Origin of the sequence: Sphingobacterium sp. BIGb0116 (assembly GCF_024808035.1) — a bacterium.
GTDB classification, from domain to species: domain Bacteria; phylum Bacteroidota; class Bacteroidia; order Sphingobacteriales; family Sphingobacteriaceae; genus Sphingobacterium; species Sphingobacterium paramultivorum.
In genome coordinates this window covers 173,015-230,685 of record NZ_JANUDT010000009.1, presented here as the reverse complement: position 1 = coordinate 230,685, position 57,671 = coordinate 173,015, and the positions used below count along the sequence as shown (strand labels likewise).

51 protein-coding genes and 1 other RNA gene (2 of these 52 running past the window's edge) are annotated in these 57,671 nt (G+C 40.4%); 34 read left to right on the top strand and 18 right to left on the bottom strand.

Translation table 11 applies throughout. The features are described from left to right. The 3 genes from M2419_RS20790 to fbaA form a co-directional block, all read right to left on the bottom strand. Positions 1 to 37: the 5' end (the start) of a sterol desaturase family protein gene (locus M2419_RS20790; protein WP_227550237.1), read on the bottom strand. Its footprint begins 632 nt before the window's first position; the window shows 37 of its 669 coding nt (coding positions 1-37); it begins with the start codon at positions 35 to 37; the stop codon falls past the left edge of the window. A 234-nt stretch (positions 38 to 271) separates the two neighbouring features. After that, the gene (locus M2419_RS20785; protein ID WP_153846854.1) at positions 272 to 946 is read right to left on the bottom strand and encodes a head GIN domain-containing protein; all 675 of its coding nucleotides are present in this window, start codon (positions 944 to 946) and stop codon (positions 272 to 274) included. 135 nt (positions 947 to 1,081) lie between these two features. Further along, complete coding sequence (gene fbaA / locus M2419_RS20780) at positions 1,082 to 2,161, bottom strand: class II fructose-bisphosphate aldolase (RefSeq protein WP_153846853.1); 1,080 nt, start codon at positions 2,159 to 2,161, stop codon at positions 1,082 to 1,084. A gap of 325 nt (positions 2,162 to 2,486) precedes the next feature. Here fbaA and M2419_RS20775 point away from each other — a divergent pair, with 325 nt between their 5' ends. The 6 genes from M2419_RS20775 (at position 2,487) to M2419_RS20750 (ending at position 8,559) form a co-directional block, all read left to right on the top strand. Then, on the top strand, positions 2,487 to 2,834 hold the full coding sequence (locus M2419_RS20775) for an ArsC family reductase (RefSeq protein ID WP_153846852.1): 348 nt from the start codon (positions 2,487 to 2,489) through the stop codon (positions 2,832 to 2,834). 169 nt (positions 2,835 to 3,003) lie between these two features. Beyond that, positions 3,004 to 4,950, top strand: a complete 1,947-nt coding sequence (locus M2419_RS20770; RefSeq protein WP_227550236.1) for a M1 family metallopeptidase — start codon at positions 3,004 to 3,006, stop codon at positions 4,948 to 4,950. 121 nt (positions 4,951 to 5,071) lie between these two features. After that, positions 5,072 to 5,758, top strand: coding sequence for a hypothetical protein (locus M2419_RS20765; RefSeq protein ID WP_153846850.1), 687 nt, complete (start codon positions 5,072 to 5,074; stop codon positions 5,756 to 5,758). A gap of 115 nt (positions 5,759 to 5,873) precedes the next feature. Further along, on the top strand, positions 5,874 to 6,287 hold the full coding sequence (locus M2419_RS20760; RefSeq protein ID WP_153846849.1) for an Rrf2 family transcriptional regulator: 414 nt from the start codon (positions 5,874 to 5,876) through the stop codon (positions 6,285 to 6,287). Positions 6,288 to 6,294: 7 nt separating this feature from the next. After that, a complete protein-coding gene (locus M2419_RS20755; RefSeq protein WP_153846848.1) occupies positions 6,295 to 6,942 on the top strand; it encodes an NAD(P)-dependent oxidoreductase in 648 nt (215 codons plus the stop codon). A 132-nt stretch (positions 6,943 to 7,074) separates the two neighbouring features. Continuing rightward, positions 7,075 to 8,559, top strand: coding sequence for an amino acid permease (locus M2419_RS20750; protein ID WP_075994050.1), 1,485 nt, complete (start codon positions 7,075 to 7,077; stop codon positions 8,557 to 8,559). A gap of 66 nt (positions 8,560 to 8,625) precedes the next feature. Here M2419_RS20750 and M2419_RS20745 read toward each other — a convergent pair whose 3' ends face one another. Next, the gene (locus tag M2419_RS20745; protein WP_202883714.1) at positions 8,626 to 9,168 is read right to left on the bottom strand and encodes a DUF1543 domain-containing protein; all 543 of its coding nucleotides are present in this window, start codon (positions 9,166 to 9,168) and stop codon (positions 8,626 to 8,628) included. A 156-nt stretch (positions 9,169 to 9,324) separates the two neighbouring features. Here M2419_RS20745 and M2419_RS20740 point away from each other — a divergent pair, with 156 nt between their 5' ends. Further along, on the top strand, positions 9,325 to 10,194 hold the full coding sequence (locus M2419_RS20740; protein ID WP_153846847.1) for a serine hydrolase: 870 nt from the start codon (positions 9,325 to 9,327) through the stop codon (positions 10,192 to 10,194). A gap of 95 nt (positions 10,195 to 10,289) precedes the next feature. Here the strand turns inward: M2419_RS20740 and M2419_RS20735 are convergent, their stop codons facing one another. The 4 genes from M2419_RS20735 to M2419_RS20720 form a co-directional block, all read right to left on the bottom strand. After that, positions 10,290 to 10,832, bottom strand: a complete 543-nt coding sequence (locus M2419_RS20735) for a hypothetical protein (protein WP_088162833.1) — start codon at positions 10,830 to 10,832, stop codon at positions 10,290 to 10,292. 86 nt (positions 10,833 to 10,918) lie between these two features. Further along, on the bottom strand, positions 10,919 to 11,806 hold the full coding sequence (locus M2419_RS20730; protein ID WP_088162834.1) for a bifunctional 5,10-methylenetetrahydrofolate dehydrogenase/5,10-methenyltetrahydrofolate cyclohydrolase: 888 nt from the start codon (positions 11,804 to 11,806) through the stop codon (positions 10,919 to 10,921). A 64-nt stretch (positions 11,807 to 11,870) separates the two neighbouring features. Further along, positions 11,871 to 13,661, bottom strand: a complete 1,791-nt coding sequence (gene lepA / locus M2419_RS20725; RefSeq protein ID WP_153846846.1) for a translation elongation factor 4 — start codon at positions 13,659 to 13,661, stop codon at positions 11,871 to 11,873. Between the two features lie 144 nt (positions 13,662 to 13,805). Continuing rightward, positions 13,806 to 14,795, bottom strand: coding sequence for a cation diffusion facilitator family transporter (locus M2419_RS20720; RefSeq protein WP_153846845.1), 990 nt, complete (start codon positions 14,793 to 14,795; stop codon positions 13,806 to 13,808). Between the two features lie 267 nt (positions 14,796 to 15,062). On the opposite strand from M2419_RS20720, the gene M2419_RS20715 reads away from it, so the two are divergent. The 3 genes from M2419_RS20715 to ssrA all read left to right on the top strand — a co-directional run bounded on the left by M2419_RS20715 (position 15,063) and on the right by ssrA (position 19,121). Further along, positions 15,063 to 16,268: a pyridoxal phosphate-dependent aminotransferase gene (locus M2419_RS20715; protein WP_227550235.1), complete on the top strand. Its 1,206-nt coding sequence runs from the start codon at positions 15,063 to 15,065 to the stop codon at positions 16,266 to 16,268. A 169-nt stretch (positions 16,269 to 16,437) separates the two neighbouring features. Then, positions 16,438 to 18,468, top strand: a complete 2,031-nt coding sequence (locus M2419_RS20710) for a M3 family metallopeptidase (protein ID WP_259255559.1) — start codon at positions 16,438 to 16,440, stop codon at positions 18,466 to 18,468. A 285-nt stretch (positions 18,469 to 18,753) separates the two neighbouring features. Continuing rightward, positions 18,754 to 19,121, top strand: a transfer-messenger RNA (tmRNA) gene (ssrA, locus tag M2419_RS20705). 34 nt (positions 19,122 to 19,155) lie between these two features. Here the strand turns inward: ssrA and M2419_RS20700 are convergent. Next, positions 19,156 to 20,187, bottom strand: coding sequence for a glycoside hydrolase family 18 protein (locus tag M2419_RS20700; protein ID WP_182330790.1), 1,032 nt, complete (start codon positions 20,185 to 20,187; stop codon positions 19,156 to 19,158). An 86-nt stretch (positions 20,188 to 20,273) separates the two neighbouring features. Then, positions 20,274 to 21,467 carry a DUF5009 domain-containing protein gene (locus M2419_RS20695; protein ID WP_153846842.1) on the bottom strand — a complete coding sequence of 398 codons (1,194 nt, stop codon included), beginning with the start codon at positions 21,465 to 21,467 and terminating at the stop codon, positions 20,274 to 20,276. A 455-nt stretch (positions 21,468 to 21,922) separates the two neighbouring features. Between M2419_RS20695 and M2419_RS20690 the strand changes: the two genes are divergently transcribed. The 3 genes from M2419_RS20690 to M2419_RS20680 all read left to right on the top strand — a co-directional run bounded on the left by M2419_RS20690 (position 21,923) and on the right by M2419_RS20680 (position 24,010). Then, positions 21,923 to 22,966 (top strand): alpha/beta hydrolase fold domain-containing protein, encoded by a 1,044-nt coding sequence (locus M2419_RS20690; protein WP_182330789.1) that lies wholly within the window; start codon positions 21,923 to 21,925, stop codon positions 22,964 to 22,966. Positions 22,967 to 22,978: 12 nt separating this feature from the next. After that, positions 22,979 to 23,482 (top strand): GNAT family N-acetyltransferase, encoded by a 504-nt coding sequence (locus tag M2419_RS20685; RefSeq protein WP_075994058.1) that lies wholly within the window; start codon positions 22,979 to 22,981, stop codon positions 23,480 to 23,482. 84 nt (positions 23,483 to 23,566) lie between these two features. Next, positions 23,567 to 24,010 (top strand): hypothetical protein, encoded by a 444-nt coding sequence (locus M2419_RS20680; RefSeq protein ID WP_153846840.1) that lies wholly within the window; start codon positions 23,567 to 23,569, stop codon positions 24,008 to 24,010. Positions 24,011 to 24,071: 61 nt separating this feature from the next. On the opposite strand, the gene M2419_RS20675 is transcribed toward M2419_RS20680, so the two are convergent. Then, the gene (locus tag M2419_RS20675) at positions 24,072 to 24,890 is read right to left on the bottom strand and encodes a universal stress protein (protein ID WP_153846839.1); all 819 of its coding nucleotides are present in this window, start codon (positions 24,888 to 24,890) and stop codon (positions 24,072 to 24,074) included. A gap of 117 nt (positions 24,891 to 25,007) precedes the next feature. Next, positions 25,008 to 25,895, bottom strand: a complete 888-nt coding sequence (locus M2419_RS20670; protein WP_259255558.1) for a sugar phosphate isomerase/epimerase — start codon at positions 25,893 to 25,895, stop codon at positions 25,008 to 25,010. Positions 25,896 to 26,159: 264 nt separating this feature from the next. On the opposite strand from M2419_RS20670, the gene M2419_RS20665 reads away from it, so the two are divergent. Together M2419_RS20665 and M2419_RS20660 are read left to right on the top strand one after the other, a co-directional pair. After that, positions 26,160 to 26,342 carry a hypothetical protein gene (locus tag M2419_RS20665; protein ID WP_153846837.1) on the top strand — a complete coding sequence of 61 codons (183 nt, stop codon included), beginning with the start codon at positions 26,160 to 26,162 and terminating at the stop codon, positions 26,340 to 26,342. A 473-nt stretch (positions 26,343 to 26,815) separates the two neighbouring features. Next, entirely contained in the window at positions 26,816 to 27,289 is a 474-nt protein-coding gene (locus M2419_RS20660) for a helix-turn-helix domain-containing protein (RefSeq protein ID WP_259255557.1), read from the top strand. Positions 27,290 to 27,299: 10 nt separating this feature from the next. On the opposite strand, the gene M2419_RS20655 is transcribed toward M2419_RS20660, so the two are convergent. Next, entirely contained in the window at positions 27,300 to 28,355 is a 1,056-nt protein-coding gene (locus M2419_RS20655; RefSeq protein ID WP_182984437.1) for a fatty acid desaturase, read from the bottom strand. 472 nt (positions 28,356 to 28,827) lie between these two features. Here M2419_RS20655 and M2419_RS20650 point away from each other — a divergent pair, with 472 nt between their 5' ends. After that, the gene (locus M2419_RS20650; protein ID WP_259255556.1) at positions 28,828 to 29,490 is read left to right on the top strand and encodes a DUF6266 family protein; all 663 of its coding nucleotides are present in this window, start codon (positions 28,828 to 28,830) and stop codon (positions 29,488 to 29,490) included. A 344-nt stretch (positions 29,491 to 29,834) separates the two neighbouring features. Here the strand turns inward: M2419_RS20650 and M2419_RS20645 are convergent, their stop codons facing one another. Continuing rightward, the gene (locus tag M2419_RS20645; protein ID WP_259255555.1) at positions 29,835 to 30,245 is read right to left on the bottom strand and encodes a hypothetical protein; all 411 of its coding nucleotides are present in this window, start codon (positions 30,243 to 30,245) and stop codon (positions 29,835 to 29,837) included. Positions 30,246 to 30,476: 231 nt separating this feature from the next. Then, the gene (locus tag M2419_RS20640) at positions 30,477 to 32,339 is read right to left on the bottom strand and encodes a von Willebrand factor type A domain-containing protein (protein ID WP_259255554.1); all 1,863 of its coding nucleotides are present in this window, start codon (positions 32,337 to 32,339) and stop codon (positions 30,477 to 30,479) included. Positions 32,340 to 32,420: 81 nt separating this feature from the next. Between M2419_RS20640 and M2419_RS20635 the strand changes: the two genes are divergently transcribed. The 5 genes from M2419_RS20635 (at position 32,421) to M2419_RS20615 (ending at position 37,870) form a co-directional block, all read left to right on the top strand. Beyond that, positions 32,421 to 32,999 carry an RNA polymerase sigma factor gene (locus M2419_RS20635; protein WP_259255553.1) on the top strand — a complete coding sequence of 193 codons (579 nt, stop codon included), beginning with the start codon at positions 32,421 to 32,423 and terminating at the stop codon, positions 32,997 to 32,999. Continuing rightward, positions 32,986 to 34,257 carry a carboxypeptidase-like regulatory domain-containing protein gene (locus M2419_RS20630; protein ID WP_259255552.1) on the top strand — a complete coding sequence of 424 codons (1,272 nt, stop codon included), beginning with the start codon at positions 32,986 to 32,988 and terminating at the stop codon, positions 34,255 to 34,257. Before M2419_RS20635 ends, M2419_RS20630 begins: the two co-directional genes overlap by 14 nt. Before the next feature lie 180 nt (positions 34,258 to 34,437). Next, on the top strand, positions 34,438 to 36,408 hold the full coding sequence (locus M2419_RS20625; RefSeq protein ID WP_259255551.1) for a DUF3857 domain-containing protein: 1,971 nt from the start codon (positions 34,438 to 34,440) through the stop codon (positions 36,406 to 36,408). Positions 36,409 to 36,795: 387 nt separating this feature from the next. Beyond that, positions 36,796 to 37,347 (top strand): dihydrofolate reductase family protein, encoded by a 552-nt coding sequence (locus tag M2419_RS20620; RefSeq protein WP_259255550.1) that lies wholly within the window; start codon positions 36,796 to 36,798, stop codon positions 37,345 to 37,347. Next, positions 37,337 to 37,870, top strand: a complete 534-nt coding sequence (locus M2419_RS20615) for a MepB family protein (protein WP_259255549.1) — start codon at positions 37,337 to 37,339, stop codon at positions 37,868 to 37,870. The genes M2419_RS20620 and M2419_RS20615 overlap by 11 nt, the downstream gene beginning before the upstream one ends. Here the strand turns inward: M2419_RS20615 and M2419_RS20610 are convergent. Then, positions 37,867 to 39,351, bottom strand: a complete 1,485-nt coding sequence (locus M2419_RS20610; RefSeq protein ID WP_259255548.1) for a PLP-dependent aminotransferase family protein — start codon at positions 39,349 to 39,351, stop codon at positions 37,867 to 37,869. The two genes, M2419_RS20615 and M2419_RS20610, sit on opposite strands and share 4 nt — an antisense overlap. A gap of 143 nt (positions 39,352 to 39,494) precedes the next feature. On the opposite strand from M2419_RS20610, the gene bioB reads away from it, so the two are divergent. The 6 genes from bioB to bioD are packed head-to-tail and all read left to right on the top strand — an operon-like array spanning position 39,495 to position 45,211. After that, positions 39,495 to 40,574: a biotin synthase BioB gene (gene bioB, locus M2419_RS20605; RefSeq protein WP_259255547.1), complete on the top strand. Its 1,080-nt coding sequence runs from the start codon at positions 39,495 to 39,497 to the stop codon at positions 40,572 to 40,574. A 41-nt stretch (positions 40,575 to 40,615) separates the two neighbouring features. Continuing rightward, entirely contained in the window at positions 40,616 to 41,917 is a 1,302-nt protein-coding gene (bioA, locus tag M2419_RS20600) for an adenosylmethionine--8-amino-7-oxononanoate transaminase (protein ID WP_182330787.1), read from the top strand. Next, a complete protein-coding gene (locus tag M2419_RS20595; protein WP_153846825.1) occupies positions 41,914 to 43,074 on the top strand; it encodes an 8-amino-7-oxononanoate synthase in 1,161 nt (386 codons plus the stop codon). The genes bioA and M2419_RS20595 overlap by 4 nt, the downstream gene beginning before the upstream one ends. Beyond that, on the top strand, positions 43,071 to 43,769 hold the full coding sequence (locus M2419_RS20590) for a DUF452 family protein (RefSeq protein WP_153846824.1): 699 nt from the start codon (positions 43,071 to 43,073) through the stop codon (positions 43,767 to 43,769). The genes M2419_RS20595 and M2419_RS20590 overlap by 4 nt, the downstream gene beginning before the upstream one ends. Positions 43,770 to 43,774: 5 nt before the next feature. Continuing rightward, the gene (gene bioC / locus M2419_RS20585) at positions 43,775 to 44,524 is read left to right on the top strand and encodes a malonyl-ACP O-methyltransferase BioC (RefSeq protein ID WP_200845675.1); all 750 of its coding nucleotides are present in this window, start codon (positions 43,775 to 43,777) and stop codon (positions 44,522 to 44,524) included. Between the two features lie 54 nt (positions 44,525 to 44,578). Further along, positions 44,579 to 45,211, top strand: a complete 633-nt coding sequence (gene bioD / locus M2419_RS20580; RefSeq protein WP_153846823.1) for a dethiobiotin synthase — start codon at positions 44,579 to 44,581, stop codon at positions 45,209 to 45,211. Between the two features lie 94 nt (positions 45,212 to 45,305). Here the strand turns inward: bioD and M2419_RS20575 are convergent, their stop codons facing one another. Continuing rightward, positions 45,306 to 47,819: a phosphocholine-specific phospholipase C gene (locus tag M2419_RS20575; protein ID WP_153846822.1), complete on the bottom strand. Its 2,514-nt coding sequence runs from the start codon at positions 47,817 to 47,819 to the stop codon at positions 45,306 to 45,308. A 160-nt stretch (positions 47,820 to 47,979) separates the two neighbouring features. Between M2419_RS20575 and M2419_RS20570 the strand changes: the two genes are divergently transcribed. From M2419_RS20570 to M2419_RS20540, 7 genes are all read left to right on the top strand, one after another. Further along, the gene (locus M2419_RS20570; RefSeq protein WP_200845674.1) at positions 47,980 to 48,666 is read left to right on the top strand and encodes a response regulator transcription factor; all 687 of its coding nucleotides are present in this window, start codon (positions 47,980 to 47,982) and stop codon (positions 48,664 to 48,666) included. Further along, the gene (locus tag M2419_RS20565; RefSeq protein ID WP_153846821.1) at positions 48,663 to 50,042 is read left to right on the top strand and encodes a HAMP domain-containing sensor histidine kinase; all 1,380 of its coding nucleotides are present in this window, start codon (positions 48,663 to 48,665) and stop codon (positions 50,040 to 50,042) included. Before M2419_RS20570 ends, M2419_RS20565 begins: the two co-directional genes overlap by 4 nt. A gap of 180 nt (positions 50,043 to 50,222) precedes the next feature. Continuing rightward, on the top strand, positions 50,223 to 51,557 hold the full coding sequence (locus M2419_RS20560; RefSeq protein WP_200845673.1) for a TolC family protein: 1,335 nt from the start codon (positions 50,223 to 50,225) through the stop codon (positions 51,555 to 51,557). Continuing rightward, the gene (locus M2419_RS20555; protein ID WP_153846820.1) at positions 51,547 to 52,638 is read left to right on the top strand and encodes an efflux RND transporter periplasmic adaptor subunit; all 1,092 of its coding nucleotides are present in this window, start codon (positions 51,547 to 51,549) and stop codon (positions 52,636 to 52,638) included. The genes M2419_RS20560 and M2419_RS20555 overlap by 11 nt, the downstream gene beginning before the upstream one ends. Positions 52,639 to 52,659: 21 nt before the next feature. Continuing rightward, on the top strand, positions 52,660 to 55,767 hold the full coding sequence (locus M2419_RS20550) for an efflux RND transporter permease subunit (RefSeq protein WP_153846819.1): 3,108 nt from the start codon (positions 52,660 to 52,662) through the stop codon (positions 55,765 to 55,767). A 232-nt stretch (positions 55,768 to 55,999) separates the two neighbouring features. Next, a complete protein-coding gene (locus M2419_RS20545; RefSeq protein ID WP_075994080.1) occupies positions 56,000 to 56,833 on the top strand; it encodes a sulfite exporter TauE/SafE family protein in 834 nt (277 codons plus the stop codon). A gap of 78 nt (positions 56,834 to 56,911) precedes the next feature. Further along, positions 56,912 to 57,313, top strand: a complete 402-nt coding sequence (locus M2419_RS20540; RefSeq protein ID WP_153846818.1) for a DUF1634 domain-containing protein — start codon at positions 56,912 to 56,914, stop codon at positions 57,311 to 57,313. A gap of 7 nt (positions 57,314 to 57,320) precedes the next feature. Here the strand turns inward: M2419_RS20540 and M2419_RS20535 are convergent, their stop codons facing one another. Then, on the bottom strand, positions 57,321 to 57,671 hold the 3' portion of the coding sequence (locus tag M2419_RS20535; protein ID WP_153846817.1) for a GNAT family N-acetyltransferase. Its footprint extends 189 nt past the window's final position; 351 of the gene's 540 nt are visible here — the last part of the coding sequence; its start codon lies off the right edge, out of view; its stop codon occupies positions 57,321 to 57,323.

Sequence of the window (57,671 nt, the reverse complement as noted above, 5' to 3'; positions counted from 1 at the left end):
ATTCCGTAGAATTTGAAACATAATTACGCTTTGCCATAATACTATTTTTATTATTCCCTCACAAAAATAAGTATTTTAAGCACAAATGAAGAAGGTTTCTGATGAGAAAAACAAAATAACTGACCTTTTTAATAAAAAGGTTAAACAACAATCATTACCCCAATTAAGCTAAACCCTTTTTATTGCATCTATTACCCTAAATTTCACTCTTTTTCGCTTTAATCAACTAAAATCTCAGCACGAGAAAATTGACAAATCCAAGACAGTTTGCTTATTTAAAGTTGACTGTTCCACCGGCCATTTTCTTTTCTACACGTTGTTCTGGTTTTCCATAAACATCAATCACACCGCCACCACGTGTTTTGGTTTCGATGGAATCAGTTGCAAAAACATCCGCTTTTCCCCCGCCATTGACAGTAACTACCGTTGTGGCTGTCTTAAAGTCTTTACCTTCATATTTGCCACCAAAATTCGAAATGATCTCCTGTCTGTTTGCTTTTCCATACAAAGCGATTGTGGCACCTGAGGTCACTTTTATTTCAGCTGTTTTTACCGCTGTATAGAGATCAACCAGGCCACCTTCTGAAGCATATACTTTTAAGTGGTCAACAGCAACTGGATTATTTGTAGTTGCAAATACCTTAGCTCCTTTTTTTGCTTCCACATTGTTTAAACTCTTGTAATATACCTTCACAGAGATATCCCCCCCCTGCAGCATATTCAACGTATTCATTTTCAAAACCAAGGATCCATTTGTGTTGACCACCTTAACATTCTCGTGATTCTGTCCTTCAAACGTCACTAAGGACTCGTCCGACTTAATCAACTCCACCTGAATCTTGTCCGTCGCTACAACCGAAGAAAAATCGCCAACATTTTGCTTCACCTGCCCAAACCCCATTTGGGCAATTAATAAAAGAATTACACTGACTCCTAAAAATTTCATATTTACTTGACTTTTTATTGTTGTTCGTCAAAAAATAAGCCAATTCCTATTAAGAACAATATTTTTAACCTATTTTGACATAAAAAAGGCGCCCTTAGATAGGGCGCCTTTATGATCTATTTTTTCAGCCTATGCTTATAGTTTGCTATTAACGTCTACTGCATTCAAATCAGCGAACGCTTCTTTCAGACGAGCAACAAATGTTTCTTCACCTTTACGTAACCAAACGCGTGGATCATAATATTTTTTATTTGGAGAATCAGTTCCTTCTGGGTTACCGATTTGACCTTGCAAATAATCATGGTTTTTCGCTTCATAAGCTCTTACACCATCCCAGAACGCCCATTGCATATCCGTATCAATGTTCATTTTGATCGCGCCATATGAAATCGCTTCTGCAATTTCTTCAGGAGAAGAACCAGAACCACCGTGGAATACGAAGTTTACTGGCTTTTCAGCAGTAAGATTATATTTCTCACGAATATATTCTTGTGAATTATGTAATATAACTGGTTGCAATTTCACATTACCTGGTTTGTAAACACCATGAACATTACCAAATGCAGCTGCCACTGTAAATTTGTCAGATACTTTAGATAATTCTTCAAAAGCATAGGCAACTTCTTCCGGTTGGGTATACAGTTTTGAACTATCTACATCCGAGTTGTCAACACCGTCTTCTTCACCACCTGTAACACCCAGCTCGATCTCCACAGTCATACCAAGTGGTTTCATACGCGCTAAGTATTTAGCTGAAATTTCAATATTTTCTTCAATTGGCTCTTCCGATAAATCCAACATGTGAGAAGAGAACAATGGTTTTCCGTGTTGCGCAAAGAATTTCTCGCCAGCGTCCAACAAACCGTCGATCCAAGGTAAAAGTTTCTTAGCTGCGTGATCTGTATGCAGAATAACTGCTACACCATAATGCTCAGCTAATAAATGAACATGTTGTGCTGCAGATACCGCTCCCAATACGCAAGCTTGTAAATTATCGTTGTTTAAGGTTTTACCAGCGTAGAATTGCGCTCCACCATTTGACAATTGAATAATTACAGGAGAATTTACTGCTTTCGCAGTTTCCATAACCGCATTGATAGAGTTTGTTCCGATAATGTTTACCGCAGGCAAAGCAAACTTATGTTTCTTCGCAACCTCAAACAACTCTTGTACTTGATCTCCTGTCAATACACCTTTAAAATCTTTTAGGCTCATATTTCTGTTATTGATTTATTTTAATCTTTCATTAAACTTGAAGCTACTAAATTATTAAAAATTATTATTACTTCCTAATTTTTACAGTGTACTAAATACACTATCAATTCACATCGGATATAGAATCTTAACAAATCATAAAACCCCGACTGTTCAATTGAATAGGAACTTTCCAGTTACTCCTTTTTCAATGGCATTGACAACAAAATATCCACAATTATCCTTAAATCACAGAAAAGACACCATAGAAATATTCAGAAATATGAATTATTTTAAAAATTGTATCGGGATTGATTAAATTTGGATTCACCAAATTGTCACTATTATGCTACAGGTATACGGTATCAAAAATTGTAACACAGTAAAAAAAGCACTTACATGGTTGGAAGACAATAATGTTCCCTTTCAATTTCATGACTTCAAAAAAGAAGGCGTCAGTGTAGATAAATTAAAAGAATGGGAAACACAGGTAGACTGGCAGGCTCTAGTGAATAAAAAGGGAACCACATGGAAAAAGTTATCTCCAGAAACTCAAGAGCAAGTCATTGACAGTGATAGTGCCAATAAAGTACTTCAGGAAAATACAAGCATGATTAAACGTCCTGTTATTGAATACAACAAAGGTATATTACTCGGTTTTAATGAAGCAGAGTACGTAACAAATTTAAAATAGTTCCACAAAGCTTCCCGGAATGGAGGTTCTAAAAAGCCTCCAATTATCCAAAATAAACCTTTAAGGCCCCTTTTTATCCCTTATATTATGAAACGTCGTTTGCGTTTTTTTTGGCTCAATGTACTTTTCATTGTATATTGGAGCAAATAAACATAATTTAAGTAGACGTATGATGAAAAGAATTGCACTGGCTTCTTTAAGCCTTGTTGCGTTGAGCTATGCTTATCCGGCCTTTGCACAGGAGAAAACATCCAATTACAGCTATACAGAGGCCTTTGCACCCTTGTTTTTTAAAAATAATGGCAATGAATATCGTTCCGCAGCCGGAAAACCGGGCCCTGCTTACTGGCAAAATGCAGCCGACTATAAAATTCAGGCTTCCCTGAACGATCAAAATGATCAAATTACAGGATCTGTCGAGATTACCTATAGCAACAATAGTCCTGACAATATGAACTATCTGTGGTTACAATTAGATCAAAATATGTTTTCACAACATGGCCGTGGTCAATTGATCTCCCCCTTGACAAACAGCCGTTACGGTGATGGTAACTCAACTTTTGATGGTGGATATCAGATACAATCTGTTACGGATGTAAACGGGAATACCATCGAACATATTATTGACGATACCCGCATGCAGCTTCGACTTCCTGCGGCATTAAAAAGCAAGGGCGGCAAAATAACTTTTAAGATTAAATACCAATATACCGTTCCTAAATATGGTGCGGACCGAACAGGTATACTTGACACAAAAAACGGAAAAATCTATGCCATTGCACAATGGTTCCCAAGACTGTGTGTCTATGACGACATTAGAGGTTGGAATACGCTTCCCTATACAGGACCGGGAGAGTTCTATCGTGAATTCGGAAATTACCAGGTTGAGATCACTACCCCGGCAAACCACATGGTTGTATTGGGTGGCGAATTGTTAAACCCCCAAGAAGTATTTACAGCTGAACAACTCAAGCGATATCAACAGGCACAACGCAGCGACGAAACCGTGATCATCCGCTCCGCCGAAGAAGTTAACGCAAAAAACTCCAGGCCCGACAAGAAAACCTTAACCTGGAAATATCAACTTAATAATGCGCAAGACATTGCCTGGGCGTCCTCTACGGCATTTATATTAGATGGCGCGAAGATCAATCTACCTAGTGGAAAAAAATCCCTCGCTTTGTCAGCCTATCCAATTGAAAGTAACAGTAACAATGCCTGGGAACGCTCGACAGAATATACGAAAGCTGCAATTGAAATCTATTCAAAAAGCTGGTTTGAATATCCTTACCCTGTAGCAGTGAATGTGGCCTCCAATGTCGGTGGAATGGAATATCCAGCCTTGTCGTTCTGTGGCAATCAGGCCAAAGCAGGCTCACTTTGGGGTGTTACCAACCACGAGTTTGGTCACAATTGGTTTCCAATGATTGTCGCATCCAACGAACGTGAACATGGCTGGATGGATGAAGGGTTCAATACATTTATTAACGAACTCGCAACAAAGGAATTCAACAATGGCGAATATTATCGTAATCAGGCGAGCAGATCCTACATCTTTACTGCCCGTAATCTTGAACCGATCATGAGTACCCCGCAAAACATGAAAGAACGTAATATTGGTGCTTTGGTCTACTATAAGCCCGCTTATGGACTGAAATTATTGCGAAACGAAATCATCGGTCCTGAGCGCTTCGATTACGCCTTTAAAAAGTATATCCAAGAATGGGCTTACAAACACCCTACTCCGGAGGATTTCTTCAAAGCTATTGAAAATGGTGCTGGAGAAAACCTAAACTGGTTCTGGCGCGGGTGGTTTGTCAACAACTGGCAAATGGACCAAGGTATAAAATCGGTATCCTATGTCAACAACGAGCCAAAATTTGGCGCACTTGTCACCGTAGAAAACCTTGAAAAATTACCGATGCCAGTTATTGTTGAAGCTACAACCGTATCGGGCAAGAAGATTCGAAAAAAACTACCAGTGGAAATCTGGGAAAGAAACGACGTATGGCAATTTAAAATACCGACCACAGAGCCACTGCAATCTGTACAGTTAGATCCGGACATGGTCATGCCGGACAAGAACCCAGACAATAATTCGTGGAAAGCAAATTAGCATATTTTCAAAATCTATTCGTTATTTTTGGCTAGAGAACAATCATGAAGGTACGGCGTAAACAAAACGGCAAATACCCTGTTCATTCATAGATTGAAAATACATAACTATATTTATTCACATGAAAATCTTACAAACGATTCTAAGCTGCTTACTTATTACGCTAATGAGTGGACATCTGGTTGCACAGGAAAAAACCAAGGGGATTATTATGGAACTTGTCAGCGGTGAGAAAATTGAGGCTGCACAAATTCAAAATTTAAGAACCAAGGCTGAAGTACAGACCAATAGAGATGGCTCCTTTGCAATTGACGCCAATATTAACGACCTCTTGTTAATCAAGGCTGTGGGATATGAACAAGATACTGTCTTCATTTATGATACCAGCTTACGCAGAGTCTATTTGAACAGAATGAATAATGTTATCGAACTCAGTGAAGTTGTCGTAGAACGGATGACAGACAGCAGACTTGCTGCTGAAATCCAACGCGAGAAGACTTTAGGAAAGTATTCTGACGCGAGTCAAAACCGTGGCGGAGTACGGATTTCTCCAAGCCGCATATTTAGCAAAGAGGGAAAACAAGCCCGTTCAAATTACAAACTTCTGATCGCAGAACGCGAGAAAAGAGCAGTTGATCGAAAATTCACTGAAAATCTGATCAAAGAATTGACTCCGCTCAATGGTTCGGATCTAGCCCTGTTTAAGGAAAGATTTAGACCTTCCTATAAATTTATTCAAAACAGCAGCCAAGAAACTCTGAAGGTCTATATCATGGATAGCTATAAAAAATTTAACGAGAAAAAATAAAAAACAAACACTTTTATCACGTGATTGTCAGAAGGTTTTAAACTGTAATAATTTTTATTTCAGTTTAAAACCTTTTCTGTTACTTTGTGTTATAATTTAGAAAAATCAGCAGAGGATGTTACACAACTTGAGGTTCGCAACAGCATTACACATTATGGTTCTGGCACAGTTAGAAGAGTCAAATCAATGGCTTTCTTCTGAATATATTGCGTCAAGCATCCAAGTCAATGCAAGTGTGGTTCGCAAAGAAATTGCATCTCTCAAAACAGCATCTTTACTGACAAGTAAAGAAGGTAAGGGCGGCGGTATTCGCATAAATCCCGAGAATCCAACGATTACCTTGGCTGATATTTATATCAGCACCAAGCAAACCGATTTCGGCGGGAAATTTAACAGTCCCAATCCGGCCTGTATTGTGGGCAAAAATATCAACTCCAAACTCCAGGATCTGTATCAGGAAGTCGACACTGATATTGTACAGCGTTTGGAAAAGATAACCCTGGCTGATTTTAGCAAAACATTTAATTAAAGGAAGCATGAAAGTAGCAGTAATTGGATCCACAGGATACGTAGGATCTCATCTCGTAAAAGAATTGGTAGACCGTAACTATGACGTAGTCGCCATCGCCCGCCACATCGAAAATATTCCATCGAGTGAAAAAGTAACCAAACTCCAAGTAGATATCAATGATAATAATCAATTGGTTTCTGCCCTAAAGGGTGTTGATGTTGTTGTTTCGGCTTTCAATGCCGGATGGACCAATCCTAATCTTTATGAGGATTTTACAAAAGGTGCATTGGCCATCCAACAGGCTGTTAAAGATGCCGGTATCAATCGTTTCATTGTTATTGGTGGTGCAGGAAGTTTATTGATTGATGGAAATAGACTGGTCGATTCACCGGATTTTCCCAAAGAAATTAAACCTGGGGCATTAGCTGCAGCAGATTATCTGAATACCATCCAGAAAGAAGATCAACTTACCTGGACCATGTTTAGTCCTGCTATAGAAATGAATTCCCATGCTGGTGGAACCCGTACCGGAAAATACCGCACAGGCCTTGATGCTCCGGTATTTGATCAGGATGGTCGTTCTAGATTATCAGTAGAGGATCTTGCTGTAGCAATAGCAGACGAAATTGAGAACAAACAATTCCTCAATAAACGCTTTACAGCAGCGTATTAGTACCCAAACAAGCATTTGATTCAGATTTTATTACAAAAGGGAGGAGCAATCTTCCCTTTTTTCATTGAGATCATTTATATTTGACATTAATTAAACAATTGAAAAGCTAAATAATCGTAAAGAATTAATCCTATGCTATTTAAAAAATCGATTCCTCAACTCATTGCTGAAGCAAATGAAAATGGAGAACACACGCTAAAGAGGACACTGTCCAGCTCGGGCCTTATCGCCCTCGGTGTCGGGGCCATCATTGGGGCAGGACTTTTCTCCCTAACAGGGATTGCCGCTGCTGAAAATGCAGGTCCAGCTGTTATCCTATCTTTCATTATCGCAGCAGTAGGCTGTGGATTCGCAGGTCTTTGTTATGCCGAATTTGCCTCTATGATCCCTGTTGCGGGAAGTGCTTACACATATTCCTACGCCACAATGGGTGAATTTGTCGCCTGGATAATCGGCTGGGATCTCGTCCTAGAATATGCACTAGCAGGAGCTACAGTAGCGGTCAGTTGGTCCCAATATTTCAACCAGCTCCTGATGATATTTCATATCCAGCTCCCCGACACCCTGCTCAAAGGCCCTTGGGAAGGTGGTGTAGTCAATCTGCCGGCCATCATTATTGTTTGTTTACTATCGCTGTTACTGATGCGTGGCACACAGGAATCATCCCGCGTAAACAATATATTGGTTATCCTAAAAGTTGGGGTAGTATTGATTTTTATCGCCTTGGGATGGAGCTTTATCAATCCTGCAAACCACGATCCATTTATCCCTGTAAATGCAGGTGAAGAGCTTGTGAAAAGTGGACAACAAAGCTTCTGGTCATTTTTAAAGAGTGATGACTTCGGTCACTTTGGTATCAGTGGTGTATTGCGCGCTGCTGGGGTTGTCTTTTTTGCATTCATCGGCTTTGACGCAGTGAGTACAGCTGCCCAGGAAGCGAAAGATCCAAAAAAAGGTATGCCAATCGGTATCATCGGCTCGTTAATAATCTGTACACTTTTGTATGTTTTATTCTCTTACGTAATGACAGGTATCGAAAACTATACGATGTTCAAAGGTGATGCTAAACCAGTTGCGACAGCTTTTGCAAAAACTGGATATCATTTCTTAAATACAGCGTTGATTATTACGATTATTGCAGGATACACTTCAGTTATTCTCGTGATGTTACTTGGTCAGAGCCGCGTATTTTATTCGATGAGTAAAGATGGTTTGCTTCCAAAGATATTTTCAGACTTATCCAAAAGACAGACTCCTTGGAAAACAAATGCTATTTTCATGGTATTCGTAAGTATATTCGCAGGTTTCGTTCCAGTTTCTGACCTTGGCCATATGGTAAGTATTGGTACCCTATTTGCCTTCACCCTCGTATGTGTAGGTATTCTAGTACTACGTAAAACAGATCCTAATTTGGAACGCCCATTTAAAACACCATTGGTTCCTTTCGTTCCAATTATGGGTATCTTGGTCTGTATTTTAATGATGGCTTCATTGCCAATTGAAAGCTGGGAGCGTTTAGCCGTCTGGCTTGCTATAGGCTTATTGATTTACTTTGTATACGGCAAAAAACATAGTGTCATTAGAAAACAACATCAGAACCAACAAAAGGTTGGTTAAACATAAAAAAGGCTTCTTAATAAAGAAGCCTTTTTTATGTTTAAGAAATCCAATAGCACATTCTTATTACAGCGCACTCAGTTTAAAATATCCATTCGCAATGGTATCTTCTTCTAGACCGATCTTTGGCATAATTTGAATACTATACAGCTCTTTATCGTGAGGTAATAGCAAATCTTCTATCTCATAAATATCATCAACATCCAAGCCATACTTATCATCGATATGTGCCGAACTGTGGTGCTTCCAAAAAACAGTGCGTTTTGCCTTTTCAGTCGCCTTCGCCAAACTGGATGCTACAATAAGTTCTTTGTAATGGAACTCGTCAAATTCATTCGGTTTGTAGCCACCTAAATTGACAAAAAACAACTTCAATTCCGAATCAATAGCCTGTTCATTCCCCCTTTCAGTAACCTTAATTTCATATTCCCCAATCTTATGGACAACACGGTACGCATCAATGTGAATTTTACCATCAGCCTCGGGCCAAAAATCTTTAATGGGATCGACAAAGTCCTTGAGCTCATTACCAATACCAAAGAAAATGTCATGCTGTTCTGTCCGTCTATTTTTCGGCTTACAACCGATCAAAATCATAAATAATTTCATAGTCAAAAATCAGTCTTTCAATGTCCTTGCTAGAATATCCAGTTTATTTTTCATCGATGTCTGTGCGTACGAATCATGGATATTTCATAACTTAAGCCCTGTAAAAAATAAAAATAACTATTATCCACCACATTTAACATATATTATATCTTCACAATGCACAAAATATTTCTATCATTTACGTTACTATTCTTATCATTACTGTCCTTTGGGCAAAAAGCCGCTACCGATAAAAAACTCGAATCACAGATAAAACAGCTTATTCAGGGTTTTCAAGGCGATGTTGGCATTTATGTACACCATCTCAAAAAAAACAAAGAAGTCAACATCCAGGGCGACAGCATTTTCCCTACAGCAAGCATTGTCAAAATCCCCATTTTAGTCGGCATCTTTAATAAAATTGAAAAAGGTGAACTACAACTTGATCAGCAACTGCTCTACCGTGCTAGTCAACAATATGGCGGCTCAGGGCTGATGCAGTTTTTTAAGGACAGTACACAAGTTGACTTGAAAACCTTGGTTGCACTTATGCTATCTTATAGTGATAATGTAACCAGCATTTGGAATCAAAAGCTTGCAGGAGGAGGTGTCGCGATCAATAAATTAATGAGCGATCTTCAACTGGCCCACACACGTGTCAACTCACAGACAGAGGGGCGGAAGCCAGATTGGGAAAGATATGGTTGGGGCCAGACTACACCAAAAGAAATGGCCGACTTAGTCACACTAATCCGACAAGGCAAAGTTGTATCCCCAAAATCTTCCGATCAGATGTATCGTTTTATGGGCAACATGTTCTACGATGAGAGAGGGCTATCACAAATCCCATCCACTGTCAAAACAGCTTCAAAAACAGGTTCTTTAGATGACGTACGCAATGAGGTCATTTTGGTCAATGCACCGAAAGGAGATTACGTTTTCAGTATTTTCACCAAGAACAATACAGATAAAAGCTGGGGAAAAACAAATGAAGCGGAGGTACTTACCCGTAAGCTTTCCAAATTGTTATGGGATTATTACCAATAAGCCTATTTAAGTCAATGTTATAAATATGTTATATAAAAAAGGGGGGCACTCAAAAAAGTGCTCCCCTTCCCTATAGTTCAAATGAAATACGTCAACTAATTTTTCAACGCTTCACCTACATTTTTAGCTTTCCGACTAATATCGTCACCTACTTTTTTGGAAGCATCTTTTACATCTTTAGCAGCCTCTTTGGTTCCAGTAGCAACATCATTTGCAACTTTCTTCGTACCTTCAGCGACATTTTTTGCGGCATCTTTTGTTTTATCAACAGCCGTGTTTGTCGCATCCACAGTCGCATCTTTTGCATCTTTCAATCCCTCTTTTACATCCTCCCCGGCATTACGCAATGCATCTTTTGTTTTTTCCCAGGCAGTATTGGCTTCTTCAGAGGCAACGCGAGCTTTTTCTTCAGCGGCTTTATCACCTTTTGCGATAGCTTCATCCAAATCCTTTTTCGCTTGTTCTGCTTTTAAACGAGCATTTTCCTCCGCATTTTTTAAATCTGCGATTGCGGCATCTACATGCTCACCGACTGTTTTTGCCGAATCTGTCGCTGTAGTGTCTTTTTTCTCCGAATTGTTGCAAGAAGACATTACCAATGCTCCTGCTACGACTGCTAAAAGTGCAATTTTCTTCATTATAAATTGATTTATGAGTGTAGTTTTCAACGGCCCATCAGAGCACGCATACATCAATTTACAACTTCTATGCCAAATAGACAAAATTATTGCTTCGGATAGATCGTTCCTTTCGCAGCTTCCAGTGTATTTTTCAACAAACCGACGATCGTCATTAAACCAACTCCCCCCGGTACAGGTGTAATCCAGGATGCTTTAGGAGCAACATTTTCAAAATCAACATCCCCATATAGCTTAAAACCAGATTTCGTTGCTGTAGAAGTTTCTCTATTAATACCGACATCAATTACTACCGCCCCATCTTTAACCATGTCCGCTGTAACAAAATTTTTCTTCCCGATTGCTGCAACAACGATATCACCCCGCAAAACCTCTGTTTTAAGGTCTTTTGTGCGACTATGTGTTAATGTCACAGTACAATTACCTGGATTGGAATTACGAGCCAGTAAGATACTCATTGGCGATCCTACGATATTGCTTCTTCCAACCACTACGGCGTGCTTGCCTGCTGTATCGATCTTATAATAATCCAACATCAACATAATACCATATGGCGTAGCTGGAATAAAACAAGGAAGATTACGTTGCATACGTCCGAGGTTGATCGGATGGAAACCATCCACATCTTTGCGGTAATCAATTGCTTCGGTAACTTTATCGGGATCAATATGTTTTGGTAAAGGCAACTGAACAATCAAACCGTCGATAGACTCATCCTGATTGATTTCTTTGACCTTAGCGATCAATTCATCTTCTGTTATGTTTTCATCATAACGAATATTTGTTGATTCAAAGCCGACCAGTTGACAGTTGCGCATTTTGCTGGCTACATAGGTTTCGCTACCACCATCATTCCCCACAAGGATAGCAACCAGATGTGGCTTACGGCCAGTCTGTGTAGTAAATTCAGCCGCATCTAACGCAATTTGCTCTTTAATTTTTTCGGAAACTAGTTTACCATCTAATAGATTCATGTTTAGGAGATTTTATTGTATTTAAAAGGAGCCCAAGAGCTCCTTTATTATTGTGTTATTTTGATTAATCTAATTTCAATACCGCCATAAATGCAGATTGCGGAATCTCTACGTTCCCAACCTGACGCATGCGTTTCTTACCTTTCTTTTGTTTTTCCAAAAGCTTACGCTTCCGTGAGATATCACCACCATAACATTTTGCCGTAACATCTTTACGCAAAGCTGAGATCGTCTCCCGGGCAATGATCTTTGCACCGATTGACGCTTGGATACGAATTTCAAATTGTTGACGTGGTAACAGTTCTTTTAGTTTTTCACAGATCTTTTTACCAAAATCATACGCGTTGCTCCGATGTATCAACGATGATAAGGCATCTACTGGCTCATCGTTCAATCGAATATCCAATTTTACCAAATCTGACTTGCGATAACCAATCTGGTGGTAATCAAATGAAGCATAACCTTTAGAGATTGTTTTCAACTTATCATAAAAGTCAAATACAATTTCTCCCATTGGCATTTCAAAAACCAATTCAACACGATCCGAAGTCAAATAATGCTGGTTCATGATCGTACCGCGTTTCTGGATACAAAGCGACATAATTGGTCCAACGAAATCCGATTTCGTAATAATATTAGCTTTGATATATGGCTCTTCGATTGAATCCAATTTACTTGGATCCGGTAGATCAGAAGGATTATGTACGATCACTTCCTCTTTATCTTTGGTCATATAGGCCTTATAGGATACGTTGGGAACTGTCGTGATAACCGTCATATCAAACTCGCGCTCTAGGCGCTCTTGAATAATCTCCATGTGAAGCATACCCAAGAAACCACAACGGAAACCGAAGCCCAAGGCTGCCGACGACTCTGGTTCAAACACCAAAGAAGCATCGTTCAGCTGCAAACGGTGCATCGATTCACGCAACTCCTCGTAATCCTCCGTATCTACAGGATAAATACCCGCAAAGACCATCGGTTTCACCTCTTCAAACCCTTGGATAGCCTCAGAACAAGGACGATCCTTATGCGTAATGGTATCCCCTACTTTCACTTCACGTGCCTCCTTGATACCAGAGATAATATAACCTACATCACCGGTCTTAATAACTTCTTTGGGTACTTGATTCAACTTCAACGTACCAATTTCATCGGCAAAATATTCTTTCCCAGTAGCAACAAATTTCACGCGATCACCTTTACGGATTTCACCATTTTCAACTTTAAAATAAGCCATGATACCACGGAATGAGTTGAAAACAGAGTCAAAAATCAAGGCTTGCAAAGGTCCGTCAGAATTACCCACTGGATGCGGAATACGGTCCACAATAGCTTCCAAAATATCCGGAACACCAAGACCTGTTTTACCAGATGCAGGAATAATCGCATCACGGTCACCACCGATCAAATCCACAATCTGATCTTTTACTTCTTCCGGCATAGCACCAGGAAGATCCATTTTGTTGAGGATCGGGATAATTTCCAAATCATGTTCCAATGCTAGATATAAATTTGAAATCGTTTGCGCCTGTATACCTTGAGATGCATCAACGATCAGTAAAGCGCCCTCGCAGGCAGCAATTGAACGCGACACCTCATAAGAAAAATCTACGTGCCCCGGGGTATCAATCAGGTTCAAGATATATTCCTGACCATCTCTTTTATAATTCATTTGGATGGCGTGACTCTTGATCGTAATACCACGTTCACGTTCCAAATCCATATTATCAAGTAATTGTGCCTGTGCCTCACGCTGACTGATGGTATTGGTATACTCTAAAAGGCGGTCTGCCAAAGTACTTTTGCCATGGTCAATATGCGCAATAATACAGAAATTACGAATGTGCTTCATATAGGATTTTTAAACTCTTTTGCTAAAAGGCAAAGATACCTTTTTTTATATATATTTATATAAACTAGCTTTTTTTTAGTTTACTATACGCGAAGAAATCAGACCAGACACTATTCCTATTAAGAACGGAAGAAACTGCATTCGCTATTCAGCAATAGCATATAAAAAATGCTTCTGATTTCGTGTAACATTGTCTGTGTCCCAAGAAATTCGTCCCCGAAATTGCTCCGAACGAATTGGGCAATTATCGACCTGACAATATTGGCAGCACTGTGGAAGACAAGGATCCGCATGAACGAAAAATTCGGTCCGTACCGACATTTCCTTATTGACAATCTTATCCACAGCAGAAATTTCATCATGCACCTGGATAAGGTCAAGGTAACGAGGTAGTGTGAGATGGCAATCTACATGGAGTTCGTTCCCATAGCGCTGTACACGAAGATTATGAACATCAATCCATTCATCTTTCCGATTGCGCTCCAAGATTTCGACTACATCCTGTACGAGCGCTGTATCCGATTCATCCATCAATCCACCGATCGATTGGCGAAGTAGCTTATAACCATTGAAGAGGATAAAAAGCCCCAGTACAATTGAAATGACCACATCGATCCATTGGAAACCTGTCAGTCTCATCAATAGTAAACCCAGTATCAATCCGACCGTACTATAGGCATCTACCTGCAGATGTTTTCCGTCCGCCACCAAGGTAATGGAGCCCAATGCACGTCCACGCTTCATGATATAGAATCCTACTGCAAAATTTATCACAGATGTAATACCGATCAGATAAATCCCTTGTTCAAGGTGTGTTAACGCTGCAGGAAAGAAAAGATTGTAACAAGCCTTGGCTAAGATAATGGCGCCGGCGATAAAAATAAGTCCACCTTCCAAAAACACCGAAAAGAATTCCACTTTACCATGCCCGTAGGGATGATTCTCATCCTTAGGCTGCGCCGAAAGATAAATACTATAAAATGCAAAACCCGAAGCAATCACATTAACGATACTCTCTGCCGCATCTGTAAAGATTGCACTGGAGTCCGTTAAAAAGTAGGCAAAAAATTTCACAATCATCAAACCTATTCCCGTAAAAAGTGATAATAAAACCAATCTTCTTTGTCTTGACATGATGCTTATCTTCTATATGAAACCTTCTATGAGCAAATGATGAAATGAGGGCCAGCCAACATTTTTGTGAGCGCAAAGGTAAAGATATAACGACAAATCAGAACGATTAGTTTTGAACATCCAACGTCAGGGATCAATTAAATAACTGTGCTAAATCGCTTCAACAGTCCTTTTATTAAAAAAGCCCAATAAAAGAGCTACTTTTCTTTGTAAATTCTCAAAAATAAAGAAGATTATTTGCAACGTATGTAATATCTTTGTCTTACCATGAGCACATCATCATACTTATCAGACAGGATAAATAATTTGTCCGAATCGGCTACACTTAAAATGACCAAGTTGGGCCGCGAATTAGCAGCAAAAGGCGTTAATGTAATTAGCCTTAGCGTAGGTGAACCTGATTTCAACACGCCTGAGCATGTAAAAGATGCAGCGAAGAAAGCCCTAGATGAAAACTGGACGCGTTATTCGCCGGTACCGGGATACCCTGAATTGCGCCAGGCAATTGTAAACAAGTTGAAGACAGAAAACAATTTAGATTATGACATCTCTCAAATTGTTGTTTCTACAGGTGCAAAACAATCCCTGTCTAATGTAATTTTGACTTTGATCAACCCAGGTGATGAGGTAATTATCCCAACACCATATTGGGTATCATACTCCGAAATGGTCATTTTAGCAGAAGGAAAATCGATATTTATCAATACAGAGATCGACAATAACTTTAAGATTACACCAGCACAATTGGAAGCGGCAATTACACCAAAAACCAAATTGTTTATGTTCTCTTCGCCAAACAACCCCACAGGAACAGTTTACAGCAAAGATGAATTGGCTGCATTAGCTAAAGTTTTCGAAAAACATCCACAGGTATTTATCCTATCCGATGAAATCTACGAACATATCAACTTTGTAGACAAACACGAATCCATCGCACAATTTGAAAGCATCAAAGATAGAGTAATTATCATCAATGGCTTTTCAAAAGCATTTGCAATGACGGGATGGCGTTTAGGTTATATCGCTGCCAACAAAACCATTGCTGCCGCAAATGATAAATTACAAGGACAGACAACCTCAGGTACATGTTCAATTTCTCAACGTGCGGGTATCGTCGCTTATGAACAAGGATTAGAATCTGTCAACAAAATGAAAGAAGCTTTCGCTCGTCGTCGCCAATTGGTATACGATCTATTGACTGAAATCCCTGGCGTAAGAACAAATCTTCCAGAGGGTGCATTCTATTTCTTCCCAGAAATCTCTTCGTTCTTTGGTAAAAAAGACCAAGATGGTAATGTCATTAAAAACTCATCTGATTTGGCATTGTACTTATTGAATGTTGGTCACGTAGCTACAGTAGGTGGAGATTCATTCGGTAACGACAATTACATCCGCTTGTCTTATGCAGCTTCAGACGAAAGTTTGATCGAAGCTTTAAAAAGAATCAAAGAAGCATTAGGAAAACTAGCCTAATCTCCTATCCAAATAAAAAAAGAGCTCCTCTGAGCTCTTTTTTTTTCAGTTCCAATTTTCCCCTAAATTTTCGACACAGCCTAAACGCCTATTCGGTCAAATATCATCTCAGCCCCATAATTTAAGCAGATGTTATCGCTTGAAATAAATATTTATTACATTTACTCCTATGAGTATTTTAACAGAGAAATTTAAAACGCAGCATGACACGGCTCCGTTTTCACAGATAAAAAACGAAGATTATATTCCTGCATTTGATGAAGCTATTCAGAAGACAAAAGATGAAGTCGATGCTATCGTCAACAATCCCGAAACGGCAACTTTTGACAATACCATCGCTGCTATGTCCTACTCTGGACAGACACTAGATCGTTTGTCCAATATCTTTTTCAATCTCCATTCCGCTGAAACCAATGCTGATCTCGAAAAGATCGCACAGGATGTCGCCCCAAAACTATCTGCTTTAGGCAATGATATCACCTTAAATTTCGATCTTTTCAAAAGGGTTAAGGCTGTATACGATCAGAAGGATCAACTGACATTAACGGCAGAGCAAACCACCTTATTGGAAAAATCCTATAAGGATTTTGTGCGCAACGGTGCACTTTTGAATGATGAACAAAAAGAAAAGCTTCGCGAAATAGGTGCCGAGCTATCGCTTTTAAAATTGAAATTCGGAGAGAATGTCCTCGCCGAAACCAATGCCTATCAGCTGTTGGTAACAGACGAAAAAGATCTTGCCGGACTTCCAGAGGGTGCTGTAGAGGCTGCACATGCTTTGGCTAAAGCCAACGAAAAAGAAGGCTGGCTTTTTACCCTGGATTTCCCGAGCTATCTTCCTTTTGTCACTTATGCCGACAATCGGGAACTTCGCAAAGAAATTACCCTCGCCGCAGGCCGCAAAGCTTTTCAGGACAACGAGCACAACAACGTGGACAATGTCCTTAAAATTGTAAAACTGCGCTTCGAACGGGCCAAATTATTAGGCTACGCCACCCATGCAGACTTTGTCCTTGCCGAACGTATGGCGCAAAACCCAAGTAAAGTCACCGAATTCCTAAACGACTTACTTGGAAAAGCGAAACCAGCAGCAGTGAAAGAATTTGCAGAATTATCTCAATTTGCAAAAAACATGCATGGCATAGACCAATTGGAAAAATGGGATGGTGCCTATTATGCCGAAAAGCTGAAACAAGAACGCTTTAATCTGGACGATGAAAAGCTCAAACCTTATTTCAAACTCGAAAATGTCTTAAAAGGTGCATTTGAAGTAGCCCATCGCTTGTTTGGCATCAACTTCAAGGAAGTCGATACAATAGATACCTACCACGAAGAAGTACAAACATTTGAGGTCAGTAAAGACAACGGTGAATTCGTTGCTATCTTCTATGCCGATTTCTTCCCGCGTAAAGGAAAGAGAAATGGGGCCTGGATGACCTCTTTCAAACCACAGTACATTCAACAGGGTAAACAAGAACGCCCACATGTCTCCATTGTTTGCAATTTTACGCGTCCTACAGCTTCAAAACCTTCGCTGTTGACCTTTCAGGAAGTGACCACATTATTTCACGAATTTGGACATGCCCTACATGGTATGCTAGCTGATAGCACTTATCCTACACTATCTGGAACCTCTGTATATTGGGATTTTGTCGAGTTACCGAGTCAGGTGATGGAAAACTGGTGCTACGAAAAAGAAGCTCTTGAGCTATTTGCCAAACACTATGAAACTGGCGAAGTGATCCCGATTGAACTTGTCGAAAAGATCCGCGAAAGCGCTTCATTTCTTGAGGGTATGGCAACAATGCGCCAATTGAGCTTTGGTCTATTGGATATGGGCTGGCATGGACAGGATCCAACAGCGATCTCGGATCTGAAAGCATTCGAAGATGAACAGTTTGCCTCGACAAAACTCTATCCCGATGTCAAGGAAAATGCCATGAGCACGGCCTTCTCCCATATTTTCAATGGCGGTTATTCTTCGGGCTATTACAGCTATAAATGGGCCGAAGTACTGGATGCCGATGCATTTGACTACTTTAAACAAAACGGCATTTTCAATAAGGAAATCGCAACCAAATTCAAGGATAATATTCTTTCAAAAGGTGGAACCGAACATCCAATGGTCCTTTACAAACGTTTCCGCGGACAAGAACCTTCGGTAGAACCTTTGTTGAAAAGGGCTGGATTGATCAAATAATTGGATTGATCAAATAATAAAACAGCTGGATTTTATATCCAGCTGTTTTTCAACCATAACTTTGTTGTTCACCGATAAATTTCTGTGCAAACAATTAGGTGCAAACAGTTATCTGAATGTACCTCTGGTTTGGACGCTATCATGAACTTTTGCTATTCTCAAGCTTTCATCAGGCAAATACAGAAACTATCTCATTTGTTTCCAACCAAATAGCGAGACATTAGGTCAGAACACGACACATCTTGCTGATTAAGCAAAAAAATAGTACCTTTGTAAGACATAATTGGGGTTGACCGGAATTGACAGGATGGAGACGGTTATGTAAGCATGTAGTGCGTTGTTAGTAGAGCACTTTAATCTGAACTTTCAGAATTATAACTGGCGAAGAAAACTACGCCTTAGCTGCTTAAGTTAGACTTAACATAGCTATTTGTCCCGTTAGATCCTGTTCTTTGGTTTAACATTCGGGGCATCGAACAATAGAACTGGCAAGTGTGATGTTGCTAAGCACTTGTGAGAAACAGCAACTACGGCGTACGGTATAGGTAAGCGACTCACCTTCCCTCGCTCGACAATTAAAGAGAAGCTAAACATGTAGAAAGCGTATACAGTACCATGACTGGACGAGAGTTCGAATCTCTCCAGCTCCACAAACAAAAAAGCCTAACTCACGTTAGGCTTTTTTATTTATTCTAGAATACCTTTGTAGACGGCATCCCGTAAGGCACCTCCTTCTGTATCTCCCGCGTATTCCCAGTACATCGCACCGAGTAATCCTGTCGTGTGTACATAATCGCATTTAAGTGCAATCGATTCTGGCGTTTCATAAGTCAGTACAAAATCCCCTTTATCGTTGACAAGATAATGCGCTTTAGCCTCATCGTCCCATTTCTGCTCAAAGCCCTGAAGTGAAAGCAGATCTTTATAATCGATAAAACCCTTGACTTCAGTTTTATTGCCCCGACCATAGAATGGAATTCCCAGCACCAATTTTTCAACAGGCATACCGCCCTCGATATGAGCCTTAACGGCCTCCACACAAGTTGTATGTCCAGATAAAGGTGAACGGTGCAAACTCGCGTGATGATAAGGCGGATGACCCGAATCATAAGTCATGATATTGACAAAATCCACATCATTCTTAATCTTGTCAAAAGCAATATACTTACCGTTCGCAACAGAAGCCAAAGTCAACAGTTTCTTCTTACCAATAGCCTTGCGGATATCGTGCATGAGCAAGGTGAAATTCTCCGTATCCGCTAAAGAAGACGAGATCCCTGCAGAAGAATTCGTTGGATATTCCCAGTCGATATCAATACCATCAAGATTAAACTCCTTCATCACACGCCAGCAGTCTTTGGCAAACTTTTGCCGATTAGATTCATTAGCAGCCATTTCGCTAAACCGACCGCTTCCCCAGCCGCCAACGGACAGCAATACCTTGAGATGTGGATGTGTTTTCTTAAGATCCGTAATAGCCTTCAATCTGGATTCATTATCTATACGTAGGCCGTCAAAGCTGTCGCTGACATGTGCAAAAGCATAATTGATATGCGTCAGATAAGTCGGATCAGGCATCACTTTAGACCAGGAAGTGACATAGGCGATAACAACTTTTTTGTTTTTCGCTCGTGCACAACTTACACTAGGATACAACAATAAAGTCAATAACAGAACAGTGAAGGTCTGACCAAATATTGATTTCAATTTACATTCCATAATAGCTTTTTATTTTGTTTCTAGATGATATTGATCGTCCTAAAATATAATCCGTAAAGCATTCACATTTGATGCTTACTCGCCAACTAAAGTTTCAGATAAATATGTAGCTTCTTTAGCAAGATTGCATACCACAACATGGCTAAAGCCCAAAACAATGAACCGGCAATAGCTAAGCTCATATAATCAGATTGCTTATAAAAGAACAGTGGAAGATGAAAACCCCAACAGACAAAGTAAATCAGATCAGGAGCAAGATAGGTCGTTAATGAGTTCTTTCCGGCCTCCTCAAACACCCGCATACCCTGCTGGTAGCCTTTTAGATCTATGAAATAATAAAGTGGTATCAAAAGCAATACGCTAATTCCGCAACAAATCAATGCCCAACTCGGCGTACCATGGATTTTGGATAAAATAAACCAAAAACGCAATACAAAACCTGCAACTAGCCAAATCAAACCAATAACCAGCAAAAAACGCAACAATACCCGCGGAGTTGCCGCATAACGTTTCATAAGCATCCCTATGGTTGTTCCGGACAGCACAATACAGGGTATATTGCCAGCTAGAAGAACATGTAAATATCTTCCGGCACCAGGGAATTCAACTTTAAATCCCATTTGGCTCAGCATATTGAGTACCAAAAACACCAACCAACCACATACAACCACAATTATCTTTCCCCTGCTCAATAAGAAAATAGAAGCCGCGGCAAAATATCCCCATCCAATCAGCCCTAAAATCCCCCACCACCCTACTTCCAAGCCTTTTCCATCCGACGCTTTGAAAATATACAGGAGATAAATAATCCCCATAATACCAACTGCACGCAGCCCCTTATAAATGGACTGATATTGCATGTCCTTCGGATAATGATTCCAAATCAGAAAAACGAATACATACAGCAGTCCCAACCACAACAAATGTGACATCCCCGTCAGCTGTGGATCAACTCGCGGACCATTCAATATCAATACACCAATAAGCAATAAACTTAATGTTCTGATCAGAATATGAACAAAAATGACCGTTGTCGATGAACCTATCTTTTCCCTGGCCGCAACAGCATAAGGCACTGCCATTCCAACCATAAAAAGAAATCCCGGAAATACCCAATCCGCCAAACCCATTCCGTCCTCATCTGCTTCCGAGTGAACCAGCCATTTAGGTACACCCGGAATAAACAAGTCATTGACAAATAACATCAAGAACAGCGTGAAACCACGCATAACATCCATTGAACGGATTCGGATTTTAGGTACAGCTTGCAATGCGTTCATAATTGATTCGTTGTATTCAAAAAAGTAGCTAACAGCATAGCTGCTAGCCAATCTCATCCCTAGATCCTTCTTAGATAATTTTTTAGTGATTTTATGGCGACCGGAACTCGGTGAAAAATTCCTGCTTAGAAAAGTTCCTGTATAACTAAACGAAAAGACAAGCTATTTCGCTAAGATCTATCATCAATAACGCTGATGTCTCTTCGTTGAATGATCTAAGATGAGAAAAAAATAACACTATATAGTGAAATATTTGTTAAAATTGGTGTAAATTTTACTCATAAAACACAGAAATCGTGCAATTTACCCCTGTGCCCCTTATGAACGAGTCAGAAGCGCAGCAAGAAATGTCACACATCTATGAATTGTTACCTTTATGAAGTGTAATTGTATTGCATATAAAAAGCAATTTATCTAAGTTTGACAAAAACAGATTTAATACATAGCCGATCTTCATGAAATTCATTCTTTTTATCTGCTTGCTATTCGCAACACAAGCTATCTTCGGACAGAATATCAGCGTCGTCAATAATGAATCCTCCCTTTTTGAACTTGAAAACCCGAACGGTAAAATTGATTTTTTAGTCATTGATCCTGATCCACAAATTAAGAAACCTCTGTTTTTATTTTGTCAGGGATCGTTACCCTTGCCGCTATACTTTAATTACAAAAAAGAGGGATTAAGTCTTTTTGGAGGAGGATTAACGAACTTTAACTACCAGGATATTATTAAGTCGTATCATCTCGTCGTTATTTCAATGCCAGAAACTCCAGTTATCGTCGACGAATCTCAGCTTAATGACTCTTATTGGTATTATGGTGACTCAAAAGATAAAAATACCCCGAGTATAGCGTACCAAAAAGCAGACTATCTAGATAATTATGTAGACCGAGCCGTTTCAGTATTAGATTATCTTAGCGGACAACCTTGGGTCGATAATTCACAATTAGTTGTATTCGGTCACTCTCAGGGTGGACACGTAGCCTCCAAATTAGCTTACCGCTATAAAAAAGTAAGTAAATTAGGCCTATCAGGAACAAATATATTCGGACGAATAGACCAAGATATACGACAAGCAAAACGCGATGTTCAAAAAGGAAAAATTTCCTGGCAACAGGCCGCTCAAAAAATTGAACAAACCTATGCATTTTATAAAGATGCCAACAATCCAGAAAAATTAAAAAACAATCCCAATTTGCGTTCCTGGAAGTCATTTTCGCAACCTGCTATTGACGAACTATTGGCCTTTAATAAACCAATCTATATCGTCTTCGGTACAGAAGACATTGTATCTGAATTAAATGATTTAGTACCTCTTTATTTTATAAAAAATCAGAAAAGTAACTTAACTATAAAACGCTATTATAATCAGGAACACAATTATTTTGAAGTTCAGAACGATGGCCGGCCCGATTACAACAAGCCCCATTGGAACGAGGTAATGAATGGCTTTTTAGCTTGGGCATTAGAATCAAACCAAACAGTAAACAACAATTAAACAGTACAAACCATGAATCAATTAAAATTTCGCGACGCAGCACAACATGATTTACCACGCATAGTAGAAATATACAATTCTACAATCGCCTCTCGCATGGTTACTGCAGACACTGCCCCAGTATCTGTTGCCAGTAGACAAAAATGGTTTGACGAACATAACGCTTCGAAAAGACCCCTGTGGCTGATAGAAGATGAAAATAACCAGATACTTGGTTGGGTAAGTTTTCAATCTTTCTATGGTCGTCCAGCTTATGATGCAACGGTAGAAATCAGTATCTATTTGGATGAACAGCAGCGTGGTCGAGGCCTGGGTAAACAGATTCTCCAGTACTGCATTGATAAAGCTCCAGATTTAGGCGTACATACTTTGTTGGGATTTATCTTTGCACACAATCTTCCAAGCATTGCATTATTTGAAAAAATGGGTTTCAAGGAATGGGCTAACTTACCCAATATAGCAACCTTAGATCAGGAAGAACGTAGTCTAAAAATATTAGGTATACGAATTAAATAACAACGTGACGACCTAAGTAGCTGTCACCAAAAATAAAATTGTTAAATTAAAGTATTAACTTGATAAGATCTATAATTCGGTAATATGAAACATTTAATCCAATTCTCCTTGATGTTGATTGCTTATGTATTTGTTTTTTCCAGCCCCCTGTTGGCACAAAATCCAGACCGTACTAAAACTATCCCGATCGCAAATGATTCGGCATACAACAAGATAATACAAGTGCTTCAGGATGGTGGTTATTTTATTGTACAGCTCGATCGGACTTCGGGATTTATTCAAACCAGTACGTATCTTGAAAACAAGAATCTCCTAAGCAATAAAGAGGGAGAAAAATTAATTTTCAACTTCCTGATCAGCCCTTTACAAGCTAAAAGATCAAAAATAGTTCTAAATATATTTTCAATAGAAAGGCGTAAAGGAGGGAGTTTTGACGCACCTAATTATTATGATGAAGATAAGGGAATCGTCCGGGACAATAAAGCCTACCAGCAAATTTGGGATAAGATACTCCCTCTATTTCAATAAATACAATCAAGGTAAAGCCCAGTTGATCTCAGCTCACCTGGGCTTTTATAGTTAAAAAGAATTAGATCGAGATTGTCAGCAAAGGAACATCCAGCCCCGAGGCCATCATACGAGTCTTACTTCGATGGGTCAATGAGCTCCAAAAACCGTACTTATAGGGGATCATAACCAGCAGATCTGTGCTGCTTTCTTTTACCTCATCCCGGATAGCTTTTACGACCTCATTGGACGTTACATTTTTGTAGTAATAACTTACGATTCCCATCACATCGTTGATGGTTTCCCTTGTTTCTTTTCCTTTTTCCTCATTTAGCTGCTCCACTGTTTTACGAATGTTGAGTACCTCCAGTACCGCACCAAACTCAGCTGCAAAATCCTTTACTTTTTCAAGAATTTCCTTTTGCACACCACGAACAATGTCACAGGCAAAAAGAATATGCTCCAGACCCGTAAATTTTGCGCCCAGCGGAACTGAAAGGATTGGTATTTTTAACTTACTAATGGCTGCCGTGGTCGTATTACCAAGCATATCTTGATCAAAGGAACGTTTGGCCATTCCCATCACCAACAAATCGGCATTCGTCTCATGGATGCACTTGGTAATTTGGTCATAAAACAAGCCTGCTGCGAGATAAGGAATAGTCAAAACTCCACTTTCGGCAGTAATAGCCTCGGCTTTACGTCGTAAAACTTTACTTTGATGTTCAAAAATCTTGAACATAGAATCGGGAGAAAGTCGAGCGTTCATCGCATGGATGGAAGGATTTTGAAGAGAAAATAAAACGAGCTCGTATTCTTTTCCTGCAAAAACTTCCATAATAAACTTTAAGGCATGTTCGGCCTCTTCAGCGTAGTCTGTAGCAACAATAATCCGTTTCATATGGTCTAATTTAATCCAATAAAAAATCCCTTTTTATTACATTCAAGTTAACGAAAAATAATAAATCTATCAAACGGAGAATTGTCTCAACTGGGTCAATTTTCTCCCGATTTCCGGCTATTTTAAGTAGCTAGCTTTTACAAATGAAGCTTTTTTTAGATAATCGATACTTTGTTGTAAACCGGTGTAAATATCGTTACGTGTTTCTTCCAGCTCAACAAAAATATATTGCAGGCCAGCAACTTTTGAATTGTTAAAAATTGCATCAAAACCGACCATACCACTTTGACCAATTTCAAGATGATCCTTAATGTGCAAAGCCTTGAATCTGCCGGCATATTTATTGAAATAATCAACAGGACTAACTTGTCCCATTACAGCCCAATACACGTCCATCTCGAAAAATACATTTTCAGGATTTGTATGCTCTAACATATAATCGTACATCACCTTATCCTCCACTTTTCTAAACTCATGCGAGTGGTTGTGGTATCCGTATACGATTCCTTGCTGACGGCATTTCGCACCCACAGCATCGAGGTAGCGACATTGCGTTTCCAAATCCTTAAGTGTTTTAGGCACATCCATCCAAGGCGTAACAATGTATTTCATTCCCGCTGCCTTATGTGTAGCAATACATTCGTCCCACCATTTTAGCGATTCTGTAAAATCTCCAGAGGCTAACTCTTTCTCTGATAAAGTCTTCGTTGCATGTGATGAAATCACTTTCATTCCAGCTTTTTCTACTTTTGCCTTAAACTCTTGTGGGCTCAAGTTATATAATTTACCATCCTTGTATCCAGCGGCTTCCACTCCTGTATAACCCAATGCTGAGATCTTTTGTAGAATCTGGTCGAAATTCGGGTTTTTCCCGATTTCTTCGCGTACAGAATATAACTGTAGACCAATTTCCTTTTTTGCAGCTTTCTGTTGTGCAAATGTTGGACTAACAGCCAACATCATACATCCAGCTACCAATGTTCCGATAAGAGTTCTTCTTTTCATTTAGTGCTCAATTATTTATTATAGACTTCGTTCAACGCAAAATCATTTGTAAACATAGCATTTACAGGTTGTTTAGGTTTGTCGCGTTAAATATAACCGCAATGTATGCAAATACTCGAAAAAACACAATGCTTTACCGTTTTATTTATTCACACCCCAGACCCAGCGCTCCAAAGTATGTTTTTTTATATGAATTAAAAATATATCAACTCAACGATTTACAGTCCGCTGCTGTTCTACTTACAATAACAAACAATTTGAGTGATGGAAAATAAATATGATAACCCAGAATATAGCGATCAAAAACAGGAAGAGAAACTACCTGACGTTGCCATTGAGGAAAAAGATGATGAACCTGCTGGTCGAAATCTCAAACGTACGCTTATTATTGCAGTATGTGTATTGATTGTATTTTATTTGATTTATTATTTTATGAGTGGACGATAACATGCAACTCACCACAGCTCCGGCGGAACTTGACGGATTCTTGGAAACCGAAGCTGGGCAAGTCGACTTGTGTCGTCATACACAATCTGGTAGAATATGACCAAAATTTCGGTCATTGTGCTGACGTACTGAACAATTTACCACGGCTCCGGCGGAACTTGACGGATTCTTGGAAACCGAAGCCAGGTAAATTGACAATATCCACTTAAATTATTTCGTTTTTCATTTCCTGTATTCTAAGGATAACAACTTGTTATAATGGTTATTTTACACAGGACGGTGACGTAGAGTCTATTTATTAATCGCGATAAATATTCGTTCCTATCCGATATTTGATCCAACATAGACTTTCACGAAACAATTCTCGATTAAAAACATCTGTTATAACAAATATAAAACAAAAAACAATAAACACAAATTTTTTAACAAAATAATAAACTATATTTTGCGCAAATTGTCATTCAATTCGTTGTATGACGGATGAAGACAAGGCATTACTGGAAACAATTGGTTTACGTTTTCGCGCGAAACGAAATGATCTATATTATTCACTGCGGGATCTATCCCATCTGACGGGCATTTCAACAGGAACACTCAATGGCATAGAAAAGGGAAAAGACTTAACGCTCACAAATTTTTTAACCTTATGTCGTAGCCTAGAAATTCAACCAACGATATTTTTTCAGCATGATATTGTCTTTAATTCTCCCTACTCCCTACCTCCCGATGCGCAGGAAAGAATCACGTTAAGCAAAAAACTGGATGACCTCGTCTATCATTCGGATTTTTTCCACTCATCACGACGTGTTTCGGAGGTATTGATCCAATTGGGTATGGACAAAAGCCAAAGCAACAAATTCTCTGTTTACCTATCAAACTACTGTGAAGAGGGGGCCCTTGTCTATCAGCAGCACGGTAACTATAAAACCTATCGTAAAAAGAGGTAAACAAAAAGTACTAAACCTCTTTGTTGGAAAGTTCTCGAAAACGGTTCGCCCTTCTAAATGTTCCCAAATCATTAAAACGAACCCCATACTTCCGTAAGATTTCTTGTGCCTTCTTACGGCCGATATGACGTACGTAAAATGTTTCATTGACGACAAAATGATGGATACTATGTGTCCACCCGAAAAAGAAACAAAACAATTGCATCGGAAAAGTCCACCAAACTGTCAATACCTGCGTCTGCTCAATAACATTTCCAGCTTCGACATCGCCAAAATAATGCATGTTTGACGTAATAAAATGTAAACAGAATTGGCGTAATAAGTTTGGTAATAGAATAACATAAATGATCCAATGTAGACTTATCAACATGTTATCAACATAGTGTGGAAAACTCAAATTCACCCCAAACACCACTCTTAACCAATCAAATAATAGGTCTGCAAAGAAGAAATATAAGATCACATGTGCAAAAATCGTCACTGGAACAATGCTTAAAAACATAATCCGTTTTAGTTTTGAAGAAGTCTCCAATTTTAGATTCCCTTTTTTCACCTCTTTGTCCATATCATTAAACATCCGATGCAGTCGAAAGAGCCCGCCCAATACAACATCGGCTGTTGTTACCAAACGTTTGATAGACCACTGCTCGCCATTCGTCACACTACGTTCCTCAACATCATGTAAGGTACCCGAAAATTTATGATGATGATGATGCAAGGTCCTGCGTATCCAGGGATTGACAGTCAGTGGGCGTAATATCCATACACTAAAAAGCATAAAATGATGAACCACTTTTTGTCTTTTAAAATAAAGCCAATGAATCAGATCATGTTCTATTTCATGTAAAACACCCATAAAAAAGGCATTACTGACAATCATAAGCCAAGCCGGAACAAGAGCGCGAGACCAAGCTATCGATACAACAACAATGCCCAGGATCGCTAGTGCAAATATGGCCATTCCGATACTGTTCTGACTTTTTAAGATGGGGTACATTCCTTTCAGCTGCTGATAGGAGAGATTTATTTCCCTCCTAATCTGGCTCGACTTTTCCTGATGTGTCAATTCGATGTGATTTTATCGGTAAAAATAAGGATTTTTTCGCAGACATCTAACATGTTAGGTAGAATGCCCCCACCTGCCAATAACCATAATAGGCCATAAAAAATATTTCCGAAGGCTGTAACAAAATGAACGGGGCCCAAAATATGTGATCCCACTATTTACCTTACTACTATGTTAACGTAGCAGCCAACTTCTAATACATATCACTCAAAGCAGATCATTCCTCGGATCTGCTTTTTTTGTGCAAACCATTACGGCAGCAACAAGCGATCTCAACCCCAAAAAATAATTCCCTAAAAGGGATTTGATAGGGACTTTATAGGGACCTTATAGGGACCTCATTCGGATAAAGCCGTCTTAAGCACCTATTAGCTCCCTATTATGTAACATGCTATTTACAATTATTCAATGTATTAAACTAAACTTATCTATTCGTTGTGTGTTAGTAGCCCTACACATTTAATTTGATATTATGGCAAATGTAACACAGGGTGTAAATGGTCCGCCTTCAGGCAGAGTGGGACCTGTAGTTTTTTGTAAGTGGAAAGAGATCAATTACGTCAGGTCTCTTCCGAGAGTAAATAAAAAAAGAGCACTTTCTGAAAAGGAAGTAAACAATCGAAACAAATTTGGACTTATGCAACAATTCTTAAGCCCTTACACGAAAGTCATACGGCTCGGCTTTTCAACCTACGCCAAGAATATGACAGCTTATAATGCTGCGATGTCCTACAACCTTCACCATGCCATGCAAAAAGACGATGAAGGTTTTCATATCGATTATGAAAAGATTGCCCTAAGCCGAGGTTTGGATGAAGAGATTACAGAGGCAACATTTCAATTGTTGAACGAAACTATCCATATCACTTGGGAACTTAAAAACTCCGAAAAACTCTTGCATGAAGATCTGACAGATTTCCGAACCTTGGTACTCCTCATTCCTGAGAATCCAATAAACGCTTCACAAGGTGTTTTACTTAATAATTACATTATGGATTTACAAGAATCTATTCAAATACCGAAACTAACTCAAAGTGATACATATCATCTATATCTAGGTTTTATTGCAGCTGACGGGACTAATCGAAGCATGAATAGCAGCTATCTCGGAAATATAAGATTGGAAAGAGGATAAAGGTGCTCCAGGGAAATAAATTCATCAACAGGAGAAATAAGACCATTCGGAAATAAGAACACAACACACTTAATTACAATAAGATAACAACATTTTAACCCTAAATTTATGTAAACACCTTAAATTAGCATAAACGATGTGATTTACAATCGATGGTTTCAACAGCCACATCAATTTCGGCCATGAAGCCAATCGTCTTTATATCTAGTAGGCATTTGGTTACCCCCTCAGCAATCCTCAACACATATCCATGTGCAAGCCCTACTACTTTCTCTATTCAGTTCGGCAAGCTCATACCTTGCCGAACATTCTATTACCCCTCTGATCAGCCCGCCTAATATGACTTAACTACCAAAAGGATCTGTCTTTTTTTCTGTTTTTACGATTTTAATCAGATGCTCCAACGCATTTTTCAGATGTTTGGCATCTTCTTCCGTTTGGATTGCCCATAAAATTTCATCCGTACTTGGCGAGGACTTAAATCGAATTTGATAACCTGATTTTACTCTTGCGATGACAAGTACATCTGATTTGGCAATATCACTTCGAAAATGCTGGCCACTGGAAAGAAAGACTGTTAACACCTTCCCGTCTACCGTCACCGTATCAATTTTTGTATCCTTATAATGGTAAGCAACCTTATATAGCTTATTAATATAAGCCATGGTCTGTTGTTTATTCAAGCTCGCATTTTGAGCTACCGATGGTACTGTAATACCAATAGCCAAAAGAAAGCACAAGAAAAAATTCTTCATTTATCTAGCATTTTTTATTTCCATATACCGCAACAACGTATCGCTCGGATTGTACTTACTTACCAAATATCACGTAACGACAATCAGCAGAAGCAAAATACGTTCCTTTTATTGATGATCTAAAAATATAGATTTTATTTACTTTTTTGGCTATTGTCCCACAAACTAAACTATTTCCAGCAGCAGCATTTAGATTGCTGCTACTGAAAATCCTTATTTAGTCATTTTTATTTATTCTTTCAATCTCGATAAATCCCGGGCATTTTCTGCAATACGGATAAATTCAGCACGATAACCTTCCTCATCTTTGCCTTTAGAAGCTTTTGCTCGCGCTATGAGCTGATCAAAATTGGCCTTTTGCTTAAAATCAGAATCACGAAGTAATAGACCTAGTTCCGCTACCGCGGTTACGAATCGTAAATCTTCACTCACACTGTTCAATTCCGTCACGGAAGTTCCGACCACCTTTTGCTGCAACTTGCTTTTCTCCCCTTCAGGCTCCTTATACCGAAATTTAACTGTTGCCAGTTCAGCATTTCTCCGTCCAGCTGCCTGATCCGCTTGCTGCTGATATTTTAAGGGATCTACCGTTCCGATTAGCCCCGACTCTACACCGACAGGTACAATTTCATATAAGGCTGTCACCACATGTCCTACCCCCATATCACCACCTATCTTTTGATCATTATTAAAATCCTCAGCCTCCAACAAGCGATTTTCGTATCCCACTAAACGGTATGCCTGCACATAACTGGGATTAAATTCGACCTGAATCTTGACATCTTTAGCAACGGTAAACAAAGTTCCCCCAAATTCGGTTACCATCGCTTTTCTTGCCTCAGAAATATTGTCTATATAGGCATAATTCCCATGCCCTTTGTCGGCAAGGATTTCCATCTTACTGTCCTTCAGATTTCCCATGCCATACCCCAATACTGTGAGGAAAACCCCCGATTTACTTTCTTTGGAAATTAATTCTTCCATCGATTCGTCACTACTCTCCCCAACATTGAAATCGCCGTCACTGGCCAAAATGATCCGGTTGTTTCCTCCTTTAATAAATTGTTGCTTCGCAATTTCATAAGCCTTCTTAATTCCTGCAGCACCAGCAGTACTTCCACCGGCTTCCAGCTCCTCAATAGCCGATTTTATTTTCATCTTTTCATCACCGGGCGTACTCTCCAGTTTTACCCCTGCCGATCCAGCATAGGTCACAATGGCTACATGGTCCACAGCACGAAGCTGATCGACCAACATCTTCAGCGAAGCTTTCACCAAAGGTAGACGCCCCGGTCCCATCATTGATCCCGACACATCGATCAAAAACACCAAATTGGAAGCTTTAAGATTCGCTGTAGGTATATCTTTCGCCTTTAACGTGACGCGCATGAGCTGATGCGTCGTATTCCAGGGTGCCTTCGTCAATTCGGTGACGATATTTACAGGTTCACCATTTTTAGGTCCGGCCACTTGATACTGAAAGTAATTGATCATCTCTTCAACCCGTACCGCGTCTTTTTCAGGTAATGTTCCCGAATTGATAAATCGACGTACATTACTATAGGAAGCAGCATCAACATCAGCTGCAAACGTCGATAAAGGCTCCTTACGTGGATTGATAAAGTTATTTTCCTTCAACTTTTGATAAGATTCTTGGTTCTGATTAGGCACATACGCAGTTCCTCTAATATACAAACCCGATACTTGCCCAGACAAAGCTGCATTAACATTCATCACCGAGGCCGTCTGACGCCTGGCCTTGCGCTCATATCCGGTCACCACAACTTCATCCAGCGCATTATTTTGCTGCACCAACGCCACATCAACCTTTGACCGATGGTTTACCGCTACCCGTTGCTCAAGATATCCGATATAACTAAAAATCAAGATGTTTTTACCATCAAGGGCTTGAATACGATAGTTTCCCTTGTTATCGGTCTGCACAAGTGCTTTGGTTGCAGCATTGCTCACCTGTACCCCCACAAGGGCGACTCCTGTATTCGCATCGACCACCTTCCCCCTAACCTCATATCCTTGCTTGGCATATCCACCTAAGGATAGCAACAAGCCTATTACAAAAAGTATTGCTCTCATATCTTTTACATTTTTGCCAAGGGATGCCATAAATATTAAATTTCCATAAACCAGAAAAAAAAAATATTTTTAACCAATAAAATGTTCGCATTCAAGTCGTCAAAAATAGATACAGCACAAGACCACGAGCTCTTGCTGCACTACCAGGAGTCTATGGAGCTCCAGGTATTGGGTGATCTATACCAACGACATACGGAGATGGTATACTATGTTTGCTTACGGTATCTCCAAGATTCCGAATTGAGTAAAGATGCTGTCATGAATATCTTTGAAGAATTAATATACAAAGTCAACAAACAAGAAATCAAGGACTTCCCAAGATGGCTTTATGTATTAAGCAAGAACCATTGTCTGATGTATTTAAGGTCTCAAAAGAACAAAACTCAAATTTCTTTGGATGAATTTGTGAAATTTCCGGGAGACATGCATCAGTATGAACAATATGATGAAAAAGAAGAACAGCTAACAGCCATGGAAGGCTGTCTGGGAAAATTGCCCGACAAGCAGCAACAGTCGGTTAGACTCTTCTTTTTGGAGGAAAAATGTTACAAAGAGATTAGTGAATCTACCGGTTATAGCTTGAACGAAGTAAAAAGCTATATTCAGAATGGAAAACGGAATTTAAAAAATTGCATGGAGGCTTGGAATGAGCAACAGTAATTACGACATAGCATACTTAAAGAAATACGTCAACGGCGAACTATCTCCTACGGAGATGTATGCTATTGAACGGGAGGCGCAACGTGACCCCATGTTGGCGGATATTCTTATAGGTATTGAAATGGATCAGAATAAAACCGTAATTACAACAATCAACAACCAAATTGCGCAACGTATTGAAAAAGACAATTCCGCTAAAATAAAGGTCTTTGATTGGAAGAGACTTAGCATCGCCGCAGCAGCAGTGATCGTGTTGGGGGTTTGTCTCCTTCTTTACCGTCAACAGGACAAAAATTCATCCGAAGAGAAGCGTACCGCTGAAGTAAGTATTACGCAGGAAAAACCCAAAACAAAGATTACAGCAGCAGATTCTATCATTCCTTCAGATGATATCGCTTCAAAAATAGGATCTCAAGATCATTCGCCACAATTAGCAGATAATAACAGACCGCGGCTTCATGAACAGCATCCACTGGAAGAGGTAACCGTTTTATCGCGGGAACCCTCCCTACGTGTAAAATCATTGGAAGAAATGAAGGAAGATCTCAATAATGATCGCCCTGTATTTGGATTAAGACCTACAGACAGTACAATTGTTATCGGTTATGCGCCAATGGCAAAGAAAAAAGATGCTTCCCAAACGATTATGATTCGGGGAACCTCAAGTTTAAACAATACACTTGCAGGCAGAGCTCCAGGTATTTCGATCCCACAACAACAAGGTACACCGCTACAACTTACGATTCGGGACAAAGAGACAGGCTTGCCTATTTCGGGAGTGACAATCATTCAACCCAATAGCAAGTTTGCTACGAATACCGACGCACAGGGACAAGCAACCATCCAGCCCAGTACAATAGATTCACTCGTCGACATCATGGCTCTAGGCTACAACTCGGTTGCATTGAATATGCGTCGCAGCAAAAATACGACGATCAAACTGCAACCTTCCGGCGCCACACTTGATGAAGTCGTCGTCACCACGATGTCTTCACGCAAATCAAAAAGTGCCGAACCGATCTGGGGCTGGAGATCGTTCAACAATTATATCAAGAAAAAAACAGCTAAAAGCCGTTATGAGGGCACTGTCCGTTTAAGCTTCTATATCGATAAAGATGGATTCCCAACAAATATCAGTGTGCTCCAAAGTGCAAATGATTACCTCGATGCCAAAGCCAAAGAAATCCTACTTTCGGGACCAAAATGGAAAGGGGAAGACTACCGCTATGTCACGTTAAGCTTCGAATTCACCTTGTAAGTACGCTATCTGTGCGCATCTCATCAAACGACAACACAAGTTTATCTCGCTATCGAGACAAATAAGCAGTCGAAATTTATCGATCCATTTATCTTTTCAATCAATTTAATTTATAAGGGTTTGGATTTAAAATTATTTCATACTTTAGTGTTATAATTCTTAACCATACAGTCATTTTTTATGAAAAGTTTTTTCACTGGCCTCCTCCTGCTTAGTGGTATATACCTACAAGCGCAAGATTTTTCGTTCGGTAAAATAAAAAAGGAAGATTTTGCCATTACTGTTGACAAAATAGATACAGCAGCAAATGCCTTTGTCTTACGTGAATATGGATCAGCCGAAGTAAGTTACAACAAGAATAAAGGTTTAGTCGTTGAATTTTTCAAACATGTTCGCATTAAAATTTTAAATAAAGAAGCCTATAGTTACGCTAATTTCAGCATCCCTTTATATAAAAGTGGGAACGACCGGGAAGTCCTTATGGATATCAAGGGAGCATCCTATCACCTCGTCGGTGATAAGGTCGTAGAAACAGAGATGACCAAAGCAAATATTTTTAACGAAAACGCCTCTGAAAACTATGCGGTAACGAAAGCGGCTATACCACAAGTTCAGGAAGGTACAATTATCGAATACCGCTACCGTACGGAATCCCCATTTATCTTTAACCTAAATGCTTGGGAATTTCAGGAAGATCTTCCGAAACTTTATAGCCAATACGTCACGCGTATTCCCGAGATCTGCCATTATAAAGCCAATTTAAAAGGTGGACTTGCTGTCAGCGACAGGAAGGTAGAAAATTACAACACGGGGCTAAACTCTCAAGTTGGAGAAGTCTTAGGTAGTAAAACTACCTACACGATGGAAAATATCCCGGCTTTCCATACCGAAGATTACATGACCTCGTCCAAAAATTTCAGGTCAATTATCTTCTTCGAACTCGGCAGATATAGCGTTCCAATGGGACCAACAAAAGACTTCTCGCTCACGTGGGAAAATGTCAGAGATAAACTCGTACAGGACGAAAGTTTTGGTGGACAAGTAAAGCGAAAAACGGCATTGAAGGAGTTCATTGAACCCGTCTTGCAGGATTCAAAAGATGATCTAGAAAAAGCGGTACGGCTGTATACATATTTTCAGAAACAAATAAAATGGAATAACCGCCATTCGATCTACGCAAAAAATATCAAAGAAGCCATCGAAAAGAGAACAGGCAATAGCGCCGATATTAACCTCGGACTGGTCAATGCCTTACGTTATGCGAAACTAGATGCCATCCCTGTTATTTTATCGACACGTGAAAATGGCTATGCAGGGCTCTATGCACCAGCCATATCAGAGTTCAATCACGTCATTGCCCGGGTAAAAATAGGTGAAAACTACTACCTGCTGGATGCGACCTCTCCCTATGAGATGTTTGGAAATATCCCGATGAAATGTGTCAATTTTCAGGGAAGATCAATTCCCCTCGAAGGCGAATCTGACTGGATAAAACTCGAGGCAAATCTTTCATCTAGTTATAGTAATTTCTTCTATGGTGAACTGTCGGAAGATGGTGCATTAAAAGGAAAATGGATTACCTCACGTAACGGTTATGGCGCTTCCAAAATGCGTGAGCGCCTTCAAGGAAGTAATTCTGAAGAAGAATTCTATGAAAAAATAGATGAAGAAAACAATCGCATCAAAATCAACAGTTTTAAAGTATCGAATCGGGAATCTCTTGACAAACCACTAACGGAGGAGTTTGAAATTGAGATTAAGAATTTTGCAACCCTACAAAATGACCAACTTCTATTCAATCCTTATATTGACACCAAAATATCCAAGAACCCCTTCAACCTAACGGAACGGAATTATCCAATCGACTTTGGTTCTTTAGTCCAAGAAGAATGCTACATTGAAATCAAACTACCAAAAGGCTATGCATATCCAACGGAAGGAAAGTTAAAAAATATCAGTATGGCTCTTCCTGAACGTGCGGCCCGCTATATTTTCAAAATCAATAATACAACACCGGACGTTCTGATAATAGAATCTGCAACACAATTAAACAAACCCCTGTTTATGCCGGAAGAGTATTTTGATTTAAAAGAGTTTTTCAGCCGAATCATCCAGGCAGAAAAATTAGATGTTGTACTCAAAAAAATATAACAATATCGCTTAACACAAATTTCATTTTATGTTGACGATTAGCTTAAATAAGGGTGATAACTTTGAATATCAAAAAAATAGTAAAATGATTAAAGATTCAGATTTATTCGAACTAGAGAATACCTTCCTTGGTGAAGGTTTCGAATTGGATGGTGATGATATTATCACCGATGAAGACTAGGTCTTCACTTTTTTAGCAAGTATTATTCCCCTTATATAATCTCAAAGCCCAGACATTCTTTGCTGGGCTTTTTCTTTGCTCCGTTCTTCACCAATTTGGCCAAAACTTATTATTTCCCTATCTTTATGTTATCCTGACAATCCGATATTGAGCTAACCCAGCTCCTATTTTACGGAAATACAAGCAACAGGTTTAAAGCAAATAACATGAGAAAGATAATATTGGATCTGGCCATGACCCTAGATGGCTTTATTGAGGGTTCACAGGGAGAGGTTGACTGGTGCATTATGGATGATGACATGGATTTCGATGGCTTTTTGGCTTCGATCGATACCATCTTTTATGGCCGCGTGAGCTATGATGCCTGGGGTAATTTCCAGCCGCACGCTACGGCCGATGAAACAGAAATAAATCTTTGGAAAAATGTCCATGCGAAGAAAAAATATGTTTTTTCTAGTCAGGCAAGGCAAGATGAAAACGCTACTTTCATCCAGACTGAGATCACTAAACAAGTTCAGGAAATAAAAGCACAGCCCGGAAAGGATATTTGGCTATACGGTGGAGCGCGTCTAATTAAAACATTCATTCAGGCTAACCTTGTTGACGTCTATCGCATTTCTGTTCACCCTATTGCCCTGGGAAGTGGCAAGCCTTTATTCGAAAACTTACCTGAACGACTATCCCTAAAACTTGTTCAAAGCGTCACATTCAAATCGGGAGTTGTTCAGTTAATCTATACCCCCCAACATGAATCTTAACGATCAGGCAACCCCACAGATCGCTGATGATATGATCAGGAAAGTGATAGATCAACTCGAAAGCATACTTATGCTCCATTGCTCTAACCTATCACAAGATCAAACAGGTAGGGCCTATTATGGTGTTAATTTTCAACTGGGCAACAAACACTTCAAATTTAGAAAGGCCAAGATAACACCAAAAAAAGTAGGATTATTCGTTGCACTCTGGAAACGTGACACCGATGGCCAGACCATACCTTTTACTGCAGATGATCATTTCGATTATTACCTTATTTCGGTTGAACAGGGTCAGCATTTCGGCCTATTTGTCTTTCCAAAACAGGCGTTAGTTGAACATACAATCCTCACAGCGGGTTCTCAAATGGGCAAACGCGGATTCCGTATTTATCCAGATTGGAGCATGCCAACGAACAAACAGGCTACCAAAAGTAAACAATGGCAGCACACATACTTTGTGGATTTCTGTGGTCCCCACCAAAAAGCCAAAAACAAATTGACCCATATACTGCAAAGCAGCTAGTCGATTTTTTCGACCAAATCAGCATAAGCTGCACGCAACAAAAAAAGTGCCGCCACCATACTTTGTTCGTCAAGATGAGCAAACCCCAACCGCAATGCAGTGACCGTTTTATTTTGATAAAGGCAATTACTCGGCAACAACAATCCTTGCGACCGCACTTTCTCCTGCAAGGCTGTCAGCGAAACAACTGTATTAAACTGTATCCAAAAAGCCAGTCCCGAAGCCGGGACTTCAAACCTGATTTTATCTTCAAAATGCCGTAACAGCAATTGTGCAAACAATTCTTTTCGATCTGCAATTGTTTTCTGAAATTTACGCTGATACCGAAAGATATCACCCTGGTGGATAATCTCACCCAATGTCTTCTCGATCATAAAATTCGGCTTTCCGAAGATGTTCAAATACTTTTTTCCCTCTTCCAACAGATCCTGAGGTGCGATCAAAAAATTCATTTGGAAACCAGGGTCAAAGAAACTACCGAAAGCACCTGTATAAATCACGCGGTTACCGCCATTTTTCCGGAAAAGTGATTCACCTTTCTCCTTAAAAAAGGAAGACTCAAAATCCACATCATCCTCAATAATGATAAAGTTATATTGCTCGGCCAACTGTAACAGTTGAATTTTCCTTCGCTCGGAAAGATTAACCGTCGTTGGATACTGACACCTGGTATTGAGGTAAACACACCTGATTTCTCCGGGTCTAAATTGATCTCCGATTTTATCTACAATCATCCCCTCCGCATCTACCGGAATGGTTTTTAGCTTGGCCCCAGCTTGATTAAAGATCATGTTAGGTAAAAAATAACTTAAATTTTCTACCAATACAATATCGTCGGGCCGGATCAATAATCGGGATAAAATTGAAAAAATCTGCTCGCGGCTGGAAATCGGCAACAAGAAATTCCGGGAAAGATGAAACCCTCTTGTTAAATTCAGATAATAGCTTAACTGATCCCTAAAAAACAAATTTCCTTCAGTCGTCGTCGGAAAATCATCACTTTTCTTTTTCCGTTTCACCATGGATGCATAAAAACGCACCAGTTCCTCCGCTCCAATGACATTATAATCAGGTGTTCCGTCCGTAAAATAGTACCTTTCGGGAACCTCTGAAATAGGCATATCCAATATGAGTTCCTTTCTAAAAAAGTAAGGCGCAAAATCAGGTGGCTGTCTAAATGCTTCAATCGCCGACCCGGACGTACCGATAAGCTCGGGATTTTTCACAAAAGTCCCACGATTAGGTGAAATTTTCACCCAGCCCTGTTCCTGCAATTCCGCTAAAGCGGCTACAATGGTTTTTCGGTGCACGCTCAGCTCTTCAGCAATCTTCCGGCTTCCGGGCAAAAGATCTCCATCTTCCAATAGATTTCGCTTGACGGCATTGATAAATTGATAAACGATCTGTAGATAGATGGCATCTTCCTTACGGCGATCTATCTTAATAATGGAATGAAAACCTATACTAACCGGACTACTCATTATGTTTATTTCGGACTACCAAAGTTATCATTTAAACTATAATCTTTGCAATCATCATGAAAAAATAATCGCATTGAATTACGAAATCCGAATGGTCATTAAGCAAAATAGACTTGATTTTAGTATAAAAACTTAGCAATAATATGGAAACAAAACCAAAATGGACGCAGGAAGAAGTTGTTGCTTTATACAACAAACCAATGATGGACCTTCTTTATGAAGCGGCATCGATACATCGGAAATATCACGACCCCAACAAAGTACAAGTATCCACATTGATATCAATAAAAACAGGTGGGTGCCCCGAAGACTGCGCCTATTGTCCCCAGGCCGCACGTTACCATACGAATGTAAAATCGGAAGGCTTAATGAGTGTAGAGCAGGTAAAAGAGCAGGCACTGGCGGCCAAAGCCGGAGGTAGCTCAAGGATCTGTATGGGGGCCGCCTGGCGCAATGTTAAAGATGGCCCTGAGTTTGACCATGTACTTGATATGGTCCGAACACTGAATAGACTTGACATGGAAGTCTGCTGCACGCTAGGAATGCTGACCGAAAACCAAGCACAACGCCTTTCAGAAGCTGGACTATACGCCTACAACCACAACCTCGATTCCTCTGCCGATTACTATAAGGAAATTATCTCGACCAGAAGCTATGATGATCGCCTTCAAACGATCGAAAATGTCCGTAAAACAAACATAACTGTATGTAGTGGTGGTATTATTGGGATGGGAGAAAGTATAGACGACCGTGCCGCGATGTTGATCACACTTGCTTCCCTCATTCCACAACCCGAATCGGTACCGATCAATGCGCTCGTTCCTGTAAGCGGTACTCCAATGGAAGTCATGGAAACAGTTTCGATATGGGAAATGGTACGCATGGTCGCTACAGCGCGAATTTTATTGCCCACCACACAAGTTCGCCTTTCTGCAGGACGTACCAACATGAGTACAGAGGGGCAAGCTTTATGTTTTTTCGCGGGAGCAAATTCGATTTTCTCAGGCGACAAACTCCTCACCACGCCCAATCCCGACGTCAATGAAGACATGGACATGTTTCAAACATTAGGTTTGGTGCCACAACAGCCATTCGAGAAAAGAAATCAACCCGAAACCATCGAAACTGAGATGGCGCATTACCATGATCTTGGTGAAAGACCAAAATGGTCAAGACCCGAACATAAAATCCAGCGCAACATCGCTAAGCAGCAAAACAAATAACAGCAGCAAAACAAATAACAGAACTAATTCGGCAGACCATCATGGAAAGAGAAGAAATCAATCAACACAACCTTATCGATGATTTTGATAAAGAGCATCTATGGCATCCGTATACCACCATGACAAATCCCTTACCGGCCTACAAGGTTAAACGGGCAGATGGTTGTATAATCGAGTTGGAAAATGGACAGCAGCTTATAGATGGTATGTCCTCCTGGTGGTGCGCCATCCATGGCTACAATCACCCCGTCCTTAACGCTGCGGTCACAGCACAGCTCAGTAGCATGTCACACATGATGTTTGGTGGACTTACGCACGAACCAGCAATTGCTCTCGGTAAAATACTGCTTGACATCACCCCCACTTCACTCAACAAAATATTTTATGCCGATTCGGGTTCTGTCGCGGTAGAAGTTGCGCTTAAAATGGCTATTCAATACTGGGTCTCACAAAAAAAGACCAATAAGACAAACTTTGTCACGATTCGTTCGGGGTACCATGGCGATACCTGGAACGCGATGTCGGTCTGTGATCCCATTACTGGCATGCACCGCATCTTTGACAATGCTTTACCCAAACGCTATTTCGCCTCTGCCCCAAAAATAGGGTTTGAGCAAGAATGGGATGCCAATGACATCCAACCCTTGGCAGACCTGATCTGCTCACACAAGGATGAATTGGCCGCTCTCATCCTTGAACCTATCGTCCAAGGAGCCGGTGGCATGCGTTTTTACCATCCGGAGTACTTGCGTCAGGCAGCACATCTCTGCAAAGAAAATCAACTTCTTTTAATCTTTGATGAGATTGCTACCGGATTTGGGCGCACGGGCAAGCTCTTTGCCTGGGAGCATGCCGGAATAGTGCCCGATATCATGTGTATCGGCAAAGCCTTGACCGGTGGCTATATGACGCTATCCGCCGTGATCACCTCAGATCATGTTGCGAATACAATCTCCAACGGTACACCAGGTACGTTTATGCACGGGCCAACTTTTATGGCCAACCCCTTGGCTTGCGCAGTAGCCCACGCTTCCATCAAATTACTATTGGCAACGGACTGGAAAGCGAAAGTAACGTTAATCGAAGAACAATTGAGACGGGAACTTAGCGCTGCAACAGCGCTGCCCCAAGTCGAGGAGCTCAGAATTCTAGGTGCAATTGCAGTCATCGAGATGAAAAACTCCGTCGATCTCTCCAGCATACAACAGCGGTTTATCGAAGAGGGAATTTGGGTAAGGCCATTCGGAAAACTGATTTATATCATGCCCCCTTTTATCATAAATGAAGGTGAGCTTCACAAGTTAACACAGGCATTGCTAACCGTAATCAGCACAGTCCAATGATTGAAAACAGTCTAATCCAGCGCATTGAAGATGAATTATTTGCCCTTGAAAAACAAGGGAATAAACGAAAACTTCCCCTTATCACACAACAGGATAACACAGGAAAGGAGCATGTTAAAGAGCGTTACAACCTCTCGTCTAACGATTATCTTGGACTTGCGACAGATCAGATACTTCGTCAAGAATTCCTAAACTCGGTGACAAAGGATAATGCTGTATTCAGCGCCTCCTCTTCGCGTCTACTCACAGGAAACCATGCACGCTATACGCAATTGGAAACAAAGCTGTGCCGAATGTTCGGTATGGAAAGTGCATTGGTCTTTAACAGCGGCTACCACATGAATGCAGGCATACTTCCTGCAGTTTGTGATACAAAGACATTAATTCTCGCCGATAAGGGTGTCCACGCAAGCCTAATTGATGGCATCCGACTATCCAATGCGACCTGCTACAGGTATCGGCATTCCGATTATACGCACTTAACGCAATTATTGACAAAATATGCCCATCGCTTCACATGCGTCATCATCGTTACAGAAAGTATTTTTAGCATGGATGGTGATTGCACGGACCTCAACTATCTGGTCAGTCTAAAACAACGTTTCCCCAATACCTTACTTTATGTCGATGAAGCTCACGCCGTAGGCGTACGCGGAATACAGGGACTTGGCTGCGCAGAAGAACAGCAATGTATTGCCGATATTGATTTCCTGACAGGCACCTTCGGAAAAGCTTTAGCATCGGTTGGTGGCTACCTGCTATGTAAGGAACCAATCCGGAATTATTTGATCAATAAGGCACGTACACTACTTTTTACAACAGCGCTGCCACCGATCAATCTATTATGGACTGTGTTTGTTTTGGAACGCTTAAGTGACTTTACAGACCGGCGCCAACAGCTGCACAAAAATAGCCTATTGCTCAAACAGCAAATAATTGCCAAAGGCTTTAATTGTCCGTCAGAGAGTCATATTCTACCAGTCATTATCGGTAATAACAAGGAAACGGTACTGAAAGCAGAAGAACTGCAGCGAAAGGGATTTTACGTGCTTCCCATACGCCCGCCCACAGTACCAGAAGGAACATCAAGAATCCGAATTTCATTGACAGCAACAATGACATCGTCCATGATCGAACAACTTGCAACAAGCTTATGATACTTAAAAGAATCGCTCCTAAAAGAGTCACTCCGGCGGATAATTTGCCAGAGCGGCATCTTCAGGCAAAATCCAACGAAAAACTACTGTTATTCTTTGCAGGCTGGGGAATGGATGAACACCCTTTCTTGCACTATTCCCCAGTCGGCAAAGATCTTATTGTTGCCCATAGTTATGCGGATTTACTGTTGGACAAAAGTCTACTGGCAGGCTACCAGGAAATTGAGGTTTTCGCCTGGTCTATGGGGGTATGGGCAGCATCAATGGTACTGCCCGAACTTCAAAACAGCAATTACCCCATCAGCACATGCACTGCAATCAATGGAACACCATTTCCAATAGATGACGAAAAAGGAATTCCTAGCCAGTTATTTAAAGGAACATTGGATACACTGAGCAATAAAACGTTGGAAAAATTCAGATTACGCATGTGTGGTTCCAAGGCCCTTTTTAACTACTTTCTTGAAAGAGCCCCCCAACGCGACATCGAAGACCTCCGTTCAGAGCTCATCGCGATTGAAAAAACAGCTGGTGCAAAATCAGCAGCTGCATTCCAATGGCATCAGATATATATAGGCAAAGAAGATCGAATCTTCAACTTAGAGAATCAAAAACGCGCCTGGCCCGGTACTGCATATACGATAATCGATGCTACTCACTATCCCGAACAATTATTTAAGCACCTTTTAAGATGATCATCATGATGGACAAACAAAGGATTAGATCCCGTTTCGCTAAAGCGGCATCTAACTATCAGTCGGCAGCGATCGCCCAATATGAAATAGCAAAAAAAATGATCAGGTTGATGCAGGAGAACATACAGCTAAGACCACAAAAAGTATTGGAAATTGGCTGCGGAACAGGACTTTTTTCGCGGTTAATCCTACAGCATATCAAACCAAAAAAAATGGTTTTAAATGATATCTGTCCAGAAATGATGCCCGAAGTAATGGATATTTTGACATCGTCGCACACGTTCATCTGTGCTGATGCAGAAACTTATGCTTTTCCCAAAGACATCAATCTAATCGCGTCCTGTTCTACGATTCAGTGGTTCAACAATCCTCACGCTTTCTTTGAAAGCTGCTATGGATCCCTTCCGGATTCCGGTATCCTTGCCTTCAGCACTTTTGGACATGACAATATGCACGAGATCAATGCAACGGCACATGTTGGACTAACATATCGATCTAAATCGGAACTTATCGCAGAACTTTTAGCGTTGAATTATAAGATCCTCGTTGCACAAGAAGAACATTTGAAACTGCACTTTGAAAGCCCACTACAAGTTCTTGTTCACCTGAAACAAACGGGGGTAACGGGAATAAAAAATCACCGGTGGACAAAAGGCAAACTTCGGGCTTTCTGTGATAAATATACATCTCGCTATGGGACAGAAGAGGGCGTATCCCTAACCTACCATCCCATCTATATTATTGCAAAAAAATAATAGCTGAGCACTCCAATTACAAACAATCGAACAACCTACAAAAGAAACACAGCAATGAATGAAAATATCTATTTTGTTTCCGGCATAGATACCGGGATCGGAAAAAGTTATGCGACTGGCCTCCTCGCGAAACAATGGAATACAAGCGGTATACGCACCATTACCCAAAAGCTTGTACAAACTGGAAATACAACTATTTCTGAAGACATCGTGCTGCATCGCCAACTCATGGAAATCCCATTAACGGCAGAAGATCATCAGAAAATTACGATGCCGGAGATTTTCACCTACCCCGCCTCCCCTCATCTAGCAGCGCGCCTGGATAATCGTGAAATTGACTTTAAAAAGATCAGACAGGCTAGCTTAACATTAAGCCAACGCTACGATGCTGTTCTTATTGAAGGTGCAGGTGGGTTGATGGTTCCATTAAGAGAAGATTATCTGATTATCGATTACATCCAAGAAATGCAGTATCCGCTTATTTTTGTCACCTCTGGAAAATTAGGGAGTATCAATCATACCTTACTAAGTCTGGAAGCGATCACCAAGCGCAAGATCAATCTACATACCTTGGTTTACAATACATTTCCTGTTCATAAAGACCGCACCATAAGTACTGATACGGAGTTGTATCTTCGTCGTTATATAGAAACAAACTATCCGGAGACCTTATTTGTTCGCGTGTAAATAAGGTCAAGCGGATACTATTGATAGATATATAGCAACAGCAGGGAACCCATTCAATAAGAATTGACCGCCATCCCTGCTGAAACAGTACAGATTATGCTAATAATGGATCAGTTGTACACTCAACACCTGTTTCCAATCGCCCTGCGAGCTGAATGACGAAACTGCTGTCTCCCTTGATTCGTACAGCAATATCATACCAATTTCCTTGACTTTCAACATCCAGGATCAATGGAACTTCTTCGGCGGGAGCTATTTCTTTCGTTGTGGCATATTTTCCATAGCTAAGGCTTTCGACAACTACCGTTACCCGCTGGTCACTCTTGTTCCTGAGTCTCAACTGTAATTTCCCTGTCGCTGCCTGAGTTAGCGCTTTCAGTTCCGGAGAAACGGTAGCCTCTAGTGCTGCTGCTCCTTTTTGTCCAGAAAATTTTCGATAAAAACCATTTGGACCATGTAATTCAAAAGCATAGCGATCTCCTTCAAATCGTGCCAGGTCCCACTGATATGCCAAACGATCACCGACCTTCACCGCAAAATTCCAATTACGGTAGGTTTCACTTTGCCCCTGTTCATCACGATATTCCAACGGACTATAAACATTGAAGGCTGTACCTGCCGTCCTTTCTCCGAAAAACTTGCTGTCTACAGTCATCGTTAGATGAAATACTCCGTCTTTCACATAGCCCACCGCATCATGCGCATAAGGCAATTGCAAAGATCTACGAATCCCCCGCTCCTGTATTCGGTCAAATCCCGGAATCCATCCGTTTTTAGTCGCGAGATCAGGATCTTTGACCTCAACAAAGCCTCGCGGATCATCTTTGAACTGCGCATTGTATATCGTTTCGATATATTGATTCCGATCAAGAAAAGGGAGTTGTTCCTTTTGCTGAGTAAAAGGCGTAAAGGCGGTTGTCAAATCACCACAGATTGTTCTACGCCATGCACTGATGTTTTCCAAATGTATATTCTTGTTCAGCTTTTTATTAAAGAAAGATTCCAAAAATTGCAAAGTAGATGTATGATCAAATACCTGAGAGCAGACCTTACCACCTCGTGACCAAGGCGACGCAATATACATGGGAACACGAAAACCTAGGCCCACAGCCCCTTCACGTGCCTGCTTTTTAGGAATTCCCTGTTTTAGCTCATTTTCTAAACGAACCATTTCCACCTCCGTATCGATCCCTGGAGAACATGCTCCTGTATCTTTCTTCTTTAAATCAGGTACAAGGAAAGGTTTCACATGATCATAGTAACCATCGTTTTCATCATAGGTAATGATAAAAATTGTTTTTCTCCAAACCTCTGGGTTCTTCGTTAAGATATCTAAAACTTCAGATACATACCAAGCTCCATACCAGGGCGCACTCGGGTGGTCCGAGAAATTCTGTGGACCGGCCAACCAGGATACTGCAGGCAATTTACCAGTATCAACGTCTTTCCGAAATTGATAAAGAATATCTCCTTTAGGGACCTCCAATGTACTTTTTTTCCCCTGTGCCTTAAAACGTAACGTATCAAGCGACCTGTAATTGTTGTCCCCCTTGTTTACCGTAAACGCCCGCTCATTTAATGATTTCGTAAAATCACTTAGCTTTTTATAATTGTTTGCATTGAATTCCTTTAGTTCCGCCTCAGCTCGCTCAAGAGCCTCACTCTTTTTGCGAATATCAGCGCGTATCTTTTCGGCTTGTTCCTCGGAAGAAGGAGACTTCTCTTCCAACTTGGAAATCTGCACGGGCAAATCCCGAACCTGCGTTTCCAGGCTTCTGATATAGTTCTCCTTAAATTTAACTTGATAAGCTTGAAAAAACTCCAGTAGATTACACCCAAAATTGGATAGCCATGCTCTTTCCTGTCCGGAAAACCCTCCGCCACAGCTTGTCTCATTTTGATAAAAACGCCAGTTAATGCCGTTCTTTTCAAGCAATTCCGGAAAAGTTTCCCAAGTCATTTTACCATAGCCAAAGTCATCATTCCGAATATTCGCTTTTTGCAGACCATCTTTCATCTCTGTAATCTTACCCGTCCAGAAAAAGGAACGGTTAGGCGTAGTGCTGGTCATTCCCGAGCAAAAATTCTGATCACATACTGTAAAAGCATCCGCTAAGGCATAATGAAAAGGCAAATCTTCGCGTGTAAAATACCCCAATGTTAAGGGCATCGCCGCATATTGTTTATTACCTGATTGCTTCGATAACAGCCAATGATCGTAACGACCTTGGTTAAAGGCATCCACCTGGCTTGCACGACTATGTGGAAGAGAACCCATCCAGGTCACTTTACTTTCCTTCAGATTTAATCGAAAAGGAGCATAAGTTTTTCCCTCTTTATCCGTTTGATACCATACGGGTAAACCGTTCGGTAAACGTATCGAACGTGGATCATTGAAACCCCGAACTCCCGAAAGACTACCTAGCGTATGATCAAAAGATCGGTTCTCCTGCATCAGGATGACGATATGTTCGGCATCTAAAAAGCTACTTCCTGGGGCAGGGTCTATGGCAAAGGCTTTCTGGATCGATGCGGGCATGAAGCTGGCAATACCTGCTGCTCCTGAAAATAGTAGGGTCTTTCGTAGGAATTCTCTTCTGGTTTCCATAACACTTATTTATAATTTCGATTTGAATCTACTTAGATTTCTTTTTGTTTCACATTTCTTCGTGTAAATCTTATGTTACCAAATTAAGCACGAAGAAAACATCTCCTTGATTGGATGACAAAAATTTGTTTATTTTTACGAAAAGACAACAGATATAAATATGGTGGACATTTTGCTGCTCGAAGACGACAAGGTACTCTCTAAAGAGATCCGATCTTTTCTATTAAGCCAGGGCTTTACCTGTGATCAAGCCTTTGATGGAATCGATTTTTTGGCCAAAACACACCAAAAGAAATATGGTTTTTATCTATTGGATATCAACGTCCCCAAAATCAATGGATTGGAAATCTGTAAAAAGATAAGAAGCCATGACGCATTGACACCAATTATTATTCTCTCGGCATACGATGATATAGATGATAAAAAGGAGGCATTTCTCAGGGCTGCTGATGACTATTTGGTTAAACCTTTCGTCTTAGATGAATTGCTGATGCGCATCTATTCCCTATTGCGTCGGCAACAACATAGCGAAAACAATGAAACAAAAACATTGGTAGTCGATGATCTGATCATTTATCCTGATGAGGCCCGGGTATTACGTGCAAATGAAGAAATTAATCTTACTCAAAAAGAATTTCAACTGCTGCTTATCTTAGCTCAGGCAAAGGGTCGTACCTTGTCCAAACAGCATATTTCGGAGGAAGTATGGCAAAATCAATTTCAGACAACACAGAATACAATTGAAGTTTATATCAACTTTTTGCGTAAGAAGATTGATAAAAACTTTGAGAATAAACTGATCCATACAAGACCTGGCTTTGGTTATTACCTATCGGCAGAAAAATGAATTTAAAGAAGAAAATAGCGATTAGCTTTAGCATTGCATTCTCCGTCCTTTTCGGTATAGCGATGTTGATTATCTACTATGCTAGTTTCGATTTTCGGAAAGATCAATTTCGCCAGCGACTGATTGATAAATTGGACAATATTTCCCATTATATTGCCAGTAACCCCTATTTCAACCGCCAATCTTACAAAAACTATTTTCACGATGACGAAGATGGCCTTTTCTATGAAGATGTTATCATCCTTGACAAAAACAAACAGCTCGTCTTCAGTACCGTAAAGGATCAGACCATTACCTGGAATGCCTCGATTGTCAATCGGCTAACTCAGGAAAAACAGATCTTCTACTATCAGGACCAATACGAAACACTGGCCAAATATTATCGCATCAACGGTTTACCTTATTATATTATCGTAAAAGCACAGGATTACTCCGGAAATGAAAAAATGGACCATCTTGCGCTCGTCCTAACAATATTATTTGTCCTGAGCGCTGTTCTGGTCTGGATATTTAGTTATAACCTCATCCAGCGCCTATTGATCCCACTCGATAAATTAAAAGATAATATTACGCAGATTAATGCCAGTAAACTTACCAAACCTGTCGAGTATACCGGTCATACCGATGAGATTGCTATACTAACCCGAGCATTTAATACCATGCTGCTGCGACTTTCGGCTGCTTTCGAATCGCAGAAAGAATTTAATTCCAGCGCCTCCCACGAGCTGCGAACACCGCTTGCCCGAATGTCCTTTCAGCTGGAGAACCTTTATCATCAAAATCAGCTGAGTGAAGACGTAAAGCAGGTTTTACGTAACATATCCAAGGAAACCTTACATCTTTCGGAGGTAACCGATTCGCTGATGTTACTTTCAAAGTTCGACTCTGAGCGTTTGAAAACGACCTATAAGGAAGAGCGGATCGATGAAATTATCTTTATGGCCTATGAAAAAGTAGCCAAGGTATTCCCCGACCTGCAACTGGATTTTTCAATTGGTGGGATCGAAGATCCAAAACTTAGTATTTTCTGTTCCGCACAATTGATTGAAATTGCTTTTGTGAATTTATTTAAAAATGCTGCGCTCTACTCCGATAATAGGGAGGTAAAAGTGATGATTCTAGAATCAACCTTCGAACTCAAGGTACTTGTCAGCAATACTGGCCCAGCCTTGAGCACAATCGACCAAAAGCGAATTTTCGATGCATTCAGCCGCGGTGAAAATGCAAGTGAAACAACAGGATCAGGCTTAGGGCTACGTATCGTTCAGCGTATCATGCAATCCCATCAAGCAACGATAGCATATCAGGCAGATCTAAAACAATCTACGCATACTTTTGTATTACTATTTAAATTGTTTCTCAACCAGAAAGGTTAGTTGCAAAAATCGCTCCAAATTAACCGGAAGCCATTAATAAACAAGTAGATACATTTATTAACCGACACATTAGGCTTCTTATCTACCTGAAAAACATGCTAATTTTAAGCTTTTTTTAAGCATTTATTAAGGGGCTTTTAATATTCGACCAGTTATTTTGTTACACAAGTTTTGATAAACATGACAAAGAAACCTTTAATATTTTTATTGCTTTTCAATAGTATGGCTTTTGCTCAACAAAAACCGCCACAGGCAGATTACACGAGTATTCATGAAAGTACACGTGGGAATAAGCAAAGTGAGATCTCGGGAAAACAGATGACACTGCAGGAATGCGAAGAAGCATTCGTCAGCAAGAACCTTTCCCTCCTGGCGCAACAATATGACATCAGCCAGGCAGAGGCTGACGTCATACAGGCCAAAATATGGGATCTACCACAGTTGCAGCTGTCTGCCAATGCCTACGACCCACAGAACAAAAAAGCATTTCATATTGGTCAATCCAAGGAAGCAAGTGTATCCCAATTGATTTATCTCGGTGGAAAAAAGAAGAATGAAGTGGAATTTGCTAAATCAAATGTTGAACTTGCTAAGTTGCAGTTCAGTCAATTGCTGGCAAGTCTTCGTGCGCAGCTGCGTACAACCTTTTACTCCCTTTACTTTGAGCAACATAAGTTGGCGGATATTAAAATTCAGTTGGATTACCTAAATAATCTGCTTGCAGCGTATAAAGAGCAAGGAAAAAAAGGGAACGTTTCTTTGAAAGATCAGGTTCGTCTTCAAACAATGGCCATCGATCTCAACAACGAAAAAACGACAGCGATCAATAATAGCATCAATCTACAGCAGCAATTACGTGTGCTTATTTCCAGTCAGGAAGATGTATTACCGAAGTTAACGGATCAAGAAGCAGATCAGGAACTTGCCGTAAAGCCAACCATGCCTTTGGACAAAATCTACCAATTGGCCTTGGAAAACAATGCCGATTATCAATTTGCCTTAAAGACCTCGGAAAGCTCACAGTTATTTACAAAATGGCAACAATCCCTAAACACACCTGATATTAACTTTGGCCTTTCCTACAGCCAGAATGGGGGTGTATTCCGCAATGAGGTCAATGTCACAGCCGCCATTCCGATCCCGTTGTGGAAACAAAATAAAGGAAATGTTATCAAAGCGAAATACGCCGAAGAAGAAGCAAAGAAAAATATTGAAGTCCAACGGCAGCTGCTGGAGTCACAGATCCGTTCCAACTATCAGTCCTGGGAAAATCAATATAACCAATATTTTACCATTACACCAGACGACCTTCATAACATCGCTGTGGTCTATGATGGCATATTCAACAATTTTAGAAAAGGGAATATTTCTTTAGTTGAATTCACTGATTTTATGGACAGCTATCGGATATCTATTCTTAAACTATACGATATGAAAAAGGAAATTATTCTCAACGCCGAACAATTAAACTACCTGGCTCAAACTTCTATATTCAATTCAACTCATGTCAACTAAAAAACTTCTTATAGCCACTGTGGCAATAGTGCTACTTTACTCTTGCCAAAATCATAAAGAAACAGATAATGCAGCCATTGTCAAAGGTTTCGAAATTAGTGAGACGATGCTTAAATCGACAAGTTTTGCTACGGTAAAAAAAGAAAATGTGACCGAAGAACTCAACTTCTTTGGAAAGATATCGGCCGATCAAAACAATTACATCGATATTTTCCCGCTCGTTGGAGGGAATGTTATCTCCGTTAATGTTTCTTTGGGTGATTATGTCCATAAAGGTCAGGTATTGGCAACAATCAGAAGTACGGAAGTCGCCGGTATACAAAAGGATCTTTCAGATGCCAAAACCGATGTGTTACTCGCCGAGAAAAACTACCGTGTAGCCGAAGACATGTATAATGGTAAATTAAGTACAGATAAAGACATGCTGGAAGCAAAGGGACAGTTAACCAAAGCCAAAGAGCAACTACGCCGTTCAGAGGCCGTCAGTCAGATCTACAATGTCCGTACAGGTAATATTTATTCGGTCGTATCTCCAATCGATGGTTACATCGTCCAAAAGAACATCAATAAGGACATGCAGTTGCGTAGTGACCGCAGCGATAATATCTTTGATGTGGCCAATACAAAAGATGTATGGGCAATTCTTAACGTCAACGAAACAGATATCGACAAGATTAGTATGGGCATGCCGGCTATTGTGTCTACCCTGAGCTACCCGGACAAAAAATTCCAGGGTAGTATCGATAAAATCTTTAAGATCATCGATCCGCAGACGAATTCAATGCAGGCACGGGTAGTGCTAGACAATAAGGATGGTTTACTTATTCCTGATAGTAAAGCGACCATTAAAGTATTACATCGCTCCAATACGGAAGCGCTCGCAGTTCCTTCTGATGCGGTCATTTTCGATCAAAACAAATATTTCGTATTAATCTATAAATCCCAAAATGATATTAAGATTCGCGAAATACTACCGATCAAACAAAATGAAGGAACAACCTACATGGCTACGGGGCTACAGGAAGGTGAAAAAGTTGTTGTCAACAATAAACTTTTGATCTATAGAGCACTGAATAATTAATCCGTCTTAGCATTTACACGAATGAACAAATTCATTAAAAATATCATTGCCTTTTCCATTAAAAATAAAGCATTTACCTTTATTTGGGTCGGTATTTTGGCTATTGCTGGTTTCATTAGCTTTAAAAGCATGCCCATAGAGGCATTTCCTGATGTGACCAATACACAAATAACCATCATTACCCAATGGAATGGAAGGAGTGCGGAGGAAGTCGAACGTTTTGTAACGACACCAATCGAACTAGGCATGAGTCCGGTCCAAAAGAGAACAAGCATACGGAGCACCACCATGTTTGGCCTCTCCATTGTTAAAATCATTTTTGATGATGGTGTGGACGATACTTTTGCACGCAACCAGGTCAACAACCTCATGCGGTCTGTAAGCCTACCAGACAATGTCGACCCAGAAGTACAGCCCCCTTATGGCCCTACAGGAGAGATATTCCGTTATACATTACATAGCGATCAACGCAATTCACGCGACCTCCTTACTTTGCAGACCTGGGTCATTGACCGCGCTTTGCGTGGTGTCCCAGGTGTAGCAGATATCAACGTTTTTGGTGGACAGGATTTGGTTTACGAAATCAGTACCGACCCGATAAAACTTGATAAATTTAATCTGACTCCTTTGCAGGTATTTGATGCTGTCAGCAAAAGTAACCTGAATGTCGGCGGAGATGTCATCGAAAAAAGTGGCCAGTCTTATGTCGTACGCGGTATTGGTTTGGTCAACTCAATCAATGATATCGAAAACATCACTGTAATCAACCAAAAAGGGAATCCCGTCTTTGTTAAAAATGTAGCCGAAGTAAGAGAAAGCGCGATGCCCCGCGTGGGCCAAGCCGGTTTTGGTAAGAATGATGATGTGGTAGCGGGAACCATCGTAATGCGGAAAGGCGAAAATCCAAGAGAGGTTTTAACTGCTGTAAAAGCGAAAATAGACGAGCTCAACAACAAAATCCTTCCCAAAGATGTCAAAATGCAAACCTTCTATGACCGTGACAATCTCATGGATTTCACGACCCATACCGTTATGCATAACTTGATTGAGGGTATTGTACTCGTCACCTTGATGGTATTGCTCTTTATGGCAGATTGGCGCACTACGGTCATCGTTTCCATTATTATACCCCTCGCATTACTTTTTGCCTTTCTATGTCTTAAACTAGCAGGCATGAGTGCCAACTTGCTTTCTTTGGGCGCAGTAGACTTTGGTATTATCATCGACGGTGCCGTCGTCATGGTTGAAGGGATATTTGTCATGTTGGATCACCAGGCCCATAAGCTGGGCATGGAGAAATTCAACAAAATGGCCAAAGCTGGTTGGATCAAACAGACAGGAACAGGCTTGGGAAAAGCAATCTTTTTCTCCAAGCTAATTATCATCACCTCATTGATCCCCATATTCTCCTTCCAAAAAGTAGAAGGAAAAATGTTTTCGCCACTGGCCTTTACCCTGGGTTTTGCTTTACTGGGAGCATTACTGTTTACCTTGACACTCGTTCCGGCTTTATCGCATATTCTGCTCAATAAAAATGTGAAAGAAAGACACAATCCATTTGTTGAATTCTGGAATAGAATTGTTGCCAAGGGTTTTGGATTCACATTCCGAAACAAGCGTCTGAGTATGATCGTTGCAATTACTTTACTAGCTGCAGTCTTATTTTCTGCAAAATTTTTAGGAACAGAATTTTTACCTACATTAAATGAAGGATCTCTTTGGGTTACTGCCGAGATGCCTATGAGCACTTCTTTACGTGAATCGGTTAAAACAACCAAACTGTTAAAGAGTACTTTGGAAACCTTTCCTGAAGTCACCGGCGTACTGTCGCAAACTGGACGGAGCAACGATGGTACCGACCCCAATGGCTTTGGCTTTGTTCAGTTTGCTGTGGCCCTAAAACCTAAAGAGGAATGGACACGTAAAATCACCATGGATCAGTTGATCGAAGAGATGGACCATAAACTCAAACAATTTCAGGGTATCACCTATAACTATTCACAACCTATTTCGGATAATGTTGCCGAAGCAGTTGCTGGTTTCAAAGCCGAAAACGGCATTAAGATCTTTGGCGATAACCTCGCTACCTTAGACCGCCTGGCGAAAGAAGTTTATGCACAGGTCAAAGGTATTCAAGGCATTAAAGAACCTGGTATTATTCTCAATATTGGTCAGCCCGAAGTGAGTGTGGTATTGGATCGGACCCGTATGGCAGCTTTCAACGTTCTACCGGCAGATGCACAGGCGGTACTCGAAATGGCCTTCGGCGGAAAGACCGCTTCCATTTTGTACGATGGTGAACGCAAATTCAACATTCGCCTACGCTATGCACCCGAATATCGGAAAACAGAAAAAGATATTGCACAGCTGATGGTCCCTTGTGGTGATGGCACATTAATTCCTTTGAAAAGTATCGCGACCATTGAAAAAGATAATGGTGCTGCTTTTATCTATCGCGACAACATCAAACGCTATATTGGCATCAAATTTTCCATCCGCGACCGTGACTTAGGAAGCACCATTGCTGAAGCACAACAAAAAGTAAGTAAAATAAAACTTCCCGAAGGATATTCCATTGGCTGGACTGGACAATTTGAAAATCAACAACGTGCTACCCACCGTTTAGCACAGGTGGTACCAATCAGTTTGATCGTCATCTTCTTCCTATTGTTTATTCTATTCGGGAATATCAAAGATTCGCTGCTCGTATTGGCCAATGTTCCTTTTGCGCTTATCGGTGGAATTATTGCATTACACGTTACGGGTATGAATTTTGGAATTTCGGCTGGAGTAGGTATGATTGCATTATTCGGGATATGTATCCAGAATGGAGTTATCCTGATCTCGGAATTCCATCAGAACAAGAAGGAAGGCCTACCCAATGACCAATCAATTTATAAAGGTGTAAAATCGCGAACAAGACCTGTAGTCATGACAGCTCTAATGGCTTCCATCGGACTATTGCCAGCTGCATTATCGACAGGTATAGGTTCGGAATCACAAAAACCTTTGGCGATCGTCATCATTGGCGGACTAATCTCAGCGACGATATTGACGTTGTTGGTATTTCCAATCATCTATGATATCTTCAACAGAAAAGAAAAGGTACAACAAACAATCGCTGAATAATGTTGTCCATATGTTATATACTATATACTTCGACCATTAAAAGGTCATCGGTACTGCCCCACGCTGGGAAGCGGCAGGGCAGTATCATTTTTTTGATGATACTTTTGATGTAACATTTGTATCTATTCCGGCTTAAAAATTTCAAAAACAATAAAAAGCCCTTAAGTTTACAACAAATTACCTTCCAAAAAGCAGCTGCTGCTTTTTGGATCACACAAACAAACAAATATTTATGACTATTCTCACCTTTACAATCATCCTTCTCCTGGGTGCTTTTGTAGCAGGACTCTTAGGATCCCTGACAGGCTTAGGCGGAGGGGTCGTTGTCATCCCTTTATTGACTCTTCTGTTTCATGTCGACATCCGTTATGCCATTGGAGCCGCCTTGCTGGCTTCCATAGCGACTTCATCCGGTGCAGCAACAGCTTACGTCAAGGAAGGCATCACCAACATCCGGCTCGGGATGTTTCTTGAAATTGCAACCACCATTGGAGCAGTGATCGGCGCTGTTATTGCCATTTACATGCCTACGAATACCATTGCAATCATCTTTGGTGTTGTACTTATCTTCTCTGCGGCAATGACGGTACGTAAAAAAAACGAACACGCACTTTCCGGCGGTTCGGTCCTGGCGGAAAAATTGAAACTGAACAGTACCTATCCCGCTGACGGCAAATTAATTCCTTACAAACTTACCAACATAGCCGGAGGATTCTCTTTGATGGGGATTGCAGGAATACTTTCTGGATTATTGGGCATTGGTTCCGGTTCCCTTAAAGTACTAGCAATGGACAGCATGATGAAAATCCCATTTAAAGTCAGTACCACAACGAGCAACTTTATGATCGGTGTCACCGCAGCGGCTTCTGCAGTGGTCTATTTACAAAGAGGCTATATGGATCCAGGTATTGCTTTTCCAGTTATCCTAGGCGTATTATGCGGCGCCATTACAGGATCCAAGCTCTTAAAACGGATGAATCCGAAGACTTTACGCATTATTTTCGCCGTCGCCATTACATTGGTGGCATTAGAAATGATCTTCAACGGATTCCAGCACAAATTCTAAAAACGGTAGTTTACACGATTTAGAATTTTAGGTTTGTAACATCCTTCCGTTAGACGATGAAGGACATAACTACTCAAAATGAAACAAGTATTTTCGAAACACTATTGGGGAGACAAGGACATCTCACTTTTGGTAGGACAAATTTTACGTATTGGCGTTATATTCGCCTCCTCTATTCTTATCCTTGGCGGTATCTTCTACCTCATTGTTCATGGACAGGACACCGTACCGAATTACAGAGATTTTGTCGGTGAAGGGAATTCCAACACAACAATTACCGGAATTATTACCGGGGCATTCAACCGAAATATTCCACAGGTTATACAGCTAGGTGTACTTCTATTGATTTGTACCCCCATCGTGCGCGTGATCGGCTCGTTATTTGGGTTTGTCATCGAGAAGGACCGGCTTTACATTATTATCACATTGATTGTATTAACAGTCATTATAGGCAGTATACTCAGCGGCATCAAGGGATAATAAGGCTTTATCTCTTGATCCGCCGCCAGGCAGATTTTTCCAGTGCGTATTCAAAATTTTTACGTTCAGGTTCGTTCACATAGCTGACCATCTTTTCAGCCACTTTAATTGCACCCAAGCGCTCAACTGCCGTCTGAGAACGATAATTTTCAGCCCCTACATGCAGGTAAATTCGATCCACAAAATTGAAGGCAAAATCAAACATCATCTCTTTGACCAATGGATTGATTCCTGCACCCCAATATGCACAGGCATAAAACGTATACCCAACAAAAATCGATTTCTCCGCTTCATCAAGCCCATAATACCGCGTACTACCGATGCAGGCACCACTTTCCTTATCGAAGATTAAATAAGC

What these genes read in the sequence shown, in the direction of transcription:
- M2419_RS20785 (WP_153846854.1), bottom strand. Translation starts at nt 946, where the DNA reads ATGAAATTTTTAGGAGTCAGTGTAATTCTTTTATTAATTGCCCAAATG.
- fbaA (WP_153846853.1), bottom strand. Translation starts at nt 2,161, where the DNA reads ATGAGCCTAAAAGATTTTAAAGGTGTATTGACAGGAGATCAAGTACAA.
- M2419_RS20775 (WP_153846852.1), top strand. Translation starts at nt 2,487, where the DNA reads ATGCTACAGGTATACGGTATCAAAAATTGTAACACAGTAAAAAAAGCA.
- M2419_RS20770 (WP_227550236.1), top strand. Translation starts at nt 3,004, where the DNA reads ATGATGAAAAGAATTGCACTGGCTTCTTTAAGCCTTGTTGCGTTGAGC.
- M2419_RS20765 (WP_153846850.1), top strand. Translation starts at nt 5,072, where the DNA reads ATGAAAATCTTACAAACGATTCTAAGCTGCTTACTTATTACGCTAATG.
- M2419_RS20760 (WP_153846849.1), top strand. Translation starts at nt 5,874, where the DNA reads ATGTTACACAACTTGAGGTTCGCAACAGCATTACACATTATGGTTCTG.
- M2419_RS20755 (WP_153846848.1), top strand. Translation starts at nt 6,295, where the DNA reads ATGAAAGTAGCAGTAATTGGATCCACAGGATACGTAGGATCTCATCTC.
- M2419_RS20750 (WP_075994050.1), top strand. Translation starts at nt 7,075, where the DNA reads ATGCTATTTAAAAAATCGATTCCTCAACTCATTGCTGAAGCAAATGAA.
- M2419_RS20745 (WP_202883714.1), bottom strand. Translation starts at nt 9,168, where the DNA reads ATGAAATTATTTATGATTTTGATCGGTTGTAAGCCGAAAAATAGACGG.
- M2419_RS20740 (WP_153846847.1), top strand. Translation starts at nt 9,325, where the DNA reads ATGCACAAAATATTTCTATCATTTACGTTACTATTCTTATCATTACTG.
- M2419_RS20735 (WP_088162833.1), bottom strand. Translation starts at nt 10,832, where the DNA reads ATGAAGAAAATTGCACTTTTAGCAGTCGTAGCAGGAGCATTGGTAATG.
- M2419_RS20730 (WP_088162834.1), bottom strand. Translation starts at nt 11,806, where the DNA reads ATGAATCTATTAGATGGTAAACTAGTTTCCGAAAAAATTAAAGAGCAA.
- lepA (WP_153846846.1), bottom strand. Translation starts at nt 13,661, where the DNA reads ATGAAGCACATTCGTAATTTCTGTATTATTGCGCATATTGACCATGGC.
- M2419_RS20720 (WP_153846845.1), bottom strand. Translation starts at nt 14,795, where the DNA reads ATGTCAAGACAAAGAAGATTGGTTTTATTATCACTTTTTACGGGAATA.
- M2419_RS20715 (WP_227550235.1), top strand. Translation starts at nt 15,063, where the DNA reads ATGAGCACATCATCATACTTATCAGACAGGATAAATAATTTGTCCGAA.
- M2419_RS20710 (WP_259255559.1), top strand. Translation starts at nt 16,438, where the DNA reads ATGAGTATTTTAACAGAGAAATTTAAAACGCAGCATGACACGGCTCCG.
- M2419_RS20700 (WP_182330790.1), bottom strand. Translation starts at nt 20,187, where the DNA reads ATGGAATGTAAATTGAAATCAATATTTGGTCAGACCTTCACTGTTCTG.
- M2419_RS20695 (WP_153846842.1), bottom strand. Translation starts at nt 21,467, where the DNA reads ATGAACGCATTGCAAGCTGTACCTAAAATCCGAATCCGTTCAATGGAT.
- M2419_RS20690 (WP_182330789.1), top strand. Translation starts at nt 21,923, where the DNA reads ATGAAATTCATTCTTTTTATCTGCTTGCTATTCGCAACACAAGCTATC.
- M2419_RS20685 (WP_075994058.1), top strand. Translation starts at nt 22,979, where the DNA reads ATGAATCAATTAAAATTTCGCGACGCAGCACAACATGATTTACCACGC.
- M2419_RS20680 (WP_153846840.1), top strand. Translation starts at nt 23,567, where the DNA reads ATGAAACATTTAATCCAATTCTCCTTGATGTTGATTGCTTATGTATTT.
- M2419_RS20675 (WP_153846839.1), bottom strand. Translation starts at nt 24,890, where the DNA reads ATGAAACGGATTATTGTTGCTACAGACTACGCTGAAGAGGCCGAACAT.
- M2419_RS20670 (WP_259255558.1), bottom strand. Translation starts at nt 25,895, where the DNA reads ATGAAAAGAAGAACTCTTATCGGAACATTGGTAGCTGGATGTATGATG.
- M2419_RS20665 (WP_153846837.1), top strand. Translation starts at nt 26,160, where the DNA reads ATGGAAAATAAATATGATAACCCAGAATATAGCGATCAAAAACAGGAA.
- M2419_RS20660 (WP_259255557.1), top strand. Translation starts at nt 26,816, where the DNA reads ATGACGGATGAAGACAAGGCATTACTGGAAACAATTGGTTTACGTTTT.
- M2419_RS20650 (WP_259255556.1), top strand. Translation starts at nt 28,828, where the DNA reads ATGGCAAATGTAACACAGGGTGTAAATGGTCCGCCTTCAGGCAGAGTG.
- M2419_RS20645 (WP_259255555.1), bottom strand. Translation starts at nt 30,245, where the DNA reads ATGAAGAATTTTTTCTTGTGCTTTCTTTTGGCTATTGGTATTACAGTA.
- M2419_RS20640 (WP_259255554.1), bottom strand. Translation starts at nt 32,339, where the DNA reads ATGAGAGCAATACTTTTTGTAATAGGCTTGTTGCTATCCTTAGGTGGA.
- M2419_RS20635 (WP_259255553.1), top strand. Translation starts at nt 32,421, where the DNA reads ATGTTCGCATTCAAGTCGTCAAAAATAGATACAGCACAAGACCACGAG.
- M2419_RS20630 (WP_259255552.1), top strand. Translation starts at nt 32,986, where the DNA reads ATGAGCAACAGTAATTACGACATAGCATACTTAAAGAAATACGTCAAC.
- M2419_RS20625 (WP_259255551.1), top strand. Translation starts at nt 34,438, where the DNA reads ATGAAAAGTTTTTTCACTGGCCTCCTCCTGCTTAGTGGTATATACCTA.
- M2419_RS20620 (WP_259255550.1), top strand. Translation starts at nt 36,796, where the DNA reads ATGAGAAAGATAATATTGGATCTGGCCATGACCCTAGATGGCTTTATT.
- M2419_RS20615 (WP_259255549.1), top strand. Translation starts at nt 37,337, where the DNA reads ATGAATCTTAACGATCAGGCAACCCCACAGATCGCTGATGATATGATC.
- M2419_RS20610 (WP_259255548.1), bottom strand. Translation starts at nt 39,351, where the DNA reads ATGAGTAGTCCGGTTAGTATAGGTTTTCATTCCATTATTAAGATAGAT.
- bioB (WP_259255547.1), top strand. Translation starts at nt 39,495, where the DNA reads ATGGAAACAAAACCAAAATGGACGCAGGAAGAAGTTGTTGCTTTATAC.
- bioA (WP_182330787.1), top strand. Translation starts at nt 40,616, where the DNA reads ATGGAAAGAGAAGAAATCAATCAACACAACCTTATCGATGATTTTGAT.
- M2419_RS20595 (WP_153846825.1), top strand. Translation starts at nt 41,914, where the DNA reads ATGATTGAAAACAGTCTAATCCAGCGCATTGAAGATGAATTATTTGCC.
- M2419_RS20590 (WP_153846824.1), top strand. Translation starts at nt 43,071, where the DNA reads ATGATACTTAAAAGAATCGCTCCTAAAAGAGTCACTCCGGCGGATAAT.
- bioC (WP_200845675.1), top strand. Translation starts at nt 43,775, where the DNA reads ATGATGGACAAACAAAGGATTAGATCCCGTTTCGCTAAAGCGGCATCT.
- bioD (WP_153846823.1), top strand. Translation starts at nt 44,579, where the DNA reads ATGAATGAAAATATCTATTTTGTTTCCGGCATAGATACCGGGATCGGA.
- M2419_RS20575 (WP_153846822.1), bottom strand. Translation starts at nt 47,819, where the DNA reads ATGGAAACCAGAAGAGAATTCCTACGAAAGACCCTACTATTTTCAGGA.
- M2419_RS20570 (WP_200845674.1), top strand. Translation starts at nt 47,980, where the DNA reads ATGGTGGACATTTTGCTGCTCGAAGACGACAAGGTACTCTCTAAAGAG.
- M2419_RS20565 (WP_153846821.1), top strand. Translation starts at nt 48,663, where the DNA reads ATGAATTTAAAGAAGAAAATAGCGATTAGCTTTAGCATTGCATTCTCC.
- M2419_RS20560 (WP_200845673.1), top strand. Translation starts at nt 50,223, where the DNA reads ATGACAAAGAAACCTTTAATATTTTTATTGCTTTTCAATAGTATGGCT.
- M2419_RS20555 (WP_153846820.1), top strand. Translation starts at nt 51,547, where the DNA reads ATGTCAACTAAAAAACTTCTTATAGCCACTGTGGCAATAGTGCTACTT.
- M2419_RS20550 (WP_153846819.1), top strand. Translation starts at nt 52,660, where the DNA reads ATGAACAAATTCATTAAAAATATCATTGCCTTTTCCATTAAAAATAAA.
- M2419_RS20545 (WP_075994080.1), top strand. Translation starts at nt 56,000, where the DNA reads ATGACTATTCTCACCTTTACAATCATCCTTCTCCTGGGTGCTTTTGTA.
- M2419_RS20540 (WP_153846818.1), top strand. Translation starts at nt 56,912, where the DNA reads ATGAAACAAGTATTTTCGAAACACTATTGGGGAGACAAGGACATCTCA.